General features: G+C 65.6%; 48 protein-coding genes and 2 tRNA genes (1 of these 50 cut by a window edge). 13 read left to right on the forward strand and 37 right to left on the reverse strand.

From position 1 onward, the window contains the following. Positions 1–107: 107 nt before the first annotated feature. Positions 108–869, reverse strand: coding sequence for a sensor histidine kinase (locus tag ABG80_RS19480; protein WP_058089227.1), 762 nt, complete (start codon positions 867–869; stop codon positions 108–110). 219 nt (positions 870–1088) lie between these two features. On the opposite strand from ABG80_RS19480, the gene ABG80_RS19485 reads away from it, so the two are divergent. Genes ABG80_RS19485 through ABG80_RS19495 form a run of 3 tightly spaced genes read left to right on the forward strand, consistent with a single transcriptional unit; the run spans position 1089 to position 9119 of the window. Continuing rightward, positions 1089–5168, forward strand: a complete 4080-nt coding sequence (locus ABG80_RS19485; RefSeq protein WP_058089228.1) for a response regulator — start codon at positions 1089–1091, stop codon at positions 5166–5168. Further along, positions 5165–7390, forward strand: coding sequence for a putative bifunctional diguanylate cyclase/phosphodiesterase (locus ABG80_RS19490; RefSeq protein ID WP_058089229.1), 2226 nt, complete (start codon positions 5165–5167; stop codon positions 7388–7390). Before ABG80_RS19485 ends, ABG80_RS19490 begins: the two co-directional genes overlap by 4 nt. A 4-nt stretch (positions 7391–7394) precedes the next feature. Further along, positions 7395–9119: a GGDEF domain-containing protein gene (locus ABG80_RS19495; RefSeq protein ID WP_058089230.1), complete on the forward strand. Its 1725-nt coding sequence runs from the start codon at positions 7395–7397 to the stop codon at positions 9117–9119. 16 nt (positions 9120–9135) lie between these two features. On the opposite strand, the gene ABG80_RS19500 is transcribed toward ABG80_RS19495, so the two are convergent. After that, entirely contained in the window at positions 9136–10671 is a 1536-nt protein-coding gene (locus ABG80_RS19500) for a bifunctional ADP-dependent NAD(P)H-hydrate dehydratase/NAD(P)H-hydrate epimerase (RefSeq protein ID WP_058089231.1), read from the reverse strand. Positions 10672–11065: 394 nt separating this feature from the next. Further along, positions 11066–11884: a DUF3034 family protein gene (locus tag ABG80_RS19505; protein WP_058089320.1), complete on the reverse strand. Its 819-nt coding sequence runs from the start codon at positions 11882–11884 to the stop codon at positions 11066–11068. A 236-nt stretch (positions 11885–12120) separates the two neighbouring features. Between ABG80_RS19505 and ABG80_RS19510 the strand changes: the two genes are divergently transcribed. The 3 genes from ABG80_RS19510 to ABG80_RS19520 are packed head-to-tail and all read left to right on the forward strand — an operon-like array spanning position 12121 to position 15650. Further along, positions 12121–12582, forward strand: a complete 462-nt coding sequence (locus tag ABG80_RS19510) for a group I truncated hemoglobin (RefSeq protein ID WP_083506307.1) — start codon at positions 12121–12123, stop codon at positions 12580–12582. Between the two features lie 12 nt (positions 12583–12594). Then, entirely contained in the window at positions 12595–13215 is a 621-nt protein-coding gene (locus ABG80_RS19515; protein ID WP_200964354.1) for a methylamine utilization protein, read from the forward strand. After that, positions 13212–15650 (forward strand): putative bifunctional diguanylate cyclase/phosphodiesterase, encoded by a 2439-nt coding sequence (locus ABG80_RS19520; RefSeq protein WP_058089234.1) that lies wholly within the window; start codon positions 13212–13214, stop codon positions 15648–15650. The genes ABG80_RS19515 and ABG80_RS19520 overlap by 4 nt, the downstream gene beginning before the upstream one ends. 24 nt (positions 15651–15674) lie before the next feature. Here ABG80_RS19520 and ABG80_RS19525 read toward each other — a convergent pair whose 3' ends face one another. From ABG80_RS19525 to ABG80_RS19545, 5 genes are all read right to left on the reverse strand, one after another. Further along, a complete protein-coding gene (locus ABG80_RS19525) occupies positions 15675–17585 on the reverse strand; it encodes a CotH kinase family protein (RefSeq protein WP_152987761.1) in 1911 nt (636 codons plus the stop codon). 151 nt (positions 17586–17736) lie between these two features. After that, positions 17737–18870, reverse strand: a complete 1134-nt coding sequence (locus tag ABG80_RS19530) for an FAD-binding oxidoreductase (RefSeq protein ID WP_152987762.1) — start codon at positions 18868–18870, stop codon at positions 17737–17739. Continuing rightward, positions 18863–20023: a fatty acid desaturase family protein gene (locus ABG80_RS19535; protein ID WP_058089237.1), complete on the reverse strand. Its 1161-nt coding sequence runs from the start codon at positions 20021–20023 to the stop codon at positions 18863–18865. The genes ABG80_RS19530 and ABG80_RS19535 overlap by 8 nt, the downstream gene beginning before the upstream one ends. A gap of 147 nt (positions 20024–20170) precedes the next feature. Then, positions 20171–20260, reverse strand: a tRNA-Ser gene (locus tag ABG80_RS19540). Between the two features lie 31 nt (positions 20261–20291). Further along, positions 20292–21119, reverse strand: a complete 828-nt coding sequence (locus ABG80_RS19545) for a symmetrical bis(5'-nucleosyl)-tetraphosphatase (protein WP_058089238.1) — start codon at positions 21117–21119, stop codon at positions 20292–20294. Positions 21120–21182: 63 nt separating this feature from the next. Here ABG80_RS19545 and ABG80_RS19550 point away from each other — a divergent pair, with 63 nt between their 5' ends. Next, positions 21183–22475: a hemolysin family protein gene (locus ABG80_RS19550; protein ID WP_058089239.1), complete on the forward strand. Its 1293-nt coding sequence runs from the start codon at positions 21183–21185 to the stop codon at positions 22473–22475. Positions 22476–22518: 43 nt separating this feature from the next. On the opposite strand, the gene ABG80_RS19555 is transcribed toward ABG80_RS19550, so the two are convergent. Continuing rightward, complete coding sequence (locus ABG80_RS19555; protein WP_058089240.1) at positions 22519–25161, reverse strand: DNA internalization-related competence protein ComEC/Rec2; 2643 nt, start codon at positions 25159–25161, stop codon at positions 22519–22521. A 137-nt stretch (positions 25162–25298) separates the two neighbouring features. Here ABG80_RS19555 and ABG80_RS19560 point away from each other — a divergent pair, with 137 nt between their 5' ends. From ABG80_RS19560 to gloA, 4 genes are all read left to right on the forward strand, one after another. Continuing rightward, complete coding sequence (locus ABG80_RS19560) at positions 25299–25754, forward strand: RidA family protein (RefSeq protein ID WP_058089241.1); 456 nt, start codon at positions 25299–25301, stop codon at positions 25752–25754. Between the two features lie 2 nt (positions 25755–25756). Next, the gene (locus ABG80_RS19565) at positions 25757–26245 is read left to right on the forward strand and encodes a disulfide bond formation protein B (RefSeq protein WP_058089242.1); all 489 of its coding nucleotides are present in this window, start codon (positions 25757–25759) and stop codon (positions 26243–26245) included. Further along, positions 26238–28100: a chorismate-binding protein gene (locus ABG80_RS19570; protein WP_235513967.1), complete on the forward strand. Its 1863-nt coding sequence runs from the start codon at positions 26238–26240 to the stop codon at positions 28098–28100. Before ABG80_RS19565 ends, ABG80_RS19570 begins: the two co-directional genes overlap by 8 nt. A 108-nt stretch (positions 28101–28208) precedes the next feature. Next, entirely contained in the window at positions 28209–28625 is a 417-nt protein-coding gene (gloA, locus tag ABG80_RS19575) for a lactoylglutathione lyase (protein ID WP_058089243.1), read from the forward strand. Between the two features lie 89 nt (positions 28626–28714). Here gloA and aroC read toward each other — a convergent pair whose 3' ends face one another. The 3 genes from aroC to ABG80_RS19590 form a co-directional block, all read right to left on the reverse strand. After that, the gene (aroC, locus tag ABG80_RS19580) at positions 28715–29815 is read right to left on the reverse strand and encodes a chorismate synthase (protein ID WP_058089244.1); all 1101 of its coding nucleotides are present in this window, start codon (positions 29813–29815) and stop codon (positions 28715–28717) included. Between the two features lie 126 nt (positions 29816–29941). Beyond that, the gene (locus ABG80_RS19585; protein WP_058089245.1) at positions 29942–30412 is read right to left on the reverse strand and encodes a CBS domain-containing protein; all 471 of its coding nucleotides are present in this window, start codon (positions 30410–30412) and stop codon (positions 29942–29944) included. A 151-nt stretch (positions 30413–30563) separates the two neighbouring features. Further along, positions 30564–31805: a YihY family inner membrane protein gene (locus tag ABG80_RS19590; RefSeq protein ID WP_058089246.1), complete on the reverse strand. Its 1242-nt coding sequence runs from the start codon at positions 31803–31805 to the stop codon at positions 30564–30566. Between the two features lie 79 nt (positions 31806–31884). Here ABG80_RS19590 and ABG80_RS19595 point away from each other — a divergent pair, with 79 nt between their 5' ends. Together ABG80_RS19595 and ABG80_RS19600 are read left to right on the forward strand one after the other, a co-directional pair. Next, positions 31885–32349, forward strand: coding sequence for a DUF2069 domain-containing protein (locus ABG80_RS19595; protein WP_083506319.1), 465 nt, complete (start codon positions 31885–31887; stop codon positions 32347–32349). Further along, the gene (locus tag ABG80_RS19600; protein WP_058089247.1) at positions 32349–33878 is read left to right on the forward strand and encodes an FAD-binding oxidoreductase; all 1530 of its coding nucleotides are present in this window, start codon (positions 32349–32351) and stop codon (positions 33876–33878) included. Before ABG80_RS19595 ends, ABG80_RS19600 begins: the two co-directional genes overlap by 1 nt. A gap of 66 nt (positions 33879–33944) precedes the next feature. On the opposite strand, the gene ABG80_RS21720 is transcribed toward ABG80_RS19600, so the two are convergent. From ABG80_RS21720 to ABG80_RS19725, 25 genes are all read right to left on the reverse strand, one after another. Further along, positions 33945–34526, reverse strand: coding sequence for a DUF1178 family protein (locus ABG80_RS21720; protein ID WP_083506309.1), 582 nt, complete (start codon positions 34524–34526; stop codon positions 33945–33947). Positions 34527–34577: 51 nt separating this feature from the next. Continuing rightward, the gene (locus tag ABG80_RS19610) at positions 34578–35159 is read right to left on the reverse strand and encodes an NUDIX domain-containing protein (protein WP_058089249.1); all 582 of its coding nucleotides are present in this window, start codon (positions 35157–35159) and stop codon (positions 34578–34580) included. Between the two features lie 43 nt (positions 35160–35202). Further along, positions 35203–35508, reverse strand: coding sequence for a DUF2818 family protein (locus ABG80_RS19615; RefSeq protein WP_083506310.1), 306 nt, complete (start codon positions 35506–35508; stop codon positions 35203–35205). A gap of 28 nt (positions 35509–35536) precedes the next feature. After that, positions 35537–37018: an NADH-quinone oxidoreductase subunit NuoN gene (nuoN, locus tag ABG80_RS19620; protein ID WP_058089250.1), complete on the reverse strand. Its 1482-nt coding sequence runs from the start codon at positions 37016–37018 to the stop codon at positions 35537–35539. A gap of 13 nt (positions 37019–37031) precedes the next feature. Then, on the reverse strand, positions 37032–38510 hold the full coding sequence (locus ABG80_RS19625) for an NADH-quinone oxidoreductase subunit M (protein ID WP_058089324.1): 1479 nt from the start codon (positions 38508–38510) through the stop codon (positions 37032–37034). 25 nt (positions 38511–38535) lie between these two features. After that, entirely contained in the window at positions 38536–40539 is a 2004-nt protein-coding gene (gene nuoL / locus ABG80_RS19630) for an NADH-quinone oxidoreductase subunit L (protein WP_058089251.1), read from the reverse strand. A gap of 24 nt (positions 40540–40563) precedes the next feature. Then, positions 40564–40878 (reverse strand): NADH-quinone oxidoreductase subunit NuoK, encoded by a 315-nt coding sequence (gene nuoK / locus ABG80_RS19635; protein WP_058089252.1) that lies wholly within the window; start codon positions 40876–40878, stop codon positions 40564–40566. Next, positions 40875–41513, reverse strand: a complete 639-nt coding sequence (locus ABG80_RS19640; RefSeq protein ID WP_058089253.1) for an NADH-quinone oxidoreductase subunit J — start codon at positions 41511–41513, stop codon at positions 40875–40877. Before ABG80_RS19640 ends, nuoK begins: the two co-directional genes overlap by 4 nt. A gap of 6 nt (positions 41514–41519) precedes the next feature. Continuing rightward, positions 41520–42011 (reverse strand): NADH-quinone oxidoreductase subunit NuoI, encoded by a 492-nt coding sequence (gene nuoI / locus ABG80_RS19645; protein ID WP_058089254.1) that lies wholly within the window; start codon positions 42009–42011, stop codon positions 41520–41522. A 21-nt stretch (positions 42012–42032) separates the two neighbouring features. Beyond that, positions 42033–43091: an NADH-quinone oxidoreductase subunit NuoH gene (nuoH, locus tag ABG80_RS19650; RefSeq protein WP_058089255.1), complete on the reverse strand. Its 1059-nt coding sequence runs from the start codon at positions 43089–43091 to the stop codon at positions 42033–42035. 19 nt (positions 43092–43110) lie between these two features. Next, entirely contained in the window at positions 43111–45438 is a 2328-nt protein-coding gene (nuoG, locus tag ABG80_RS19655) for an NADH-quinone oxidoreductase subunit NuoG (RefSeq protein ID WP_058089256.1), read from the reverse strand. A gap of 13 nt (positions 45439–45451) precedes the next feature. Continuing rightward, positions 45452–46795, reverse strand: a complete 1344-nt coding sequence (nuoF, locus tag ABG80_RS19660) for an NADH-quinone oxidoreductase subunit NuoF (RefSeq protein WP_058089257.1) — start codon at positions 46793–46795, stop codon at positions 45452–45454. An 11-nt stretch (positions 46796–46806) separates the two neighbouring features. After that, on the reverse strand, positions 46807–47292 hold the full coding sequence (locus ABG80_RS19665; protein WP_058089258.1) for an NADH-quinone oxidoreductase subunit NuoE family protein: 486 nt from the start codon (positions 47290–47292) through the stop codon (positions 46807–46809). 27 nt (positions 47293–47319) lie between these two features. Then, on the reverse strand, positions 47320–48573 hold the full coding sequence (locus ABG80_RS19670; RefSeq protein ID WP_058089259.1) for an NADH-quinone oxidoreductase subunit D: 1254 nt from the start codon (positions 48571–48573) through the stop codon (positions 47320–47322). An 18-nt stretch (positions 48574–48591) separates the two neighbouring features. Beyond that, on the reverse strand, positions 48592–49203 hold the full coding sequence (locus ABG80_RS19675) for an NADH-quinone oxidoreductase subunit C (RefSeq protein ID WP_058089260.1): 612 nt from the start codon (positions 49201–49203) through the stop codon (positions 48592–48594). Between the two features lie 15 nt (positions 49204–49218). Continuing rightward, entirely contained in the window at positions 49219–49695 is a 477-nt protein-coding gene (locus ABG80_RS19680; RefSeq protein ID WP_035035151.1) for a NuoB/complex I 20 kDa subunit family protein, read from the reverse strand. Positions 49696–49758: 63 nt separating this feature from the next. Beyond that, complete coding sequence (locus ABG80_RS19685; RefSeq protein ID WP_058089261.1) at positions 49759–50118, reverse strand: NADH-quinone oxidoreductase subunit A; 360 nt, start codon at positions 50116–50118, stop codon at positions 49759–49761. Positions 50119–50386: 268 nt separating this feature from the next. After that, positions 50387–50471, reverse strand: a tRNA-Leu gene (locus tag ABG80_RS19690). A gap of 209 nt (positions 50472–50680) precedes the next feature. Further along, complete coding sequence (gene secG / locus ABG80_RS19695; protein WP_058089262.1) at positions 50681–51052, reverse strand: preprotein translocase subunit SecG; 372 nt, start codon at positions 51050–51052, stop codon at positions 50681–50683. 38 nt (positions 51053–51090) lie between these two features. Then, complete coding sequence (gene tpiA, locus ABG80_RS19700) at positions 51091–51846, reverse strand: triose-phosphate isomerase (RefSeq protein ID WP_058089263.1); 756 nt, start codon at positions 51844–51846, stop codon at positions 51091–51093. Next, complete coding sequence (gene pnp, locus ABG80_RS19705; protein WP_058089264.1) at positions 51843–54116, reverse strand: polyribonucleotide nucleotidyltransferase; 2274 nt, start codon at positions 54114–54116, stop codon at positions 51843–51845. Before pnp ends, tpiA begins: the two co-directional genes overlap by 4 nt. 206 nt (positions 54117–54322) lie before the next feature. Next, positions 54323–54592: a 30S ribosomal protein S15 gene (gene rpsO / locus ABG80_RS19710; protein ID WP_058089325.1), complete on the reverse strand. Its 270-nt coding sequence runs from the start codon at positions 54590–54592 to the stop codon at positions 54323–54325. A 207-nt stretch (positions 54593–54799) separates the two neighbouring features. Next, positions 54800–55879, reverse strand: a complete 1080-nt coding sequence (tsaD, locus tag ABG80_RS19715; RefSeq protein WP_058089265.1) for a tRNA (adenosine(37)-N6)-threonylcarbamoyltransferase complex transferase subunit TsaD — start codon at positions 55877–55879, stop codon at positions 54800–54802. After that, on the reverse strand, positions 55852–56796 hold the full coding sequence (locus ABG80_RS19720; protein ID WP_058089266.1) for a PEP-CTERM sorting domain-containing protein: 945 nt from the start codon (positions 56794–56796) through the stop codon (positions 55852–55854). The genes tsaD and ABG80_RS19720 overlap by 28 nt, the downstream gene beginning before the upstream one ends. Before the next feature lie 27 nt (positions 56797–56823). Then, positions 56824–57553, reverse strand: the 3' portion of a protein-coding gene (locus ABG80_RS19725; protein WP_058089267.1) for a hypothetical protein. 200 nt of this gene lie beyond the right edge of the window; 730 of the gene's 930 nt are visible here — the last part of the coding sequence; the start codon falls outside the window, past its right edge — the gene reads right to left on this strand; it ends in the stop codon at positions 56824–56826.

The following is a 57553-nucleotide window of genomic DNA, read 5'->3' on the forward strand; positions in this document are numbered from 1 at the left end:
CAGGCCGCCACCATGGCCGCCTTGAAGGTCAAAAAGCTCAGCAACGAACTCCAGTTATCCCTCCTGTAGTGGCACGCTGACTAGGTCAACCTAGTCAAATCAACCACTTACAGCATTTGGTGTCGAACTCGGGTGAGCAGGTTTTCGACAACTCGGCGCAACAACGTGCTGTCGGCCTGCGCACACAAACCCGGCTGTATCACCCAGTCGACCGATGAACCAGAGGTGCACACCACCGACTGCTCGTCGGCCACGTCTCGCACCAGGCCCGACAAGTCGATGTCCTGGCGCCCCAGGGGCTCGGTGGCCAGTTGGGCTTGCGCCAGGATCGCGTCGATCATGCCGTTCATGCGGGACGAGGCGGCGAGCACGCGCTCCAGGTGATCCTGCCCCAGCTTGTCGAGGTGGCGACCGTAGTCTTCCTGCACGATGCGCGTGAAGCCATCGATCACGCGCAGGGGCGCCCGCAGGTCATGCGAGAGGGCGTAGCGCAGGGCCTCCTGCTCGACTTCGCGATCGGCGTCTGGCTCGGCGGCGCCCACCTCGCTGGCAGCGGGCAGGACGTCCTCCATCGCCGCGCACTCAGACGCCGGTGACAAGGCGGTTTCGGCCACGGAGTGATCAGGCTCGGGCTCAACGCTCGTGGGCGTGTTGCGACCGGCATCGGCTCGCGGCACCGGGGTCTCGGCGACGTGCACCGGGACAGGGGCAACGGAGGGCAACAACCTGAGCAGCACCCTCACCAGCGCCGCCACCGACAGCCAGGACCCGGCAGCCAGCACCCAGGCCCAGGCAGGTGCGTCGGTGACGAGCAAAGCCAGGGCAAAACACAGGCCGGCAACGCCCCAGCCAGGGATCAACGCCCCCATTTCGGGCCTGGTGGCCCTGGGCTCATCCGACGGTCCGTTGTGAATCCGCATTCAAACGATTGTAAGGAGGGCCGAAAGGGGTTTCTTCTGCTGGCCTGAAACTTTTCAGCCAAGCTAAAGTTCGTGAGATTGTTGACGATTGTCCCCTGATTCCCGGATGAATCATTTCCGGGCTCACCCTGTTTTCGCCAGATTCGGCAGCCCATTTTGACCGCACCCATGCGCACCCCCTGGAAGGCACTGATGTTGGTGATGTCCCTGGCCGGCACGTCGGCTGCGGGCTGGGCGTGGGGACCTGCGGGCGCTGGCTTGACCCTGGCCATGCTGGCATCGGGCAGCATCGGCTACCTGGCCCGCAGGCGCCCCCTGCCCGCACCCGAGCTGGGGCCGCCCCTGACCACGGTGCCCACCTCGTCCCCCAACAGCCAGCCCCAGGTCGATGCCGAGGCCCTGCAGGCCAGGCAAGAAGCCCACCTGAGGCTCATCCGGGACATCGCCGAACACGCTCGCTCCGCCGAAGCCCTTGGGCAGGCGCTCTCACGCGTCGGCGAGGCCCTGCACCGCCACCTGGGCTCCAGGGCTTGGGCCGCGCTGCAGGTTGACGGCTGGAACGGCGAGTCCGCTTTGCTGCGCCCCTGGGCTCACCAGGCCGGCGGCCCAGAACACATCGACGTCAGCGCCATCACCCCCACCCACCGCGATGACCGCCCGCTCGGTCAAGCGCTGGGCACGCTGAAGGCCACCGTCTCCGACTTGCGTCAGTCTGCCGGCACGCCCAGCCCCTGGCGCGCGGCAGGCACCCAACGCGTGCTGGCCCTGCCCGTGTCCGTCGACGGCTGGCCGCTGGCCATGCTCGAGTTCGACGACCCGGCCCGAGCGCATGCAGACGTGGAGGCGGTGCTGGAGGTCGCGGCCATCCAGCTCGGCTTCGTGGCGCAGCGAGACGCCAATCGGGCCCGCATGGCGAGCCACGAGGAGCACCTGGGCCGCCTGGCCCTGGTGGCGTCGCGCATCAGCAGTGGCGTGGCCATCACCGATCGCCATGGCACCATCGAGTGGATCAACGCCGCCTTCGTGGCTTTGACCGGCTGGCCTGAAGACCGGGTGCTGGGCCGCAAGCTGCCTGAGCTGCTCGCGCAAGAGGTGACCGACGCCGAGACCATCAACGAGTTGGAAAACCAGCTCGAACGTGGCGTGCCCTTCCGCATCTCTTACGAGGCTGGGCGCCAGAGCGCCCAAAGCATCACCCGCTACTGGGGGGAGATCGACGCCATCCAGATGCTCGATGAAACCGGCGGGCGCAACCAGTACGTCTGCCTCTTCACCGACATCACCAAGCGCAAGGCCCAAGAGCACGTGCGCGACCAGGAGCGCGAGTTCCTCGAAGCGCTGCTGGGCAACCTGCCGGTCAGCCTGTTCGTGCTGGATCCGGTCAACCTCAACGTGGTGGCCATCAACCGCTACACCGAGATCGAGTTCTCGCTGCAGCGCGACCGTGTGGTCGGGCGCCCGTTCGAGCAGGCGCTGGGCAAGTCGGTCATGGGACTGACGCAGCCGCACATGCAGCAGGCCGTCGACAGCGGCGAAACCGTGGAGCACGATTTCACCTGGCAAGGCGAAGCAGGCGTGCGCGTGGTCAACGCGCGGCACTTCGCGTTGCGCCACAGCAATGGCCGCCCTCGCCTGCTGATTTCGCTGGTGCGTGACATCACCGCGTCGCGTCAGGCGCAGGCCGATCTGGAAGAGTCGGAGCGGCGTTTCCGCGAGCTCGTTGAGTCCATGGACGACGCCGTCTATGTGGCCACGGAGAGCCGCGGCCGCTTCCTCTACCTCAGCCCGCGCACCCATGAGTTGCTGGGGCTGCCAGGCGAAGACATCCAGGCCCGTGCCGAGCGGGTGCACGCGCTGGTCGTGCCCGAGGACATCCCTCTCCTGCGCGAGCAGGAGGCGCAAGAGCGGCTGGGCCTGAACACCGACACCCTGCTGCGCCTGCAGATCCCGGGCAAAGGCCTGCGCTGGATGCGTCACCGCAGCCGCACGCGTCGGCTTGCCGGGGGCGACACACGGGTCTACGGCCTCGTCTCGGACGTGACGGACGAGCACAACCAGGCGCTGGAGCTGCAACGCGCACGCGACATGGCCGAGGCCGCCAGCCAGGCCAAGAGCCAGTTCATGGCCAACATGAGCCATGAAATCCGCACGCCCATGAACGGCATCCTGGGCATGACGGAGCTGTTGCTGGGCACGCCGCTCAACGACAAGCAGCGGCGCTTTGCCCAGGCGGTCTACCGCTCCGGCGAAAGCCTGCTGGAGATCATCAACGACATCCTGGACTTCGCCAAGATCGAGGCCGGCCGGCTCGAACTCGCCAACAGCGACTTCGTGCTGCGCACCCTGGTTGAAGACACGCTGGAGCTGATGGCCCCCCGCGCCCACGAAAAGGGCCTGGAGCTGTCCTTCCGCGAGCAACCCGGCCTGCCCAGCGTCATCCACGGCGACCCCCTGCGCCTGCGCCAGATCCTCACCAACCTGGTGGCCAACGCCATCAAGTTCACCGAGCATGGCGAGGTGGTGGTCGACATCCGCCGGGGCATGGGCGGCACCGTGCACAGCAGTGCGCCGTCTGAAAGCCAGCACATCGAGCTGGAGTTCATGGTGCGCGACACCGGCATCGGCATCCCCAGCGAGGTCATCCCCAGGCTGTTCAGCGCTTTCGTGCAGGCCAACGTGGGCATGGCGCGCCGCTATGGCGGCACCGGCCTGGGCCTGGCCATCTCCAAGCAACTGGTCGAGCTCATGGGTGGGCAGATCGAGGCGCACAGCGCGCCGGGTGTCGGCTCCGAGTTCGTCTTCCGCGTGCCCGTGTCGGTGGGCGAGACCCAGATCGACATGGCCCTGATCGAAGAGCCCGAGATGCCGGCCTTCAATGTGCTGGTGGTCGATGACAACGACACCAACCGCACCGTCATCGAGAACATGCTGACGGCCTGGGGCATGAAGGTCACCCAGGCCACCAACGGCCGCGAAGCGCTCGACATCCTCATGGCCCACCCCACGCAGGACGCCGACTTCGACCTGGCCCTGGTGGACATGAACATGCCCGAGCTCGATGGCCTGGGCCTGGCAGACGCCCTGCATCGCAGCGAGCGCTACCCGCAACTCAAGATGGTCCTGCTGTCCTCGGTGTCCTCGCCGGACGACGTGCGCAAAGCGCAGGACGCCGGCTTCCAGCGCTTCGTGCCCAAACCCCTGCGCAAGGCTGAGCTGCGCCAGGCCATCCTGGGCATTTCGGCCGAGCTGGGTGGCGACCTGCCCCACGACATGCCCCGCATCAACAAATCCGTGCTGGTCATCGAAGACAACCCGGTCAACCAGGAGGTCTGCACGCAGATGCTCAAGCGCCTGGGCTGCGAGGTCAAGGTGGCCTCGTCGGCGCTCGAAGGCCTGCGCCGGCTGGGCGAGCAGCGCTTCGACCTCGTGCTCATGGACATCCAGATGCCCGGCATGGACGGCGTCGAGGCCCTCAGCTGGTTCCGCAGGGGCTCGAACACGCGCTTCACGTTCCTGACGCCGTCCGTCACACCGGTGATCGCTGTCACGGCCAACGCCCTGGAGGGCGACGAGCAGCGCTTCCTCGACGTGGGCTTCGACGACTACCTCTCCAAGCCCTTCCGCCAGAGCCAGCTGCAGAAGGTGCTGGTCGAGCACACGCACCCGGAAGGCTGGGGCGAACAGCCGTCGCCAACCGATGTCGCACCTGCGGCTGCACCCGAGACCGCTGCAACGCCCGCGACGCCTGCAACACCTGCCGCGCCGCTCGCCACCGCAACATCGGCCCATGCCGAACCCGGGGCAACCCTTGGCCAGCCTGTGGCAGATGCGCCACCACCCGCCCCCGCGCAGGCCGAGACGGGCGCGACCTCTGCGAAGGCCACGACGGCCACAGAACTCTTCGATGCCGACGCCCTGCGTCGCCTGCGCGACCTCGACCCCCGAGGCGAAAACCGTTTGTTCGAGCGCGTCAGCAAAGCCTTCGAGGCCTCCGCCTCGCGCTTGTTGCCTCAACTCGACGAGGCCATCCGCACGAATGACCGCAGCTCGATCCTCCACGTCGCGCATACACTCAAGTCTTCCTCGGCCAGCATCGGCGCGCTCAAGCTGTCACATTTGTGTGCCGAAATCGAAACCATGATCAGGCGCCAGAGCGAAGAAGACTTCTCAGAACGCCTGCGGGCCGTGCCCGTGGAGGTTGAACACGTCCTGGCGGGCCTGCGTGCCCTGCTGGAGCAACCCTCATGACGGTGACCTCGGACTTCGCCTTCGAGGACGGCCAGGAGCAGCCCAAGGTGCTGCTGGTCGATGACGACGAAGTGAACCTGCTGCTGACCTCGATCGCCTTGCGCGAACGCGGCTTCGCCATCACCGAGGCCAGCTCGGGTGAACAAGCCTTGCAGATGCTCTCTGACTGGCTGCCCGACGTGATCGTGCTCGATGCCGTCATGCCTGGCCTGGATGGCTTCGCCACCTGCCGTGAACTGCGTCACATGCCAGGCTACGAGTCCGTGCCCGTGCTCATGTTGACCGGCCTGGACGACGACGCCTCCATCACCCGCGCCTACGAGGCCGGCGCCACCGACTTCTTCGTCAAAAGCACGCAATGGAGCCTGCTGGCCGGGCGCCTGCGCTACCTGCTGCGCGCCGCTCGCACACGCGACGAACTCGAACGCAGCAAGTCCAAACTGGCCCGCGCACAAGACCTCGCTCGCATGGGCAGCTTCGACTGGCGCAAGGGCGCGGGCGACCTGTCCTTCTCGGTCGAAGGCCTGCGTGTCTTCGGCCTGGGCTCACACGACCACCTGGGCCTCAAGAGCATCCTGCGCATGTTGCCCGATGAGGAGCGGCGAGGCTTTGCCCGCATCCTCCACGAGGTGCTCGACCACGGCACCATCCTGTGCAACGATGTCCAGATCAGCCTGGCCGATGGCCGCCGCCGCATCCTGCACGTCGAGGTCGAACCGGAGTTCAACGAACTGGCCTGTCTGATCGGCTACACCGGCATCGTGCAGGACGTGACCGACCGGCGCGTCGCCGAGGACAAGATCAAGCACCTGGCCAACTTCGACACGCTCACCGGCTTGCCCAATCGACGCCAGGTGTTCTGGCGCAGCGAGCGCGCCATCGAGTACGCCAAACGCCTGAATCACCGCGTGGCGCTGCTGCAGGTGGGCCTGGACCGCTTCAAGATCATCAACGAGAACCTGGGCCACCATGCTGGCGACGAGTTGCTCATCGAGGTCTCCAGGCGCCTGCGCAACTGCGTGCGCCACTCCGACCAGATCATCGAAGGCAACCTCGACACCAACGGGCACCGCGCGCACCGGACCCTCGAAGCCGTGGGTCGACTTGGCGCCGACGAATTCGTCGTGCTGCTGCCCGAGGTGAGCAACGAGCGCGAAGCCATGTCCACGGCCTACGTCATCCTCGACGCCCTGCGCGAGCCGATGATGGTGGCCGGCCAGGAGTGCTTCATCACGGCCTCGGTGGGCGTGGCGGTGTTTCCGCAGCACGGCCTGAACGTGGCCGACCTGCTGCGCAACGCCGACGTCGCCATGGCCCTGGCCAAAAGCCAGGGCCGCAACACCGCGCAACTGCACGATCCGCAACTGGCTTCGAAGGGCCGCGTGCGGCTGGACCTGGACACCGCCCTGCACAAGGCCCTGGAGCGCAAGGAGCTGGTGCTGCACTACCAGCCCAAGATCGACGTGCGCACCAACCAGATGGTGGGCGCCGAGGCCTTGATGCGCTGGAACCGCAACGGCCAGCTGGTGCCTCCGGGCGACTTCATTCCGCTGGCCGAGGCCACCGGCCTGATCAACCACATGAGCCTGTGGGCCATCGACGAGGCCGCGCGACAAGCCGCCGAATGGCACCGCAGCTTCGGCTTCGACGCGTCCATCGCCGTCAACCTGCCCTCTCGCCTGTTCGAGCAAAGCGACCTGGTCGAGAAGATCGAGGCCATCTTGAAAGCGCGCCAGGTGCCGCCGCGCGCCATCGAGCTCGAGATCACCGAAACCGGCCTGATGAAGGACCTCCAAGGCGTCGTGCCCTCGCTGCACCGGCTCAACCAACTGGGCACCGAGATCTCGATCGACGACTTCGGCACGGGCTATTCCTCTCTGTCCTACCTGACCACGCTGCCGATCAGCGAGCTCAAGATCGACCGCTCCTTCGTTCGCGACCTGGGCGACACGCCGCAGAGCTCGGCCATCGTTTCGGCCATCATCGCGTTGGCCAGGGCCCTGGGGCTGCGCGTGGTCGCAGAAGGCGTGGAAAAGCTCTCGCAGATGGAAGTGCTCTACAACCTGGGCTGCCACATCTGCCAGGGCTTCCTGTACGCTCGTCCGATGTCCCCGGCCGACGTCGAACAATGGCTGCAGGACACCCAGCAGGGGCAGACCTTGCCTCGCCTTGGCAACCTGACGAACGAGCATGCATCGCGCCTGGTGAGCGTGCCACGCTGAAACCATGTCCCAGACCCCTGCGAACCTGGCCAAGGCCGCCCTGCGGCGGCTCGCCGAGCAAAGGCTCGAACCCACGCCCGAGAACTACCGCAAGGCCTACGAGGCCGAGTCGGGAGCGCCAAGCGCGGAATCTGGTGCCACCGACAAGCCCCTGGACAAGGCCACCCCAGCCGACACCACCAGCCAGGCTGAAGAGGGTGAACGCTGGTCCAAATTGATCGGGCGCATCCTGCGTGGCGCCGAGCGCGGTGGACGTCAGTGGACGGCCGCTCGCAAAAAGGACAGCCTGCAGCGCGTGCTCGAGGGCAGCAAAAGTTCGGGCCAGCGCCTGCACCAGCGCTTGAGCCAGCTGGTGCAAAGTTGGGACAGCGACACCCTGGACAACGCCCCGCTGGAAGACGATGGGGCGGTGGACGCGGCGGCATCGCCCGATGCCTCGACTCAGACTGCAGCAACGCCGATGGCGACCCCGATCGCGCCTGAGCACGCAAGCTCGGTGGGCGCGGCGAACCAGGCACAGCCGTCGCAGCCAGCGTCATCCGGACCTTCTTCAAGCTGGTCAGCCAGCGCGCGCACCGCGGTCGATGAGCTGGTGCGAACGGTGCAGGTGGCACTGCCCCCCGCTTCGGCGAGCCCACGCGCCCAAGCCACGGCGCAGGCCCTGACGGCCGCTGCCCAAGCCCAATCCAGCGTCCATGAGGCTTGCGCCCAGGCACGCGGCATCATCGAGCAACGCCACCGCCTGCTCGATCAGCTCATGGGCTTGTGCCAATCCCTGACCGACAGCCTGGTCGACCTGGCCGAAGACGAAAGCTGGGCCCAAGGTCAGGCCCAGGCGATGCGCCACCAGCTCGCAGAAGGCATCGACAGCCGAGGCTTGCGCCATGTCCAGCAACTGCTCGATGACGCGCGCATCAAGCAACAACAACTCAAACTCGAACGCGAGAACGCGCGTGAGGCACTCAAGCAACTCATCCAGCAGATGCTTCAGGAAATCGGCGAGTTGGGCAACACCACCGACCGATTCCAGTCCAACCTGGGTCGCTACGCCGACACCATCGACCAGGCCGACTCGCTCGAGAGCCTGACCGGCGTGGTGCGCGAGATGGTGGCCGAAAGCCGCTCGGTGCAGTCGGTGGTCGCGCAGACCCAGTTCAAGCTGCAGGAAGAGCACAGCAAGGCCCACGCCCTGAGCGAGCGCGTGAAAACGCTCGAGGACGAGATCCGCAAGCTCTCCGACGAAGTCTCCACCGACCCGTTGACCCAGATCGCCAACCGCCGCGGCATGATGCGGGCCTTCGAGGCCGAACAGGCGCGCGTTGAACGCCAGGGCACGACGCTGGCCATCGGCCTGCTCGACGTCGACAATTTCAAGAAGCTGAACGATCAGCTGGGGCACCAGACCGGAGACGAGGCCCTGAAGTTCCTCGCACGGCGCGTCAGCGAATGCCTGCGGCCTGTGGACGTGGTGGCGCGCTACGGGGGCGAGGAGTTCGTGGTCATGCTCCCGGACACGCCGGTCGACGAAGGCCAGCAAGCGCTGACGCGACTGCAGCGCACGCTCAGCGCGGAGTTCTTCACCCACGACGAGCACAAGGTGTTCATCACCTTCTCGGCAGGGGTGACGGCCTACCGCCCAGGCGAGCCCATCGAGGCCGCGCTGGAGCGCGCCGACATCGGCCTGTACGAGGCCAAGCGCACGGGCAAGAACCGCACCTGCGTGAACTGAGCCGAGCTGGGCCAGCTCAAACCTTCAAGCTGCACAGGCGACGCAGGGCGTGGGGCACCAGGTCCGGCAAATCATCGGCGATCAGACCTGGGCCAAAGGCCCGCGCTGCTTCACCATGCAACCACACCGCCGCCGAAGCGGCCTGCCAGGCGGGCATGCCCTGCGCCAGCAGGCCCAGCACCAAGCCCGCCAGGACGTCGCCCGAACCAGCCGTGGCCAGTTCGCTGGGCGCATTCCGATTGAGGCTGGCACGCCCATCGGGTGAGGCCACCACGGTGTCGGCCCCCTTGAGCAGCACCACGGCCCCACTCAGGCGCGCGGCTTCGCGGGCGCGCTCCAGCTTGCTGGCCGCCACCGCCAACTGCGGGCCGCGAAACAGCCGGTTGAACTCCCCGTCATGCGGCGTCAGCACCACCGGACGGCTGTGTCCGGCGATGGCCGCGAACAGCAGCGAGGGGTCTTCGGCGAACACCGTCAGCGCATCGGCGTCGAGCACCACCGGGCGCCCACTGGCGAGCAAGGTCAGCACCAGGGCACGCAGGCCACCGGCTTGCGTGCCACCCAGTGCGCCTGGGCCGATCAGCGCTGCGCTCAGGCGGTCATCGGCCAGCAGGGAGTTCAAACCTGCCTGCCACTGCGCCGCACCTTCGCCACCCACCGGGTGCACCATGATGCTGGTGAGCGACGCGGCGTAGACGGCCCAGGCCGACTGCGGCACGCACACAGTGGTGAGCCCAGCGCCCACGCGCGCGGCGGCACGGGCCGACAGACGGGCCGCTCCGGTCATCACCCCCCCGCCCCACACCAGGGCGTGCCCCCGGTGGTACTTGTGCCCAGCCTCATCGACCGAAGGCCAGGTGTCGGCCCACAGCTCGGGTCGGTTTTCCCAGGCCTGCGACCCCGCCTCGCGCACCACCGCATCCGGGATGCCGATGTCTGCCAGCACCACCTCGCCACACAGGCTGCGACCGGGCATGAGCAGGTGCGCGGGCTTGAGGCGGCAAAACGTCACCGTCAGCGCGCAAGGCACGGCGCCTTGCGAGCGCCCCGTGTCTCCGCACAGCCCGCTGGGCACATCGACCGCCACGATGGGCACGTGTCGCATGGCCACGCGCTCGAGCAGCTGCTGCACCGGCTCGTCCAGCGGACGGCTCAGCCCAGCGCCGAACAGGGCATCCACCACCAACTCGCCAGCTTGAGGGTTGGCCTCGCTCAGCGGATGCCAGCCCGCGCCACCTTTGTCATCGGCCAGCGCCAGCCACTCCCTGGCCGCCTCGGCTGCGTCGCCTCGAAGGGCTTGGGGAGGCGCCAAGGCGTGCACACGCACGGGCCAACCCCGTTGACGCAGCACGCGCGCCAGCACCCAACCATCGCCACCGTTGTTGCCCGGCCCGCACAGCACGTTCACAGGCCGAGGCGCCCAACGTTCCACGATGGCGCGGGCCACGGCTTCACCGGCCGCGCGCATGAGCACGATGCCAGGCGTGCCCCGTGCAATGGTGGCGGCATCGGCGCTCGCCATCTGGGTGGTGGTCAGGATTTCTGCGGCCATGGGTTCAACCTTCCTGACGTCAACTTTCGCACAGCAGAGGGCTGCTCCGTGCAAGCCGTCGCCATGTCGTGAGAAAACACACAGACGCACGAAAGGCGCTCGCGCACAATGAGTCCACGGTGATCGACGAGGTGTTCGTCAACCGTGAGGCCCCCGGGTAACGGAGGTCAAAAGGGTGCCAGACCTGCTCCACTCAGGTCGGCCGGGCGGTCCGGCTGCACCACGCCACCGGTGAGGTGGCTCCCCGCAAGGGGTACAGGACTGGGGATCGCCCCACCGGTCCAGGCCCTCCGGTTGTGAGTGGCCGCAGCGCAGCCCGTGTCGCCTTGAGCGCGCGGGCTGTTTTTTTGCGTGCACGCGCCTCACAAGGCACGCGCCACAGCGCTTGTGACCGTCAGAAGCCGACTTGTGCCGACAAGTACAGGCTGCGCTGACTCGGCTTGTCGGCGATGTTGCCCAGCTCCAGCCAGGCTGCGGTCAGGCTCAGGTTGCGGTGCGGGAACCAGGCCACGAAGGCGTCCCAGGCGTTCTCTTCCTTGAACGCACTGAGTCGATCCGGCTTGGCGCGCCATTCGGCGCCCACGGCCAGGTCGTCGCGCACCAACACGGCCAGGCTGGCCTCTGGCATCAACTGGTGGCGGTTGCCCAGGTCACCACCGAACCCCAGGATCCCGAACTGGTTGGCCCGCGTGGCACGCAAGGTCAAGTTGCCCAACACGTTGCGGCCCCAGGCTGCACCCAGCCAGACTTTGGTGGCGGCCACGTACCAGTCGGTGTCCGATCCGCGCGTGGCCCCCAGCAAGGTGGGCACGAGCTTGAAATCCTCGTTGTGCTTGTGCTGAAAGCCGACGCTCACCTGCGGCCACCACACGTCCTGGTCGTAGACAGCGTCGCCCAGCACGCGCACCTTGGCGCCCAGCACGTTCATCTGCGCACTCTTGCCAGGCACCGTGTCGCTGAACTTGAAACTCCAGCGGGCCATGGACACCTCGATGCGGTTCTTCACCCCCACAGCGACGCCCTGGATGTTCAGGTTGAACTTGCCCTGCGTGCGGATGTGGGTGGCGTAAGCCGAAGCACCGACTTGGTCGCTGCTGCCGTTGCCGCCAATGACGGCCCAGGGTGTGAGTCCTCCGCCCGCGGCGCCCTCGATCTGTGAGACGCCCGACGTGCCCAGCAGGCGATCTCCTGCCCAGGCCGGGAGCACGCCCATCCAGCCAACCAAGGCCAAGCATGGCCAGGCGGCGAATCGCGACCTCGAGGTCAGGAATGTGAAAGAAGCGCCCATCAGTGGATCCTCCAGCCGTCAAGCCATGCGCCAAGCTGACGCATCTTCCCGTGAATTCTGGGCAGACATCCGCAGAAATGGCACCGTGATCACCCCATTCTCCAGGAAACCCCCCTCCTCAAAACTGACACAGTGGCGATCATTGCCAACGAGTGACGCTCATGCCCCCTCCTGCAACACCCCATCGCCTTGGGCGCCCGTTCGGCCTGGTGCTGTTTGCGCTCGCCTGCCAACTCGCCGCCTGCGGCAGCACCCCACCCTCGCCCCCGCTGTTTCAGCAGCTGGGCGGTGTCGAAGGCATCCAGGCCGTCAGCAGCGCGATGCTGCAGCGCATGTCGACCGACCCGCGCACCAAACGCACGTTCGACGGCATCAACTTGCGCACGCTTTCAGCCAGCCTGGCAGCGCACCTGTGCAAGGTGGCAGACGGCCCCTGCGTGTACGAAGGCGAGACGATGCGCAACGCACACGCCGACCTGGGCCTGGGAGGCTCGGAGTTCGAAACCACGGTGCAGATGCTGCGCGACGAACTCGACCGCGCAGGTGTGCCGCAAGGGGCCAAAAACGAGTTGCTCCGCCGGTTGGCACCCAGCCGCCGCGACATCGTCACCACCGACCGCTGAGAGGCCTCACCCATGTGCCAGCCGAAACTTTCGCCACCCAATCTCGTCGTCGGGATCTGGATGAGCCTGGCGTGCGTGCCGGCCCTTGCAGCCCCTGTGAGCGTGACCGTGCTGGACGCCAACGGCTCGCCGGCAGCCGATGCCGTCGTGTCCGTTGAAGTGAGCGGCAGCAAGCCGACCGCCCCGCCCGGCACCCAGGCCGAGATGGGGCAACGCGGGCGGGCCTTCACGCCAACCCTGCTGGTGGTGCAGACCGGCACGGCCGTGAGCTTCCCGAACTTCGACACCGTGCGTCACCACATCTATTCCTTCTCCCCGGCCAAGCCATTCGAGATCAAGCTCTATTCGGGCACCCCCGCCGCACCCGTGGTTTTCGACAAAGCTGGCACCGCCATCCTGGGCTGCAACATCCACGATCGCATGACGGCCTTCATCCACGTGGTCAACACCCCGCATTTCGCCATCGCCAACCCAGCAGGCGTGGTCAAGCTGGACGTGCCCGCCGGAGACCACACGCTGCAGGTCTGGCACATGCAGATGGGCGACAAACAAGCGCCACAGCGCCAAAGCATCAAGGTCCCTGTGGCGGGCAACACGAGCGTCGTCCGACTCGGGGGGCCGCCCAAGCCATGAACACCGGCGGTGACACCCTGGTCGATGCACTCCCGATGCGGCGCCGGTTGGCGTTTCGCATCGTCGCGCTCTTCCTGGGTCTGTTGCTGCTGGTGCAGGTTGTCACCTTTGCACTCGTTCAGCGCAGCATCGACCAAAACGCCCGAGAGTTGCTGGGATCCTCACTGGACCTGGGCGAGCAGGTTTTCAGGCGGCTGCTGCGGCAAAGCGCCACCCACCTGAGCGAGTCGACGCGTGTGCTGGCGGCAGACTACGGGTTCCGCGAGGCCCTCTCCAGCGGCGACACCGAGACGCTGGTATCGGCGCTGGAGAATCAGGGCGAACGCACAGGCGCCAGCTTTTCGATCATCACCGACGCCCAAGGCGCAGTTCAAGCGACCACCGGCCCCCGTTCGGCCGAACTGACGGGACTGGTTCAGCGCGCCATCCGACAAGCCGAGTCCACCGAGGACCCGGGTGAGTCGGGCGTGATCGTGGCCATGGGCAAACAGGTGCTGCAACTGGTGGCGGTGCCGATCCGTGCGCCACTGACCATCGGTTGGGTGGTCATGGGCTACCAGCTCGACGAGCGACTGGTGCGCGACATGAAACAGCTCACCGCCATGAGCCTGGTGATCGTCACGCGGACCCAGGCGGGCGGCTGGCAAGCGGCCTTGTCCTTGCTTGGCGATGACGCCCGCCAATCGCTGCTGGGCCAGTGGATGCCGGCCGCCTCGGCGTCGGCGGCCTCCGGCGCCAACCGCATGTCTTTCGAGCTGCCGGACGGCCTGCACGTGGCTCGCCTGCACGCGCTCGGCAACGACGCACAGGTGCCGATCTATGCCGTGATGCTGAGGTCGGTGGATGCCGCCGTCGCGCCATTTCAGCAACTGCAACTGGCCATCCTCGCGCTCAATGGCTTCGGTGTGCTGGCGTTCGCCATCGGCAGCGCCATGACGGCACGCCGCATCACGACGCCTGTCACCAGCCTCACCCGACTGGCTGCGCGCCTGGCACGTGGCGACTTCAACGCGCCCATCCCACGCCATGGCGATGACGAAATCGGCGAGCTCGCCGAGGCCTTCGAGTCGATGCGCCAGGCCGTTCACCAGCGCGAAAGCGAGATCCGCCGCAGCGGCCTGACCGACGCCCTGACCCGTTTGCCCAACCGCGCTGGCTTCACCATCGCCGTGCGCGATGCGGTGGCGCGGGCCGTGGCACAGAACACCGGCTGCGCGGTCGTCATGCTCAACCTCGATCGTTTTCGGCATGTCAACAACGTGCTGGGCACCGACGCCGGCGACCAGCTGTTGCAGCGCGTCGCTCGCCTGCTGCATGAAAAGCTGAACGAGGCCGAGCACACCGTGGCCCGACTCGGTGGCGATGAATTCGCGATCCTTCTGGCCCATGGCGGCGTCGACGAGGCGCTGGCGGTGTCACGCCGAGTTCAGCAAGTGCTCGAAGCCACCATCGACCTCAACGGCAGCACGGTGGACCTGGGCGCGGGCATCGGCATCGCGGCATGCCCGACTCACGCCACCGACGACGCCAACCTCATGCGCCGCGCCGAGCTGGCCATGCACCATGCCAAACAAGCGCAGACCGGCTGCACCATCTTCCGGCCCGAGCTGGATGTCAAATCCGACGCCGCCTTGTCCCTGCTCGGCGAGCTGCGCCAGGCGGTCGAGCAAAACGAATTCCGCCTCTTTCTGCAGCCCAAGGTTTGTTTGCGCAGCGGCAGTGTCGTGGGCGCCGAGGCCCTGATCCGTTGGGCACACCCTGCACGTGGCATGGTGCCCCCCGGTTTGTTCATCCCGTTCGCGGAGCAGTCGGGCTTCATCCGCCAGATCACCAGCTGGCTGCTGATCGAGTCGATGCGCACCTGGCGAAGCTGCGCCGATAAGGGCCTGCGCCTGCAGATGTCGATCAACCTCTCTGCACGCGACCTGATCGACCCCGAACTGCCCGCGCGCGTGAGCGCGCTGCTGCAAGAACACCAGGTGCCCGCCAGCGCGATGTGCCTGGAGATCACCGAAAGCGCGATCATGGACGATCCCAATCGCGCGCAGCAAACACTCGAGCAGTTCCATGACATGGGCCTGCAGATGTCGATCGACGACTTCGGCACCGGCTACTCGTCGCTGGCCTACCTCAAGCGCCTGCCCGTTCACGAACTCAAGATCGACCGCTCTTTCGTGATGAACATGCACCACGATGCCCAGGACGCCAAGATCGTGCGGTCGGTGGTCGACCTGGCGCACAACCTGGGTCTGAAAGTGACGGCCGAAGGCCTGGAAGAAGGCGCTGCCTGGGGTCTGCTGGGCAAGCTGGGCTGTGACATCGCCCAGGGCTACTGGATCGCCAAACCCATGCCAGCAGACCAACTGCCGCAGTGGGTGTCAAGCTGGGTGCCCCCTGTGCAGCAGGCCTCGCCCGAGTTGGCCGAGGCCCACTGAGCCACTCAAGCCCTCAGGCGCCCATCAAGGCAAAGCCACGGGCGATGGCAACAATTGCTCATCCATCCAGGCTGCGCGCCGCGCCAACCAGGTTCGCAGGTGAGACACCTCCGCCTCGTAGCTGCCCAGCGCCAGGGGGCTGGGTGAGATGGGTGTGTTCAAGACGTCCCAACGCTGGAAGTTGCGCTCCTGGCTGGCCTGCAGGACCTCGGCGCTTTGCTGGATGTAAGCCTGCAAAGCCGGCAACTGCTGCCTCAAGTGCTGCCAACGGGCTTTGACATGCTGCTCGAAAGCGGGGTCGGTGAGCAGCTGCTTGATGTAGGACGCATTGACATTGCCCGGCTCACGCAGCCACCAACCGATGGGCGACGCGTTGTCATTGAACTTCACGTTTCCGGCTGCCAGATCGAAATCCCACAGAGGCCCGAACGTGAGCTTGCCCCCGCGCTCCTTCTTGACAAAGGTGCTGGAGTAGAAGGCATCGTTGTTGCGCAGGTACTCGTTGATCAGGTAGAAATCGACCAAGGCCTCGACATCCAGGTGAGCCGCATACCCGTTGACCGGATCCCGATGATCGCTGCCAAACAGCGCCGACTCCATGGCGTTGACCACGTCACGGATGTGCGTGACCTGGGTTGCATCCAGGACATCGGACTTCACTGTGTAGGGGCGCATGCTCTGGCTGCGAAACCAGTGGGTTTCATCGAGCCTGGCATCGATCTCCAGGAAGAACCCCGCATCGACATCTTCAGGGCTGATGGCCTGTGCGCCGATGTTCACGCGGTGATCCGCCACCTTGACGTGCTCGACGAATTGGTAGAGCCCCAGGAAGTCGTTGTTGAGCCGCAATTCAACATGGTGCGCCGCTGGCGTGTAGGCCATGCCCATCACCCGCCCCAGACACAGCGCCACCGCGTTGCGCAGCATGGTCTTGTCGGTGTGATTGGCCAACAGAGCCCAATCCTTGTCCGACGTCATCCCGAGCACCTTGCTCTTGCTGTCGAATTTCAGTCGATATGGCTTCTTCTCCAGGTTCCAGGTGGAGTTGCCGCGCCCGCGAATCTTGGTCGACAAGTTCAAAGCCTGAGGGAAGTCCGCCGTGGCCCCCATGGTGAGCTGGGCCTGGACGTAACTCTCCTTGTCCACAACGGGCGCTCCGCCAGCCGTGTCGATGACCACCAGCGGAGGGGGCAGCGTGACGCAGGTGTGAGGCACGAACGCCGCCTTGGTTTCATGCACCAGCGTGCGTGCTCCGACGGTGTGGAGCAACTGGCCTGTTTCGGCCTGGGTGTAGCGCCCGATGATGGGCGCCAGCACCTCGGCGGCCGCCCGAGTGGACGCACCCGTTGGCCCCGCATCACCCGCAGAGGTCTGCGAGTGCGCCTGCGCGCCCTGACGCAGGGCTGTCACGACCCAAGCATCGAGTTTCTTCAAGTCCCGCTGTTCGTCGGAGCCGGGGGCTGCCAACAAGGAAACCTCGTCGGGCAGGCCCAGCGTGCGCTTCAATTCGGACTCGACGAGGGCGATGTCCTCCTCCTCGCCCTGGCCTGGCGCCGACCGATGCATGGCCAACAAGGTGCTCAGCCCCGTGACAACCGCGCCATCGTCGCGCGCCGGCGTGGCCATCACGAACGCACCAGCGGGCAAAGGGGCAACCGGCAGCGTCTGGGTTGGTTGATCAGGCACCTGCACCACCAGGTTCATGGCGTGTGCGGCCATCAGCGTCGGACGCGGGAACTGGAACGCACCACCCGCCTGAACCGCGCCGCCTGGCTCCGTGTCATCGCAGAGCAAGTCGCCGTTGGTGTCCAGGCAAACCCAGGCGCCCTCGGTACCCTCGGCCAGCACTTCCCCCGAGACCGTCGTTTCGTTGCACCCAGACAGAAGCAACAAGCCCCCGAGCAAGGACGCCGTTGTCAAGATTCTTTGAGCCATGTTCACCTCGCGACGTGTGTCGCGCCTCCCGTTGTTGTCATGGCGGGGATTGTCCAGATGGCACCTGCTGACAAGCGGCCATGGAAAACCCTTGAGGAGGGATCACAAGGAATGTTCTGCGATGCGCCCCCCCCTGCTTGGAGGGCCCGCCTCAGGCACCCAACACCAGGTTCCGCGATCCGGGGAAGCTCGTGCAAAGGTAGACGCTGCTGCCCAGCACATTGCCGTGGGCCTGACCTTCGTGCACCGTGAGCTTGCAGGTGCCGCAAGCGCCCTTGCCACAGCCTTGCTCCAGGTGAAGCCCGTGCTCGTTGGCCAGTTGCAGCAGGGTTTTGCCTTGATCGGACGCCTTGAGCGTGATCGCCGCGTTGATGTGCTCGAACACGACCTCCGCGCCGTCCAGGTCCACGACCTGATCGCCTTGCACGGGCACGGCAGCCGCCATCTCGAAGCGCTCGGTGTGGATGTGGCGCGCGGGCACGCCCAGGGCCCTCAGCGCCTGCAGCATCTTCTGCATGAACCCATCGGGGCCGCACAGGTAGACATGCCGCTCGGCCACGTCAGGGCAACGGCGAAGGATCAGCGCCTCGTCCAATCGATCAGCGGTCTGCAAGCCGTCGGCAACGGGTGCCACCGAAGGCTGACTCAAGGCCACCGTCACCGGCACACCTGTGGCGGACCATTCGAGCATGTCGGCCCGAAAGATGACGTCGCCGGGAAGGCGGAACTGGGCCATCACGTTCAGGTCGGGTCGCTGGTCGGCCGGCATCGACAGGCATTGCGCCACCATGGATGCAATGGGCGTGATGCCCGAGCCAGCCGCCAGCATCAGCACCTTGCCTGGAAGCTGTGGATCGCCCAGCGTGAAATGCCCACGGGGCTTGCCCAGCGTCAGCACCTGCCCCGGCCGCACCGCGCTGTGCAACCATGGCGACACCACGCCACCTTCCTTGCGCTTGACCGTGATGGCCAGGCGCCCGTTGGGTCTCACCGATGGGCTGTAGCAACGGTGGTGCACCTGATCGCCCAGTTTCAACAACACCTCGATGTGCTGACCCGGCTTCATGCCAGGCCAATGTTGGTTGGGTCGCAGCACGAAGGTCTTGACGTCAGCGGCTTCGTCGATGACCTGCTCGACCAATGCCTTGAGGTCATAAGTCCAGACGAAGGGCAAGCAGCGGCGGTTGAACTCCGTCATGGTGTTGCTGACCACGTAATCCACGCTGCCCTGCCCCACGCGATCGAGCCCCCATGAAGCCACCGAATTCAGCGCCCGCTCAAGCACGGTTCGCTCCGAGGGAGATGCCCTGATCGTTCTTTGGCGGCTTGGAGAACTGCCACATCTGAGCCACGTAATTGCGGATGGCCCGACCCCAGGTCTCGTTGACCTGGTAGTTCAGCCCGTGCTTGCGGCACACGGCGCGCACTTCCTTGGACATGGCCGGGTAGTGGCGCGACGGGATGTCAGGGAACAGGTGGTGTTCGACCTGGTAGTTCAGGTGTCCCCACAGGATGCTCATGAAGCGAGGGCCCTTGAAATTCACCGACGAATCCAGCTGGCTGAGGTACCAGTGTCCACGGTGGTTCAGCGCCTCTTCGGGCTGCAAGGGGGCCGTGAAGTGAGTGGCCTGGATGGTCAGCGCGATCCAGTAGTTGTTGATGGCGTCGGCCAGCATGTTGCCCAGGAACACCTTCCAGAAGGAGAACCCGGTGGCAAGGGCCAGCAGCGGGAACACCAGGTATTCCTTGAACAGCACGCGCAGCACGGAGTGCCTGTGCCGTCGCTTGAGGTCGGCCTCGCTCTGCCCTGGGTGCTCGACCAGGGCATAGCCTTTGTTGCCCTCGGGGAAGTCCTTGGCGCGCTGGGTTTGGCGAAAACCCAGGTTCTGGTTGTTGAACCCGTACAGGATCTGCGGGTAGACCCAAAGCAGGTAGATGGGCACCTGCCAGCGGTGCATCGGGTTCCACGGCGTCTTGTCGTTCATGCGCAAAATGCCGTGGTTCAGGTCCGGGTCCTTCTCGAACACGTTGGTGTGCACGTGGTGCAGGGCGTTGTGCTCGCGGCGCCAGCCCTCTTCGTCCACCGGCGCCTTCCATTTGAAGTTGCGCGAATGGAACTGCGGGATCTCCGCAAAACCGTCGTACTGGCCATGCAAAACGTTGTGGCCAATCTCGATGGCCTCGATGTTGCGGTGCAACCAAACGAACAGCACGCCCAGCGCAAAGGTGATCGGCTCCTTGCTGACCCACAGCAGGCCTCGCCCCAGCACCTCGAAGCGCCGAGACCAGGCACGAAGCCGCTTGATGTAGGCCACGTCCTGCGGACCCAGCATGTCGCGGTACTTGAGTTTGATGGCCTCGAATTCGGCCTCGATCTGGTCGTACAAGGCGCGCTGAGCGTCAGCCTCGGCGAGTGATTCCCGGGGGGGTCGGTTCATGATCTGGAGGTACGCGGGGCACGGACCTGGCGGGGCGGTCAGCTGGCTTGCCTCACAGTGCGTGAGGGAGCAGGACAACTGTGTCCCCTGGGCGGCGACAACGCCGCAGTCGATTCGACCACTGCGGCAACCACGGCAACCAGATCCTGGCGGGTGCGGTGAGATTCGAACTCACGGAACGCGCAAACGTTCGCCGGTTTTCAAGACCGGTGCCTTAAACCGCTCGGCCACACACCCTCGGAACCGACCATTGTAGTGGCAGTCCAAGTCAGGATGGCGTCGGCTTTTGTGCCTGAGGGCAAACCACCTGGACCACCTCTCGCCGCCCGCCATCGACGCGAACCGCCGTGAGGCGTCCGCCCCACACACAGCCGGTGTCCAGGGCCAGCAAATCAGGCCGATCGATCAGCCCCAGCGTCGACCAGTGTCCGAACGCCACCGGCGTGCCTTGGGTGGCACGAGCAGGCACCTCGAACCAAGGCACGAAGCCTTGGGGCGCGCCCCCCGCACCTTCTTTGGTGGCAAATTCCATCTCGCCTTCGGGCGTGCAAAAGCGCAGGCGCGTGAGCGCGTTGACCACGCAGCGCCAGCGGCTCACGCCTGTGAGGGTGTCGTCCCAGCGCGCGGGCTCGTTGCCGTACATCTGCGTCAGGAAGTCACCCAGGTCGGGGCTGCGCAGAATGGCCTCGATCTCACCGGCCAGCGCCACGGTGCGCGCCGCGTCCCACTGCGGCAGCACGCCCGCGTGCACCATCAGCCAGCCGGCGTCCCACACCGCCAGGCGCTGCTGACGAAGCCAGTTCAACCAGTCGTCGCGGTCGGGTGCTTGCAAGATGCCGTCGAGCGTGTCGCTGCGGTGCGGCTTGCGCACCCCGTGAGCGATGGCCAACAGGTGCAGGTCGTGGTTGCCCAGCAGACAGGTGGCCGCCCCTCCCAGCGCCCGCAGGCGCCGGAGCACGCCCAGCGAGTCCGGACCGCGGTTGACCAGGTCCCCCAGGAGGAAGAGCCGATCGCGGGAAGGAGAAAAATCGATGGTCTGCAGCAATCGCTCGAGCGGATCGCAACAGCCTTGGAGGTCGCCGACGAGGTAGTCCATGGCCCGGATTCTGCTACGCTTGCTGTCCCTTTACCGACGGCCCGGCCACGCCCGGTGCCTTCAATGGACTTTGCGCTGCTGATTTTCCTCATCCTGCTCAACGGCTTGTTCGCCATGTCCGAGATGTCGCTCGCGGCCAGCCGCAAGGCCAGGCTGCAGGTCATGGCGGAGACGGGAGACGCAGGCGCGGTGGCCGCCATCGACCTGCACGACAACCCCACGCAGTTCCTGTCCACCGTCCAGATCGGCATCACCTCCATCGGCGTGCTCAACGGCATCGTCGGTGAGGCCGCGTTTTCCAGCCCGCTGGCGCAGTGGCTGCTGACCCATTTCCCGCTCACCGAAGGCATCGCGGACATCACGGCCACAGCGCTGGTGGTGGTCATCATCACCTTCGCCACCATCATCTTCGGTGAACTGGTGCCCAAGCGCGTGGGTCAGATGTACCCCGAATCCGTGGCCCGCCTCATGGCGCCGCCCATGAAGGTGATCTCCAGCCTGACCAAGCCCTTTGTGCACCTGTTGTCGGTGAGCACCGAAGGCATCCTCAAGCTGCTGGGCATCAAGGACAACGGTGGGCGCAGCGTGACCGAAGAAGAGATCGCGGCCCAGCTCGAAGAGGGCCTGGACGCCGGCGTGATCGAGGCCCACGAGCACCAGATGGTGCGCAACGTGTTCCGCCTCGACGAGCGCCAGATCGGCTCGATGATGATCCCGCGCAGCGACATCGCCTGGCTCGACATCGAAGAGCCCATGGCCGAGAACATCGCCATCATCGCCGAGCACGGTTATTCGCGTTACCCGGTTTGCCGAGGTGGCCTCGATGACGTCGTGGGCGTGGTCACGGCCCAGCAGCTGCTGCACCAACTCACCCAGCAGCAGAGCAACGACCTCAGCCAGAACCTGCTGCCTGCGGTGTTCGTGCCCGAGACGCTCTCCGGCATGGAGTTGCTCGAGCACTTCCGTGGCTCGGACACGCAGATGGTGTTCGTGGTCGATGAATACGGCGAGGTGCAAGGCGTCATCACCCTGCGGGACGTGCTCGAGGCCATCACCGGCGAGTTCACGCCAGCCGAGCCGAACGACGCCTGGGCCGTGCAGCGCGACGACGGTTCCTGGTTGATCGACGGCCTCATCCCGGCCCCCGAGTTGAAGGACCGCCTGGAGATCAAGAACCTGCCCGACGAAGACCGTGGCCGCTACAACACGCTGGCGGGCCTGGTCATGCTGCTGCTGGGTCGCCTGCCCCGCGTGACCGACGTGGTCGAGTGGCACGGATGGCGCTTCGAGGTGGTTGACATGGACGGCAAGCGCATCGACAAGATCCTGGCCAGTCGCTTAAACGAGGCCGACTGAGGCCTTGGTTCACCGTCCCGCTGCAAGCGATCGCGGTATCGGCTCATTGTTGCCAATGGTGTGTCCTCGTCGATCGCCAGCATCGGCCGAGCGCGGGCTGACTGCGTGACCCAGGCACTGCTGACGCGACCGCAGCAAGCTCGGCGCTCTCCCAAACGAATGCACCACACACCGGCGTGGTGACCGTCGGGATGCCCGCTTCGGCGTAGCGCTGCATGACCGCTGGGCTGGGGTGCCCATAGGCATTGCGCAGACCCACCTGCACCACCGCCTGGCGAGGTGCCACCGCGCGCAACCATTCCGGCGTCGAAGAAGTGCGACTGCCATGGTGTGGCACCAGCATCACCGTGCTGCGCAAGCGAGAGGCAGGCCAATGCGCCAGGAGCGCCCTCTCCTGATCGGCCTCGATGTCGGCGGTCAGCAGCAAGCGCACCGGCTGCCGCGCTGAGGCCTCCACTTGCAAAACACACGAGCGCGCGTTGTCGGAAGCACCGGCCTTCATCGGCCCCGGGTGCAACACCCTGAAAACCACGCCGTCCCAGGTCCAGCTCATGCCCGCCACGCAAGCTCGGTGTTGAACCGCATGTCGCCGCAAGGGGTGCTCGGCCTCGAAAGGCGTCATCAACTCGCCAACCTCCATGCTGTCCAGCAGGCTCTGCGCACCTGCGCTGTGGTCGGCATCGTCGTGACTGATCATGAGCGCGTCCAACCGATGCACCCCCATCGACTGGAGCATGGGCGCAAACACGCGCTCGACCAGGTCGCTGCCATCGGGTCGCAGCGGTCCTGCGTCAAACAGCAGGGTGTGCGACGACGTTCGGACCAAGGTGCCACCGCCCTGCCCCACGTCCAGCACCACGGCGCTGAACTGCCCTGGCTCAGGCCGGGGCAGCAGGTGCCACGCGTCCGGCAAGCGAAAAAATGGCAGCAGAAATGGCAAGGCCAGCACACGCCAGTGCCAGCGCCCGGGTAACGCCAGCACGAAGGCCGCCGCGATGCCGCTGGCCGCCACCCAGCCCGGCAAAGCGGGCACCGTCCAGACGGCGCCTGGAGCCTGCGCACTCAGCGACAGTGCCCACCAGCTCGCCTCCAGCCCCCAGGCCGCCACGTCCCAGAAGAACGGAAAGACCACCCCGGCCAGGGCCAGGGGCGTGAACACCAGGGTGAACAAAGGCACAGCCAACAGGTTGACCCCGGCCCCCACGATCGAGACCTGCTGAAAGCACACGAGGGCCAGGGGAGCCAGGGCCACCGCCACCAGGCGCTGGGTCTGCAGCAGCTCACCCCCTGCCTCGCGCCAGCGGGACCACCACCGCCCCTCGGCCCATTCGTCGGCCGAAGCCTCGGGCACCCGCACACCCGAGGCCAACAGCACCCCCACCGCGACGAACGAAAGCCAGAACCCGGGCTGGGCCAGCGCCCACGGATCGGTCACCGAGACCAGCGCGGCACCCGGCAGCCACACCAGCGGCCAAGGCCAGCGCCGCCCGACGGAGCCCAAAACGGTGACAAAAACCATCATCCAGACCGTGCGTTGAGCGGGCACGCCCCAGCCAGAGGCCAATGCGTAGAGCGCGGACACCCCCAGGGCCACCCAGGCTGCCACCGTGTGGGCGGGGATCAGGCGGGTCAGCGAAGGCAGTCGGGACCAGGCCCCTCGCACCAACCATGCCGCCAGCACACCGAGCAGGGCCACATGGGTGCCGCTGATGCTCACCAGGTGCGCGGTGCCTGTGCGCTGCAACACCACCCAGTCGGCGCGGCTGATCGCCGCCTGATCGCCCACCGACAGCCCCGCCAGCACACCGGCGGCACGGGCATCTGGCACGTGCGAGAGGATGCGATCGCGAACACGCTGGCGCCAGGCGTCGATGGCGTCCAACCGCGCTTCAAGCATGCCAGGCTCCGGCTGCGCCTGCGGCGGCAGGCCCCGGGCGGAAACCACCTGCCCGACCGCCCGCACACCCCGAGAAAACCGCCCGAGGGAGCCATCACCCACGCCTGGGTTGACGCGGTCATCGGGGGCACGCAGGCGCATGGCGACGCGCCACGACTCACCTGGCTGCGGCGGTCCATCGGGGCTGGGTCGCTCCCAGAAAAGCTGGACACGCTCAGGCCATTTGATGCCGGACGACGGGGCAGAAGGCTCGAGCCAGCGCAAAACGCGAGCCTCGACTTGCCAGCGCACCATGCGGGGCTCAGGGGCTGGGGGCGCAGCGAGCGCCTTGGGGGGCCAACTGGCAGTCGCCTCGGCGGTGTCCGCACCGGGGCGCGAGTCAGCACCCTGCCTTGCGCGCCTGCCCGGCGCCTGGGCCGCCAGGCGCTGAGGCAGCCCTCCCCAGCGCAAATCGGCCAGCACCTCTTGGGTAGACAGGTCCGCAGGCCAACGCTGCTCCAGCTTGTCCAACGCTCGCCAGCCCGTCAGACCCCAGGCCAGGCCAGCCAGGCCCAACGCAGAGAGGACACGCGAGGCCGCCGACCAGCGCCACGCCGCGCCACGCGCGCCAACCAGGCCTTGGACGCCAACTCGCCGGTGCAGCCACCACCGCCCCAGGACACCCAGCAGCAAGCCGCTCGCCCCCCAAGCCAACGCCAAGCCACACCACGCTCGCGCGGGCGGTTCCGACATGAGTTGCAGCCCCGTTCCCAGCAGCCAGGCCAGGCTGGCGCCAAGCCATGTGTACACGTGGCTACCCCTTCCCTGTTCGTTGTGTTTCGGCTCAGTGTAGGATCGGCTGCACCCGGGTCGGCCACGCGTCGCACCCCATGAAAGACGCCCCAAGAAGCGGGTGCCACTCCCCCTCTTTGCCGACACAAAACCCCATGTCGATCGAACAACGCCTCCAGGTCCTGGGCATCACCCTGCCCCCCGTGGCCGTGCCTGCCGCCTCCTACCAGCCCTTTGCCCGCACCGGCAACCTCGTCTTCCTGTCCGGCCACATCGCCAAGAAAGACGGCCAGGTCTGGGTCGGCCAACTCGGCAAAGACATGGTCACCGCCCAGGGCCAGCAGGCCGCGCGCGCCGTCGCCATCGACCTGCTGGGCACGCTGGCCGTGGCAGCCGGTGGACTGGACAAGGTGGTGCGCATCGTCAAGGTCATGAGCCTGGTCAATTCCACGCCCGACTTCACCGAGCACCACCTGGTCACCAACGGCTGTTCCGAGCTGCTGGCCGAGGTCTTCGGCGAAGCCGGCCGCCACGCCCGCAGCGCCTTCGGCGTGGCGCAGATCCCGCTGGGCTCTTGCGTCGAGATCGAGCTGATCGCCGAGGTCCGCTGAGCATGAACCTGCGGCTGTCTCCTCGCGTGCTGATGGCCCTCGCTGGCCTGGCCTGCGCCGCTTCCGTGGGCCTGGCGCTTCTGGCCCAGCACCAGTTCAACATGCAGCCCTGCCCCTGGTGCATCCTGCAGCGGCTGATCTTCGTCGCGCTGGCCGGTCTTTGCCTGCTTGGCGCGGCCGTGCCCGCCCTGCCTCGTCGGGTGCTGGCTGCGTTGGCCCTGCCCTTTGCAGCGGGTGGCATCGCAGCCGCGCTGTGGCAACACTTCGTGGCGGCCAAGACCTCGTCCTGCGACATGACCCTGGCCGACCGCATCGTCATGGCCACCGGCCTGGACAGGCAACTGCCAGAGTGGTTCGAGGTGCGCGCCACCTGTGCCGACGCCGCCGTCAGCGTCTTTGGCGTGCCCTTCGAGTTCTGGGCGCTGGCTTTGTTCGCCATCGTTGGCCTGGTGCTGCTCCTCAACGTGCTCACCCCCTCTCGCCGTGCTTGACCAGGTGCCTGGTGCGCCCACGGCCCGGGTGGACTTTCCGCCCGAAGCGCCAGGGCTCGCACGCCGCCAGCTGACTTTGCGCCAGCCCCTGCGCTGGCTGGTCGCGCACGACCCCAGCCAGGTGCCCGGCCTGCTGGACGCCGCCCACGAACTGGCCCGCAACGGGCACTGGCTGGTGGGCTGGGTGGCCTACGAAGCTGCGCCAGGGCTCGATGCCTGCCTGCCCGTCAAGGCATTGCCACCAGGGCAACCATATGCCCTGTGGGCGGTTTTTGAGCCCGAGCAGGTGCAGGCGGTTCAACCTCACCCTGCCGAAGTGGCCGTGGCGGGTTCACACGCCAGCCAGCCGCCCCCGGCTGCGACCAGCTGGTCTGCCAGCAACTGGTCGTCCGACTTCACCGAATCAGAAGCGGCCAGCCGAATCGACCACATCCGCGACCTGATCCAGGCAGGTGAGGTCTACCAGGTGAACCTGACCAGCCGCCTGCGCAGCCCTTTCGAGGGCGGCCCGACGGCCATCGAGCCCTTCTTCGACGCCCTGCGCCGCAGTCAGCCCGAAGGCTACGGTCTGATGCTCGACGCTCGGGCAGCCAGTCGCAGCCCGGGCGTCGTGCTCAGCGTCTCCCCCGAGCTCTTCTTCGACTGGGACGGCGAGGTGATCACCGCCCGTCCCATGAAAGGCACGGCCGCACGCGGCAGCGACACACAATCCGATCAGGCGGCGGCCGACCACCTGCGCATCAGCCCGAAAGAGCGCGCAGAGAACCTGATGATCGTCGACCTGTTGCGCAACGACCTCTCGCGCATCGCCGAGGTCGGCAGCGTGCAGGTGCCGTCCTTGTTCGACCTGCAGGCGCTGCCCACCGTCTGGCAGATGACCTCGACCGTGACGGCACGCTCGCGCGCGGGCCTGAAGCTGAGCGAAGCTTTCGCGGCGCTGTTCCCCTGCGGCTCGGTGACCGGTGCCCCCAAACGCCAGGCCATGCACCACATTGCACGGCTGGAAAGCGGGCCGCGAGGTGTCTACTGCGGCGCCGTCGGCCTGATGAGCCCCGGCGGGCGCGTGACCTTCAACGTGCCCATCCGCACCGTGGTGTTGCACACGCCCCCGCCACCGGCCCCATGGACGGCACACTGCGGCATCGGCAGTGGCATCACGCTGGATGCGAGCGCCGATGGGGAATGGCGCGAATGGCAGGTCAAGCGCGGCTTCCTCGATCGGGCGAGCCAGCCTTTCGAGCTGCTCGAATCAATGCGACTGGAAAACGGGCGACTGCTGCGCCTGGATGGCCACCTGGCCCGCCTGCGCGCCGCCGCCGCACACTTCGGCCATCGGCTGAACGACGCCGACGTCAGCAAAGCCCTGGCCCTTGAAGCCGCAGCGCACCCGAGCGGGGTTTTCAAAGTGCGACTGCTGGTGGCCGCCGACGGCGGTGTGCAAGCCCAAACAGCCCCGCTGGCGCCCCCACCTTCCTCACCGCCTCGCGTGGCACTGGCCACCGAGCCCATGCCATCGGCTGACGACTTCATCCGGCACAAGACCACACGAAGGCAGGCCTACGACCGCTTTGTGCCGCCGGCAGGCTGCTTCGACACCTTGCTGTTCAACGCGAACGACGAACTCACGGAGTTCACCATCGGCAACCTGGCCCTGAAGCTCGATGACACCTGGTGGACCCCCCCCCTGTCTTGTGGGCTGCTGCCCGGCGTGATGCGCTCGGAGCTGCTGGCGCAAGGCACCTTGCACGAGCGGGTGCTGACCCGATCGGACCTGGCGCACGCCCAGGGTTTGGCGCTGATCAACAGCGTTCGGGGCTGGATTGACGTCAAGCCGAGCACGCCCAGCTCGGCGTGACGCACTGACGCAGCAGCGCGTTGACGCACAAGGCCCCAGCGAAGCAAGCCTGGGGCCCCTTGCGGCAAACTCCGGTGTTTGACACCACGGCTTGGCAAGCACCTCACCATGCGCCTCCTTCACACCATGCTGCGCGTTGGCAACCTCCAGCGCTCCATCGACTTCTATACCCAGGTGCTGGGCATGCAACTGCTGCGCACCACCGAACGCCCGGAGCAGCAGTACACGCTGGCCTTCCTGGGTTATGGGCGCAACCCCGAGCACGCCGAGATCGAGCTGACCTACAACCACGGCGTCGAGCAGTACGAACTGGGCACGGCCTACGGCCACATCGCCATCGGCGTGGACGACGCCAAGGCCGTGTGCGACGCGGTGCGCGAGAAGGCTCAGGCCCTCGGCGGCGCCGTCACGCGCGAGGCTGGACCGGTCAAGGGCGGCAACACCGTGATCGCCTTCATCACCGATCCTGATGGCTACAAGGTGGAATTGATCGAGCGCCCCGAGGGCGCTCGCGAACTCAACTGACCGAGAGCCGCAGCAAACACAAAGGGACCCAAACGGGTCCCTTTTTCATGGCGCCATCAAGGCAGGGGGTTCGTCGTTCGTCGCGTCATTCAGCCGCGCGAAGCCGGGATCTTGGGCGTGCTGACCTCGACGTCACCGCATTGCGCACGGTGGCGCAGCGCGTGGTCGATCAGCACCAGCGCCAGCATGGCCTCGGCGATCGGCGTGGCGCGGATGCCCACGCAGGGGTCGTGGCGGCCAAAGGTCTCGACCGTGGCGGGCTGGCCACCCAGGTCGATGGACTGGCGCGGCGAGCGGATCGAGCTGGTCGGCTTGATGGCAATCGCCACGCGCAGGTCCTGCCCCGTGGAGATGCCACCCAGCACACCACCTGCGTGGTTGGACGCGAACCCATCGGGGTAGAGCTCGTCGCCATGCACGGTGCCGCGCTGCGAAACGCTCTCGAAGCCCGCGCCGATCTCGACACCCTTGACCGCGTTGATGCCCATCATCGCGTAGGCAATGTCCGCGTCGAGCTTGTCGAACAAGGGCTCACCCAGTCCCACGGGCATGCCCGAAGCCTCGACGATGAGCTTGGCGCCACACGAGTCACCGTCCTTGCGCAGCTCGTCCATGTAGGCCTCAAGCTGCTCGATCTGGCTGGTGTTGGGCGCAAAGAACGGGTTGTTGGGCACGTGCTCCCAGCCCTCGAAGGCGATCGGCACGGTGCCCAGTTGCGTCATGCAGGCGCGGATCTCGGTGCCGAACTGCTCCTTCAGCCACTTCTTGGCCACAGCGCCGGCGGCCACCATGGGCGCGGTCATGCGGGCCGACGAGCGGCCACCACCACGCGGATCGCGGATGCCGTACTTGTGCCAGTAGGTGTAGTCGGCATGGCCCGGGCGGAAGGTCTGCAGGATGTTGCCGTAGTCCTTGCTGCGCTGGTCGGTGTTGCGGATCAACAGAGCAATCGGTGCGCCCGTGGTCTTGCCTTCGTAGACGCCGGAGAGGATCTCGACGGCATCGGCTTCGTTGCGCTGGGTGACGTGGCGCGACGTGCCAGGGCGGCGGCGGTCCAGGTCAGGCTGGATGTCGGCTTCGGACAGGACCATGCCCGGGGGGCAGCCGTCGATGACGCAGCCGATGGCCGGGCCGTGCGACTCGCCGAAGTTGGTGACGGTGAACAAAAGACCAATGGTGCTGCCAGCCATGACGCGGAATCCAGATCAATCAATGACGCAAAAGCGTATTGTCCCCCATGCGGAAAAGTTCATGGCGGCAAAGAAAAACGCCCGGACGAAAACCGGGCGTTGCATGCGCATCGGGTGAAAACCGGCTCAGAGCAGCGCCTGGCGCTCGCCCCCGGCGTTCTCTTCGACCGGCCAGTCGCGGATGTAGGCCTTGAGCATGCGGTTCTCGAAGTCCTGGCCATCGACCACGGCCTTGGCGACGTCGTAGAACGAGATCACGCCCATCAGCGTGCGCTGGGTCATGACCGGCATGTAGCGCGCGTGGCGGCTGAGCATCATGCGCCGCACCTCGTCGATGTCGGTCTCGGGGGTGCAGGTCAGGGGGTGGTCGTCCATCACGGTGCGCACCACCAGCGAGCCGAAGCTGCCGCCATTCTTGACCGCCCCACGGATGACCTCGCGGAAGGTGAGCATGCCGGCCAAGTCTCCGTGGTCCATCACCACGAGGGAGCCGATGTCGTGTTCGGACATGGTCTGGGCGGCTTCGGCCAGCGGCTGTTCGGGCTGAACGGTGAACAAGGTGCTGCCCTTGACGCGCAGGATGTCGCTGACTTTCATGGATGTGTCTCCTCGGTGGGGTCTCACAGTGGGTTGCACATGGTCGCGATGCCGGGTGGTGCCGGCACGCAAGGGGTGTCACCTTGATTGCGACAGACCTGCGCCAAAGTGACCAGCGGGATGACCCTGATCCTGCCAGAAAAAGCTCAACTCAGCTCATGACCTGACGCAGTGTGAGGCGTTCCAGTGCCGCTTCGCGCCAGAAACCCTGCGCCAGCTGGTCTTGCTTGAGCAGCAGGCGCTCGACCAACGGCCCCACACGGGTGTGATCCGGGTCGCACAGCAGCACGTAGCGCGCGCCCCGCTCGCCCTCAGGCTCATTGAGTTCAGCGATCCAGTCCAGGGCCTTGAGCGCCTCCAGCAGCGGCTCGATCTGCAGGGGGTCGGTACGCAGGTGCTGCGCCAGCCCCACCGTTGACAGCCCCTTGCGCTCGCTGTGCTGCATCACCGCCAACGCCTTGAGGATGGCCAGCGCCAACGAAAACTGCAGCCCGGGCGCATCGGGCCAACGCTTGACCTGCGACAGCAGGCTGGGCGTGTAGGCCGCCACCACCGCCCCCATGAGCACGATCAACCAGCTCAGGTAGATCCAGATCAGGCAGATGGGCACGGCCGCGAAGGCGCCATAAATGGTCGAGTACGCAGGCACCTTGGCCAGGTAAAGCGCCAGCCCCCGCTGCGCCAGCTCCAGCCCCAGGGACGCGAAGATCGCGCCGCCCCAGGCGTGCTCGGTGCGCACGAAGGTGTTCGGCACGTACTTGTAGAGCGCCGCGAAACCCGCCGTCTGCAGCACGAACAGGATCAGCGAAAGCAGGAAGCCGACACCTCCCGGCAGCTCGCCCACCAGTCCGCGCGACGCGGACAGCACGTACGACGTGAACGACAGGCTGCCGCCCAGCAGCAGCGGCCCCAGCGTCAGGGCCGCCCAGTAAACCAGCACCCTTTGCGCGATCGGCCTGGAGCTGCGCACGCGCCAGATGCCGTTGAGCGTGCGGTCGATGGTCAGCATCAGGGCCATGGCCGCCACGCCCAGGCCGATCAAGCCCAAAACACCGAGCTGGCTGGCCTTGGCCGCGAACTTGGTCAGCGACAGCACCACCTGCTTGGCAATCACGTCAGGCAGGATGCCGGCCAGCACCTGCTGCTCCAGCGCCTTGCGAAAGCGCCCGAACACCGGGAAGGCGCTGAACAGCGCCAGCATCACCGTGAACAAGGGCACCAGGGCGATGGTGGTGGTGAAGGTCAGGCTGCAGGCGGTCACGCCCAGCCGGTCTTCCCGAAATCGCTGCCTCAGGGTGTCCCAGGTCTGACGCCAGGGCCAGGTTCGAAGGGTCTCGACAAGCAGGTGCCAGCGCTGGGATGCGCGAGCCAGGAGGGGCCTCTTGGAAGTCATGCTGGCTATGATGCCAGCGTCTGTACACTGCCAGCCCGGCCACGCGCGCCCGCGCCACGCCACGCAGCCTCACCCCACCATGCCCCTGACGCCCCCCCTCGACAGCGATGTCGCCCTGGACGACCCCATCCTGGGTCAGCACACGCCTGAGCGACTGGCCTTGATCCAACGCCTGCGCGCCGCTTGTGTGGCCGCGCTGGTGGCCCTGATCGGCCTGTGCGTGGCGTGGGAGCTGTGGCTCGCGCCGCTGCCCGGCGGCACCGGTGTGCTGGCCTGGAAAGCCCTGCCCCTGACCTTGGCCCTGGCCGGCATGCTGCGTCACCGCCTCTACACCTACCGCTGGATGTCGCTGCTGATCTGGCTGTATTTCACCGAAGGCGTGGTGAGGGCGGCGAGTGACCGGGGCACATCGCAGTGGCTGGCCGGCATCGAGGTGGCCTTGAGCACCGCCCTGTTCGTCGGCTGCGCGGTGTACGTGCGCCAGCGGCTGAAGGTGCTGCCGCCCAAGAGCAAGAAGGGCCAGCCCCCGAAGGAACCGGCCTGATGCCCTCCTCCAGCCACGCCGAGCTGTTGCGCGCCCTGCGAGCGGCATTGGGCGAGCAGGCCGTGCGCGAGCCCTACGCAGGCCACACCCTGACCGAGCTCCTGCAGGACTGGCGTGGCCGCTACCATGGCAGCGCACTCGCGGTGGTAAGCCCGGCCGACGCAGACGGCGTGGCCACCGCCGTCAGGCTGTGCGCCGCCCACGGCGCGAGCATCGTGCCCCAGGGCGGCAACACCAGCCTGGTTGGCGGCTCGGTGCCCGACGCCAGTGGCGAGCAGGTCGTGCTCAGCCTGCGGCGCCTGAACCAGGTGCTGTCGGTGGACGAGGACAACCTCTCGATGACGGCGCAGGCGGGCTGCACCCTCGCCGAAGTCCAGCAGGCTGCGTCCCTCGCGGGCTTGCTCTTTCCACTCAGCCTCGCTTCGGAGGGCACTTGCACACTCGGCGGTGTGCTGGCCACCAACGCAGGCGGCACGCAGGTGCTGCGCTACGGCACCGCACGCGAGCTGTGCCTGGGCCTGGAGGTGGTCACGGCGCAAGGCGAGGTCTGGTCCCTGCTCAAAGGCCTGCGCAAAGACAACACCGGCTACGACCTGCGCCACCTGCTGATCGGCAGCGAAGGCACGCTGGGCATCATCACGGCAGCCAGTTTGCGGCTCTACCCGGCTCCCAAGGGCTGTGCCACCGCCCTGGTTCCCTGTGCCAACCCAGCCGCAGCGGTCAGCCTGTTGCGCCGGGCTCGCCAGGCCCTGGATGCCGGGCTCACCGCCTGTGAACTGATGGCCCCGATGCCGCTCTCACTGGTGCACACCCACCTGCCCGACGTGGTGAAGGCGCTGGGTGGCCTGGGCCTGCCCACCGCGACATCCCTGCGGGCCCAGGGTGACCACAGCCCCTGGTGGCTTTTGCTCGAAGCCGTGAGCCCGCTCTCCGACGACGATGCGCAGGAGCGCCTGGCCGGCGTTCTGCTCGAGGCCGGCAGCGCAACGGCTGAGGCCACGGAATCGGGTGGGCGCGAAGGTGCCAGCGCCTGCCTGGCCCAATCGCTGGCGCAACGCGCGGCCATGTGGCGATTGCGCGAGGCCATCCCCATGGCCGAGAAGATCGCCGGTCGCATGGTCAAGCACGACATCGGCATGCCAACCTCGCGCGTCCCCGAGTTCATCGACAAGGTCGGTGTTGCGCTGCGCCAGCGCTGGCCGGAATCGGCGGTGGTCTGCTTTGGTCACCTGGGCGATGGCAACCTGCATTTCAACGTCCAGCCCCCGGCAGAGTTTGCCGACGGCGACGCCTTCGAAGCGTTCGAGCTCGCCGCCAACACGCTGGTGTTCGACACGGTGCAGGCCCTCGGCGGCACGATCTCGGCGGAGCACGGCATTGGCGAGTTGCGAAAGCACGAGCTGGCCAGGCGCCACCCCCCGGCTGCCCTGGGGGCCATGCAGGCCATCAAGCTGGCGCTGGACCCCAAGGGGGTGCTGAACCCGGGGCGGATGTTGCCCGCCACAAACGAGGACACCCCCCCAGCCTGATTGGGGCCGGAGCTGGCCCCCGAGCATGGGCTCAGCGACTGTCGAGTCGCGCCCAAGGTCGCGCCTTCACTGCAAAGGCCCCTTGAGCGACTCCGGAATGGCCAGCGACATCACGTCGATGCCCTCTTCCTTCAGTTCGGTGACCTCGTCCTGATCAGCTTGCCCTCGCAGGGCTCGTTGCGGGGCATCGCCTCGGTGGATGTTGCGCACCTCTTTGACAAAGCCCTCGCCCACGTCTTCGGTTTGCTCAAGCACGTGCCGCACCGCTTGCAAGTACATCGCCTGGAGCACCTCAACGGAGGGCATGCCTGGTTCAGCGTCCAGGGCTGCAGCCCGCGCCCGCGACGCAGGAGCCTGGGACTCCCTCTGCTGGGCACCAACCGTTTGCGCCCCCTCGCCCCGTCCGGATGGCACATGCCCCGATGGGTGCGCAGGCTTGCCGACCACCGGAGCTTGTGCCCCCGACTTCTCGGCCTTGAGCGCAGACACGTTGAGCCGCACGGCGGACGGACGGCGCACCACCTCGGTCGAAGCACACACAGGGCAACTCACGAGCCCACGCGCCTGCTGAGACGCCAGGTCATCGGCCGAGGCAAACCAGCCCTCGAAAACGTGGCCATGTTCGCAATGGAGGTCAACTACCAGCATGTTGCTCGCTCGGGGACGCTGCCGACATCGGGGACCGCACCTGAACGGGGTTCAGGCCTCGACCCATTGCAGGGGCCAGTCACCGCCGCGCCACTTCTGCAGCCACATCATGCCGACGATGGTTTTCACGTCGGTCAACTTGCCGTCGCGCACCCAATCTTCGAGCTCCTGTTGGCTGGCGGCGAACACATCAAGGAACTCACCCTCGTCAAGGTGGCGCTCACCCGCCTTCAGGCCCTGGGCGAACCAGATTTCGATGACTTCGTCGGCATACCCGATGACCGGGTGCATCACGCCAGCACGCGCCCAACGGGTCGCGGTGTAGCCCGTCTCCTCAAGCAACTCGCGCTGCGCGCAACGCAGCCCGCCTTCGCCTGGGTCCAGCTTGCCCGCGGGGAACTCGATCATGACGCGCTTGACCGGGTAGCGGTATTGGCGCTCAAGCACCAGGCGCCCATCCGGCAGCACCGCCACGATCATCACCGCCCCCGGGTGCAGCACATACTCGCGCGTTGCCTGCTTGCCATCGGGCAAGCGCACTTCGTCGCGCTGCACACGGATGAAGGAGCCCTCGTACACACGAGTCGAACTCAGCATGTGCTCTGTCAGGTGGGCGTCGTCGTCCTGGTTCATGGGGGTCAGTCTGGCAGCGATCGGCTGCCACCTCGTGCATGGTTCAGTGCTTGCGCAGGTAACGCCAGACGAAGCCCGGAAAGGCCAGCGTGAGGAACACGCACAGCCAAACGGCCACGAACTCCCAGCGCACCACGCTGGCGCGGCCGAGGTGGGTTTCCAGCGCACGGCCCAGCAGCGCAATCAGCGTGCCATAGACCAGCAACTCCAGCACCCGCCAAGCCACCGATTTGGGCTCTCGGCGCGGCCCGAAGACGAACAAACGCTCGTTCACAAATGGCAAATTGGCCGCGAACAACGCGGCCAGGAGCACGGTCAGGACTGCCCAGGCGGGGACGAGGCCCGTCACGCCGGGCCCCCTTGGCAAACGCGATCCATCAGCCAGCCAAAGACTGGGTGATGGCGCGGGCGCACAGCGACAGCAGGCCGCTGGGCAAAATGCCCAGCACCAGCACCGCCAGCGCGTTGGCCGACAGCAGCAGGCGAGCGCCCGAGCCTTCGGCCAAGGCCTCGGTCTGCACCGGCTCGTCGAAGTACATGACCTTGACGACGCGCAGGTAGTAGAACGCGCCCACCAGCGACAGCAGCACCGCCACGATCGACAGCTGCAGCAGCAGCGGCGAGTTGGTGGTGATCAGCGACTGCAGCACGGCCAGCTTGGCATAGAAGCCCACGGTCGGCGGGATGCCGGCCAGCGAGAACATGAACACCAGCATGACAGCGGCCAGCACCGGGCTGCGCTTGGCCAGTCCAGCCAGGTCAGAGACCTGCTCCGACTCGAAGCCAGGGCGGGACAGGACCATGATCAGGCCGAAAGTACCCAGCGTGGTAAGCACGTAGGTCAGCACGTAGAACAGCGAGGAGCCATACCCGTTGCCAGCCGACACCGTGTTGCCGGCGATCACGGTGGGCACGAAACCCAGCAGCATGAAGCCCAGCTGCGCGATGCCCGAGTAAGCCAGCATGCGCTTGAGGTTGGTCTGCGCGATCGCGGCGAGGTTGCCCAGCGTCATCGAGGCCACGGCCAGGATCATCATCATTTGCTGCCAGTCGGTGGCCAGGTTGATCAGGCCCTCGACCAGGATGCGCATGGTGATCGCGAACGCAGCCAGCTTGGGCGCACCGGCGATCAGCAGCGTGGCGGCCGTCGGGGCACCTTGGTAAACGTCGGGCACCCACATGTGGAAAGGCACCACACCGAGCTTGAAGGCCAGGCCGGAGACGATGAACACCAGACCGAAAGCCAGCACCTGCTTGTTCAGGTCACCAGCCAGGGTGGCCTGGTAGACCTCGGCGATGTCGAGCGAACCGGTGGCGCCGTACATCATCGACAGGCCGTACAGCAGGAAGCCCGAGGCCAGCGCGCCCAGCACGAAGTACTTCATGGCCGCCTCGGTCGACTGCGCGTGATCGCGGCGCAGGGCCACCAAAGCGTACAGCGACAGGGACATCAATTCCAGACCCAGGTAGATGGTCAGGAAGTTGTTGCCCATGATCATGATGCTGATGCCCAGCAGCGAGAACATGCTCAGGGTGTAGAGCTCGCCCTTGGCCAAGTCGCGCGGGCCAGCGTACACCTGGGCGTAGACCAGGCTGCCCATGGTGGCCAGCGTGGCGCACAGGGCCAGCAGGTGACCCATCGGGTCGATCACGACCATCTTCTGCATGGCGTAGGCCGTCGCACCGTTGTCGATCTCGACGAGGTGCAGCGCGGCCACCGCGGCCAGCGAAGCCAGGGTCAGGTAGTAGGTGGGACGGCGTTGCGGGCAGGTGACGAAGAGATCCAGCAACGCCACCAGGCAGGCCATGCCCAGCAGGACGATCTCGGGGGTCACCGCGAGCCAGTTCAGGTCAGTCATGTTGTGTGGGCCTTCAGTTCAGCTTGCTTTGAGCGACGTGCTTGAGCAGCTCGGTCACGGAGACGTGCATCACGTCGGTGAACGGCTTGGGCTGGATGCCCATCCACAGCACGGCGGCCGCCAGCACGGCCAGGATCAGGAATTCGCGGGCGTTGATGTCGCTCAGACCCCGCACATCTTCGTTGGTGACGTCACCGAAGTAGACGCGCTTGTACATCCACAAGGTGTAGGCAGCACCGAAGATCAGCGCGGTGGCAGCCAGGGCCCCAATGAGGAAGTCGTACTGGACCGCGCCCAGGATGACCATCCACTCGCCCACGAAACCAGCGGTGCCCGGCAGGCCACAGTTGGCCATCGAAAACAGCAGCGCGAAAGCAGCGAACTTGGGCATGGTGTTGACCACGCCGCCATAGGAGGCGATCTCACGCGAGTGCACGCGGTCGTACAGCACGCCGATGCTCAGGAACATGGCGCCCGACACGAAGCCGTGGGCGATCATCTGGACCAGGCCACCGACCACGCCAAGTTCGTTGAAGATGAAGAAGCCCAGGGTCACGAAGCCCATGTGCGCGATGGACGAATAAGCCACCAGCTTCTTCATGTCACCTTGCACCATGGCCACCAGGCCGATGTAGATCACACCGATCAGCGACAGGGTGATCACCAGCGGGGCGAACTCGTGCGAAGCGTCAGGCACGATCGGCAGCATGAAGCGCAGGAAGCCGTAGCACCCCAGCTTCAGCATGATGGCGGCCAGCACGGCCGAACCACCCGTGGGCGCCTCGACGTGCACGTCAGGCAACCAGGTGTGCACCGGGAACATCGGCACCTTCACGGCAAAAGCCGCGAAGAAGGCACCGAACAGCAGCGCCTGGGGCGTGGCACCCAGCGGCAGCTTGTGCCAATCCAGGATGCTGAAAGAACCGCCTGACTTGTAGTACAGGAAGATCAGGGCCACCAGCATCAGCAGCGAGCCCAGCAGCGTGTACAGGAAGAACTTGAAGGCGGCGTAGACGCGACGCGGACCACCCCACACGCCGATGATGATGTACATCGGGATCAGCGTGGCTTCGAAGAACACGTAGAACAGCATGCCGTCGAGCGCGGCGAACACACCGATCATCAGGCCCGACAGGATCAGGAAGGCACCAAAGTACTGGTGCGGGCGGTCTTCGATGACCTCCCAGCCGGCCAGCACGACGATGACGGTGATGAAGGCCGTCAGCGGCACGAACCACATGGAGATGCCATCGACACCCAGGTGGTACATGACGTTGAAGCGCTCGATCCAGGGCGCCTTCTCGACGAACTGCATGGCTGCCGTCGTCGTGTCGAAGTCGGTCATCAGGGGGATGGTGACCAGGAAGCCTGCGATCGAGCCGACCAGCGCGATCCAGCGTGCGGCACCAGGGTTGCCCTGCCGGCCGGCGGCCAGCAACAGGATCCCGAAGGCCACCGGGACCCAGATGGCCAGAGAGAGGATGTTGGACATGGTTTGCATGGGCGCTTCCTCGTGCTCAGGGTTGCATGAACACGAACCAGGTCATGAGGGCGAACACCCCCAGGATCATGACCAGCGCGTAGTGATAGAGGTAACCGGTCTGGAACAGGCGCACGACGGAGCCGATGAGACCGACCAGCTTGGCCGAACCGTTGACGACCAGGCCGTCGATCAAGGCGACGTCGCCGATCTTCCAGAAGCCACGGCCCAGCAGGCGCGCGCCTGCGGCCAGGACGTTCTCGTTGAACCAGTCCAGGAAGTACTTGTTCTCGCCGATGACGATGAGCGGGCGCAGCACCTTCGCGAAGAAGGCCGGGATCTGCGGGGCCACCAGGTAGAACACGTAAGCCGTGACCACGCCACCCAGCGCCAGGAAGAACGGCAGCGTCTGGAAGCCGTGCAGCGCCATGGCGGTGGCGCCGTGGAAGTGGTGGGCCAGCTCGGCCATGGCCGGGTGCTTGGTCGCGTCAACCGTGATGGCGGACTTCAGGAAGTCACCGAACAGCATGGGCTCGATGGTCAGGAAGCCGATCACGACCGAGGGGATGGCCAGCAGCAGCAGCGGTGCCGTCACCACCCAGGGCGACTCATGGGGCTCATGGTGGTGATCGCCATGGTCATCGTGGTGGTCGTGCTCGCCGGGGAACGGCTTGTGATGGAAGCGCTCCTTGCCATGGAAGACCAGGAAGTACATCCGGAAGCTGTAGAAGGCGGTCACGAACACCCCGGTCATGACGGCGAACTGGGCGAAACCAGCGGCCGGCAGGTTGCTGTGCTCCACGGCGATCAGGATCGAGTCCTTCGAGTAGAAACCGGCGAAGAACGGCGTGCCGATCAGGGCCAGCGAGCCCAGCAGCGACGTGATCCAGGTGATGGGCATGCGCTTCCACAGGCCGCCCATGTTGCGGATGTCCTGGTCGTGGTGCATGCCGATGATGACCGAGCCGGCACCGAGGAAAAGCAGGGCCTTGAAGAAGGCGTGCGTCATCAGGTGGAAGACGGCCACGTTGTAAGCCGACAGGCCCAGGGCCACGGTCATGTAACCCAGCTGCGACAGCGTGGAGTAAGCCACCACGCGCTTGATGTCGTTCTGGATGATGCCCAGGAAACCCATGAACAGCGCCGTGATGGAGCCGATCACCAAGATGAAGTTCAGCGCAGCGTCGGACAACTCGAACAGCGGCGACATGCGCGTGACCATGAAGATGCCGGCCGTCACCATGGTGGCGGCGTGGATCAGCGCGGAGATCGGGGTCGGGCCTTCCATCGAGTCGGGCAGCCACACGTGCAGCGGGAACTGAGCCGACTTGCCCATCGCACCGATGAACAGGCAGATGCAGATGACCGTGATCAGGGACCAGTCGGTCTTGGGCAGGGTCAAAGCGGTCAGGTCATTGGCCTTGGCAAACAGCTCGGTGTAGTTGAGCGTGCCGGTGTAGGCCAGCAGCAGGCCGATGCCCAGGATGAAGCCGAAGTCGCCCACGCGGTTGACCAGGAAGGCCTTCATGTTGGCGAAGATGGCCGTGGGCTTCTTGAACCAGAAACCGATCAGCAGGTACGACACCAGGCCCACCGCTTCCCAGCCGAAGAACAGCTGCAGCAGGTTGTTGCTCATCACGAGCATCAACATGGAGAAGGTGAACAGCGAGATGTACGAGAAGAAGCGCTGGTAGCCGTCGTCTTCTTCCATGTAGCCGATGGTGTAGATGTGCACCATCAGCGACACGAAGGTCACCACGCACATCATCATCGCGGTCAGGCCGTCGACCATGAAGCCGACTTCCATCTTGAGGGTGCCCAGGGTCATCCACTCGTAGACGGTGGCGTTGAAGGTGGCGCCATCAACGGCGACGGCCTTCAGCGTCATGGCCGAAATGATGAAGGACACCAACACACCCAGGATGGTGATGAGGTGGGCAGGACGTCGGCCGATGTAGCCGCCAAACAGGCCCGCCACGATCGATCCGACCAGCGGCGCCAAGGGCACCGCCAGCAGGGAGTTGAGGGAAAGCTCAGACATGGTTCTTGTTCTCCTGGCGTCGCATCAGCCCTTGAGGGTGTCGAGTTCGTCCACGTTGATCGACGAGCGATTGCGGAACAACACCACCAGGATGGCCAGACCGATGGCCGACTCGGCGGCCGCCACGGTCAGGATGAAGAACACGAAAACCTGGCCGTCCATGTTCCCCAGGTAGTGGGAAAAGGCCACGAAGTTCATGTTCACGGCCAGGAGCATCAGCTCGATGGCCATGAGCAGCACGATCAGGTTCTTGCGGTTCAGGAAGATGCCGATGACCGACATCGCGAACAGGATGGCGCCGAGCGAGAGGAAGTGCCCGAGGGTGATCGAGGTGGTCATGCCTGGCCTCCTTCTTCTTGTTGAGCGGCAGCGGGTGCCTCGACCTGAGGCGCCACCTTGACCACACGCAGGCGGTCGGCCTTCTTGACGCGGACCTGCTCACCGACGTTCTGCGAGCGCGAGTCCTTGCGCTGGCGCAGGGTCAGCGCGATGGCGGCAATGATGCCCACCAGCAGGATCACGGCGGCCACCTGCACCGGGAACAGGTAGTTGGTGTAGAGGTCGATGCCCAGCGCTTTGGTGTTGGCCACCTGGGCCACTTCGGGCGGCATCGGCTTGGCCGTGGGCAGGTCAAAGCCGCGGGTCAGCACGAAGGACATTTCCAGCGCGATGATCACGCCGATGATGCCGGCGACAGGGAAGTGCTTCCAGAAGCCCTGGCGCAGCGAGTCGGTGTTGATGTCGAGCATCATCACCACGAACAGGAAGAGCACCATCACCGCCCCCACGTACACGAGCACGAGGGCGATGGCGAGGAACTCGGCCTGCAGGAGCATCCAGACGCACGAGGCGCTGGCAAAGGCCAGCACCAGGTGCAGGGCGGCGGTCACCGGGCTCTTGGCGGTGATCACGCGGAAGCCCGCGTAGACCAGCACGAAGGCGAAGGTGTAGAAAAGTAGGCTGAAGGTGTCCATGATCGGTCAGCGATATTTCGCGTCCGCCTCCTTGTTGGCAGCGATGTCTTTTTCGTAGCGATCACCCACCGCCAGGAGCATGTCCTTGGTGAAGTACAGGTCGCCACGCTTTTCACCGTGGTATTCGAAGATGTGCGTCTCGACGATGGCGTCGACCGGGCAGCTTTCTTCGCAGAAGCCGCAGAAGATGCACTTGGTCAGGTCGATGTCGTAGCGCGTGGTGCGGCGCTGGCCGTCTTCGCGCACGGCCGACTCGATGGTGATGGCCATGGCGGGGCAGACCGCCTCGCACAGCTTGCAGGCGATGCAGCGCTCTTCGCCGTTGTCATAGCGGCGCTGGGCGTGCAGGCCACGGAAGCGCGGCGACATCGGGGTCTTTTCTTCCGGGAACTGCACGGTGATGTGCGGCTTGAGGAAGTGGCGGCCGGTGACGGCCAGGCCCTTGAACAACTCCAGCAGGAAGAAGCTGGAGACGAATTCCTTGAAGGACGTGCTCATGGTGGGGGTGTCCTCTCAGTCTCAGTTCCAGATGTTCCAGGGCGACATCATCCAGACACCCACCACGATCAGCCAGACCAAGGTGACGGGGATGAAGATCTTCCAGCCCAGGCGCATGATCTGGTCATAGCGGAAGCGGGGGAACGAAGCGCGCACCCACAGGAACATCGTGACGATGATGAAGGTCTTGATGCCCAGCCAGATCCAGCCCGGGATGAAGCTCAGGGCCTCGATCGGGGGCAGCCAGCCGCCAAAGAACATGATCGCGCACAGGGTCGAGACCAGGATCATGTTGGCGTATTCGGCCAGGAAGAACATGGCAAACGACATGCCCGAGTACTCGATCATGTGGCCGGCCACGATTTCCGATTCGCCTTCGACCACGTCGAAGGGGTGGCGGTTGGTTTCGGCCAGACCTGAGATGAAGTACACAACGGTGATGGGCAGCAGAGGCAGCCAGTTCCAGGACAGGAAGCTCAGGCCCATGTCGGCGAACTGGCCCTTGTTCTGGCTCAGCACGATTTCGGTCATGTTGAGCGAGCCTGCGGTCATCAGCACGACCACGAAGCAGAAACCCATCGCGATTTCGTACGACACCATCTGGGCCGAAGCGCGCAGCGCACCCAGGAAGGCGTACTTCGAGTTCGAAGCCCAGCCGGCGATGATCACGCCATAGACTTCCATCGAGGTGATGGCCATCAGGAACAGCAGGCCGGCATTGACGTTGGCCAGCGCCACTTCAGGCCCGAAGGGGATCACGGCCCAGGCGGCCAGGGCCGGCATGATGGTCATGATCGGACCCAGGAAGAACAGGCCCTTGTTGGCCGCCGTCGGCGTGATGATCTCCTTGAAGATCAGCTTGACCGCGTCTGCGATGGGCTGCAGCAGGCCGAAAGGACCTGTGCGGTTCGGGCCCGGACGGATCTGCGACCAGCCAATGGCCTTGCGCTCCCACAGGGTCAGGTAGGCGACGCAACCGAGCAGCGGCAGCAGCAGGGCCACGATCTTGATGAGCGACCAGACCACGGGCCACGCGGCTCCGAGGTTGGCAGCGCCAGCGTTGTAGAGGGTGTCAATCATTGCTTGTCTCCCCTGCCCTTCAGGCCTTTTCGACGCGGATGTTGCCGAAGGCAGCACCCAGCGTGGCGGTGGCGGAGTGGCCGGTGGGCACCCGCACGACGTTGGCCGGCAGGCTTGCGTCGAGCACGGCGGGCAGCACGGCCGAGGCCGAGTCTTGCGACACCTTGACCTGCGCGCCTTCGCTCAAGCCCAGCTCTGCCCACAAGGCAGGCGGCAAGCTCGCCACGGGCGCCTTGGCATCTGCGGTCGCTTGCAGCGAAGGCGAGCGGCGCACCAAAGCGTCGGCACTGTAGATCGGCAGATCGGCCAGGCGCTCCAGGGAGCCGGTGCCAGCGTTGATCGAGATGGCGGCCGAGGTGGCGTTGTTCAGCTTCGAGGGCAGCGCAGCCAGGTCACCCAGGGCGCGGGCCTTGACCTCTTCCGAGGTTTCGAAGGCGAAGTCGTTCAGGCCCAGCATCGTGCCCAGCACGCGCAGCACCTTCCAGGCCGGACGGGTCTCGCCCAGGGGCTTGACCACGCCGTGGAAGCTTTGAGCGCGGCCTTCGGCGTTGACGAAGGTGCCAGAGGTCTCGCTGAACGGCGCGATCGGCAGGATCACGTCGGCGTATTCGGGGGCAGCGCCCTTGAAGGGGCTCATGACCACGACCATCTCGGCGGCTTGCACGGCTTGCACCGCTGCGGCCGGGTTGGCGCTGTCGAACTCGGGCTCGACGCCCAGCAGCACCAGGGCCTTGATCGACTTGCCCGACAGCATCTGGCCGGCGTTCAGGCCGCCTTGCTGAGGCTGGGCACCGACGAGCTGAGCGCCCACGGTGTTGGCCGACTCGCTCAGGTAACCCAGCTTGGCGCCGGTCTTGTCGGCGATCCACTGGCCCAGGGCCTGCAGGGTCGAGGCTTGCGGATGCTGCGCGGCGGCGTTGCCCAGCAGCACGGCCTTGTTCTGGCCGGACAGCAGCGAAGCGGCGATGGCCTTGGCGGCGTCGGTGGCGGTGCCGTTGCAGGGGATGTCGATGCCAAGCTGGTTGGCGATGGCCACGGCCACGTCACCCAGGGCCTGCGCCCAGGCGCTCGGGGCCGCGGTGACGCGCTGAGCCAGGGGCATCAGCCAGTCGTCGTTGGCGCCGCCGATGGCGGACACCTTGGCGCCACGCTTGACGGCCTGGCGCAGGCGCGAGGCGAACAGCGGGTGGTCCTTGCGCAGGAAGGAGCCGACCACCAGGGCGCGGTCCAGCGTGCTCAGTTCTGCCACGGGCAAGCCCAGCCAGCGGGCGCCGGCACCGGCACCGGCACCGGTGGTGAAATCAGCGTTGCGCAGGCGGGTGTCGACGTTGTCGGAACCCAGGCCGCGAACCAGCTGGCCCAGCAGGTAGAGTTCTTCAACGGTGCTGTGCTCGGTGGCCAGCGCGCCGATGGCGGCCGCACCATGCTCGGTCTTGACGCCCTTGAGGCCGTTGGCCACGTACTCCAAGGCGGTGGTCCAGTCGACTTCACGCCACTGGCCGCCCTGCTTGATCATGGGCTGGGTCAGGCGGTCAGCGCTGTTGAGCGCCTCGTAGCTGAAGCGGTCGCGGTCGGCGATCCAGCACTCGTTGACCGACTCGTTCTCAAGCGGCACCACGCGCATCACCTTGCCATTCTTGACCTGCACGATCAGGTTGGCGCCGGTGGAATCGTGGGGCGAGACGCTCTTGCGGCGCGACAGTTCCCAGGTGCGGGCGCTGTAGCGGAAGGGCTTGCTGGTGAGCGCGCCGACCGGGCAGATGTCGATCATGTTGCCCGACAGCTCGGAGTCGATCGAGCGGCCAACGAAGGTCTCGATCTCTGAGTGCTCGCCGCGGTTGGACATGCCGAGCTCCATCACGCCGGCGATTTCCTGGCCGAAGCGCACGCAGCGGGTGCACTGGATGCAGCGGCTCATCTCCTCCATCGAGATCAGCGGGCCCACGTCCTTGGGGAACACCACGCGCTTTTCTTCTTCGTAGCGCGACTTGCCGGCGCCATAGCCCACGGCCAGGTCTTGCAGCTGGCACTCACCGCCCTGGTCGCAGATCGGGCAATCCAGCGGGTGGTTGATCAGCAGGAACTCCATGACGGACTGCTGAGCCTTGATGGCTTTTTCGCTCTTGGTGCGAACGATCATGCCCTGCGTCACGGGCGTGGCACAGGCGGGCATGGGCTTGGGGGCCTTTTCGATGTCCACCAGGCACATGCGGCAGTTGGCCGCCACCGACAGCTTCTTGTGATAGCAGAAGTGCGGGATGTAGGTGCCGTGTTCTTCGGCGGCCCGGATCAGCATGGAGCCTTCCTGGACCTGGACCTTTCGGCCGTCGATTTCGATTTCAACCATGTCTATGCCCAGTTCAGATGTAGGCCGGGACCACGCAGGTCTTGTGTTCGATGTGGTGCACGAACTCTTCGCGGAAGTGCTTGATGAAGGCACGCACCGGCATCGCGGCGGCGTCACCCAGCGCGCAGATGGTGCGGCCCTGGATGTTGTCGGCGACCGAGTTCAGCAGGTCGATGTCTTCGAGGCGGCCCTGGCCGGCCTCGATGCGCTGCACCACGCGCCACAGCCAGCCCGTGCCTTCGCGGCAGGGCGTGCACTGACCGCAGGACTCGTGCATGTAGAAGTAGCTCAGGCGCAGCAGGCTCTTGACCATGCAACGCGAGTCGTCGAGCACGATGACCGCGCCCGAACCCAGCATGGAGCCCGCCTTGGCGATGGCGTCGTAGTCCATCGTCAGGCCCATCATCACGTCGGCGGGGATCACCGGCGAGGACGAGCCACCAGGGATTACAGCCTTGAGCTTGCGGCCCTTGCGAACGCCACCGGCCAGCTCCAGCAAGGTGCTGAAGGGCGTGCCCAGCGGGACCTCGAAGTTGCCGGGCATCTCGACGTCGCCCGAGACGGTGAACAGCTTGGTGCCGCCGTTGTTGGGCTTGCCGACGGCCAGGTAGGCCTCGCCACCGTTGCGGATGATCCAGGGGACGGCCGCGAAGGTCTCGGTGTTGTTGATGGTGGTGGGCTTGCCGTACACGCCGAAGCTCGCCGGGAAAGGCGGCTTGAAGCGGGGCTGGCCCTTCTTGCCTTCGATCGATTCGATCAGGGCGGTTTCTTCACCGCAGATGTAGGCGCCGAAGCCGTGGTGCGCGTGCAGCTGGAAGCTGAAACCGCTGCCCAGGATGTTGTCACCCAGATAGCCGGCGGCTCGGGCTTCTTCCAGGGCCGCTTCGAAGCGCTCGTAGACCTCGAAGATCTCGCCGTGGATGTAGTTGTAGCCCACCGAGATGCCCATCGCGTAGGCCGCGATGATCATGCCTTCGATGACGGTGTGCGGGTTGTGCATCAGGATCTCGCGATCCTTCGCCGTGCCCGGCTCGCCCTCGTCGGAGTTGCACACGAGGTACTTCTGGCCCGGGAACGCGCGGGGCATGAAGCTCCACTTCAGGCCCGTGGGGAAACCGGCGCCACCGCGGCCACGCAGACCGGAAGCCTTGACCTCGGCAATCACCTGGTCTTGCGAAAGGCCTTCACCACCGTCCTTGCCCAGGATCTTGCGCAGGGCTGCGTAGCCACCACGGGCTTCGTAGTCCTTGATGGACCAGTTGCTGCCGTTGATGTCGGCGTAGATCTGGGGGTTGATGTGGCGGCCGTGGAAAACGGTTTCCTTGCCGGTCGCCTGGAATTGGGAGAGATCGATCATCGCCCTGCCCTTCACTTGGCTTTGGACTTCAGGAGGTCGAGCAGCTGGTCCAGCTTCTCGTTGCTCATGAAGCTCAACATCTGACGGTCATTGACCAGCATCACCGGCGCGTCGGCGCAGGCGCCCAGGCATTCGCTGGGCTGCACGGTGAACACGCCATCGGTGGTGGTGCCATAGGGCTCGACACCCAGCTTGCTGCAGACGTGCTGCAGGGCCTTTTCACCATCACGCAGTTGGCACGGCAGGTTGGTGCACACGTTCAGCTTGAACTGGCCCACCGGCTTCTGGTTGTACATGTTGTAGAAGCTGGTGACTTCATGGACGGCCATCGGGGCCACACCCAGGTAGTCGGCCAGCTCCTGCTCGCTCTCGGACGAAACCCAGCCACGCTCCTGCTGGAGGATGGACAGGCAGGCCATGACCGCGGAAATGCGCTGGTCGGCCGGGTACTTGGCGAGTTCGCGGTCGAACCGCGCTTTGGTTTGTTCGCTCAACATGGTGGGGCTGCTCGTTGTCGCGTTCACTCAGCGGTCGATCTCACCGAACACGATGTCCATCGTGCCGATGATGGCCACGGCGTCGGCAATCATGTGGCCCTTGGACATCTCGTCCAGGGCGGCCAGGTGCGGGAAGCCGGGGGCGCGGATCTTCAGGCGATAGGGCTTGTTGGCGCCGTCGGACACCAGGTAGATGCCGAACTCGCCCTTGGGGTGCTCGACCGCGGCATAGGCCTCGGACTCGGGCACGTGGAAGCCTTCGGTGAAGAGCTTGAAGTGGTGGATCAGCTCTTCCATCGAGGACTTCATCTCGACGCGCGAAGGCGGTGCCACCTTGTGGTTGTCGGTGATGACCGGACCCGGGTTGGCACGCAGCCAGTCCACGCACTGCTTGATGATGCGGTTGGACTGGCGCAGCTCTTCCACGCGGACCACGTAGCGGTCGTAGCAGTCGCCGTTGGTGCCGACGGGGATGTCAAAGTCCAGCTTGTCGTAGACGTCGTAGGGCTGGTGCTTGCGCAGGTCCCACACGACGCCCGAGCCACGCAGCATGGCGCCGGTCATGCCCATCTGCAGGGCGCGTTCAGGCGAGACGACGCCGATGCCGACGGTGCGCTGCTTCCAGATGCGGTTGTCAGTGAGCAGCGTCTCGTACTCGTCCACCAGCTTGGGGAAACGCTGGGTGAAGTCGTCGATGAAGTCCAGCAGCGAGCCCTGGCGGTTCTCGTTGAGTTTCGAGATGGCGCGGGCGTTGCGGATCTTGCTGGCCTTGTACTGCGGCATGGTGTCCGGCAGGTCGCGGTAGACACCGCCCGGACGGAAGTAGGCCGCGTGCATGCGAGCACCCGACACCGCTTCGTACATGTCGAAGAGGTCTTCGCGCTCGCGGAAGCAGTAGATCAGGATGTTCATGGCGCCGCAGTCGAAACCGTGGCAGCCCAGCCAGAGCAGGTGGTTCAGCACGCGGGTGATTTCCGCGAACATCACGCGGATGTACTGCGCGCGAACCGGCACGTCCACGCCCAGCATCTTCTCGATGGCCAGGCAGTAGGCGTGCTCGTTGCTCATCATCGAGACGTAGTCCAGGCGGTCCATGTAGGGCAGCGACTGGATGTAGGTCTTGGACTCGGCCAGCTTTTCGGTGGCGCGGTGCAGCAGGCCGATGTGGGGGTCAGCGCGCTGGATGACTTCGCCGTCCAGCTCCAGCACCAGGCGCAGCACGCCGTGTGCCGCAGGGTGCTGCGGACCAAAGTTCAGGGTGTAGTTCTTGATTTCAGCCATGACTCAGTGCTCCAGCGATCAGTGCAGACCACCGTAGTTGTCTTCGCGGATGATGCGCGGGGTGATCTCGCGCGGCTCGATGGAGACCGGCTGGTAGATCACGCGCTTTTGCTCGGCGTCGTAGCGCATCTCGACGTGACCGGACACCGGGAAGTCCTTGCGGAAAGGGTGGCCGATGAAGCCGTAATCGGTCAGGATGCGGCGCAGGTCTTCGTGGCCATCGAACACGATGCCGTACAGGTCGAAGGCTTCGCGCTCGAACCAGTTGGCGGCGTTCCAGATCGGGTTGACCGACTTGACGACGGGGAAGTCGTCATCGAGGGCGAACACCTTCAGGCGCACGCGCCAGTTGTGGCTGACCGACAGCAGGTGACTGACGACGCAAAAGCGCGGGCCGTCGGTGTAGATGCTTTCGGCACCGTCCTTGTAGGCGGAATAGTCGATGCCGCACAGGTCCATCAGCTGCTCGAACTTCAGCGAGGCGTCGTCACGCAGGGTGAGCGCCACGCTTTCGTAGTCGACTGCGGAAACCGTGATGGTGATCTCGCCGCGGTCAACGACCAGGCGCTTGATCTTGTCGCCCAGAGCGGACTCCAGGGCGGCTTGCAGGGTGGCGAGTTTCTGGCTCATGCGCGTGCTTCCTGATCAGCGGGCGATGGTGTTCTCACGGCGGATCTTGGCTTGCAGCTGCAAGATGCCGTAGAGCAGCGCTTCAGCGGTCGGGGGGCAGCCCGGCACGTAGACGTCGACGGGCACGATGCGGTCGCAGCCGCGCACCACCGAGTAGCTGTAGTGGTAATAGCCGCCGCCGTTGGCGCACGAGCCCATGGACAACACCCAGCGGGGCTCTGCCATCTGGTCGTAGACCTTGCGCAGCGCCGGCGCCATCTTGTTGCACAGCGTGCCGGCCACGATCATCAGGTCGGACTGGCGCGGACTCGGGCGGAACAGCATGCCGAAGCGGTCGATGTCGTAGCGCGCGGCACCCGCGTGCATCATCTCGACGGCGCAGCACGCCAGGCCGAAGGTCATCGGCCACAGCGAGCCGGTCTTCGACCAGTTGATCAGGGTGTCGGCGGAGGTGGTGATGAAACCTTCCTTGAAAACGCCTTCGATGCCCATGTGATTACCTCTTCAGATTCCGTTGGTGCCCTGTGGTGGGGAGAAAGGGAGGCACGGCCTCCGTCATTCCCAGTCCAGCGCACCCTTCTTCCATTCGTAGGCAAAGCCGACGACCAGGATGCCCAGGAACAACATGACAGTCAGGAAACCCGTCATGCCCACTTCCTTGAGGGCCACCGCCCAGGGGAAGAGGAAAGCGATTTCCAGGTCAAACAGGATGAACAGGATCGCGACCAGGTAGTAGCGAACGTCGAACTTCATGCGAGCGTCTTCGAAAGCTTCGAAGCCGCATTCGTAGGGAGAGTTCTTTGCCTCGTCAGGGCGACGAGGGCCGAGCAAAAAGCCCAGCAATTGGGGCGCCACGCCGACACCCACGCCAACCAGGATGAAAAGGATGACTGGCAGGTATTGCTCAATGTTCATGGCCAAGGGCTTTCTGATTGAACGTCATGCTGCAGCGCACCAAGCGTGCGCTGCGCGATTGGAACACATCGACAAAACAAAAAGCGCGCCAGGCAACCCACCAGCCGGAAATAAAACCGACTCGGCAGCGGCCAAAGCGCGCCCTCCTGAGAACTTCGAACCACGGACACGACCGCCTGACGGGGCGCTGTCGTCGCACATTTGATCAGCTACGAGCAAGCAACTGGCGCTGATCATGTGGGTGGACACAAAGACTCGTTTGATCTTTTGGTGCCGACGGCGAGACTCGAACTCGCACAGCTTTCGCCACTACCCCCTCAAGATAGCGTGTCTACCAATTTCACCACGTCGGCATTCGAATGGACGCCAAGCTGGGGACCTGACGTCAAGCTGCATCACGTCTTTGTGACCGCTTGTCGAACTTTGCTTCGGCTTGCCTGAGGATTGCTCACCGAAGACTCAGATTCTAAACCGAAAAACACTTCTTCACGCAGGGTGTGTGGCGTGAATGTGTACTTTCGTGTGCGCCCCCCGGTTGTGACCAGGGGACGCACGCCCGACCTCACTTGGTGGGGATCAGGGCGGCGCCAGATGCGGGAGCAGCGGGCGCAGAAGCCGGCGCCGCACCCGAGGCCTGAGCCGCAGCACTGGCCGCCTGCTCCAACAACGAGGGCTGCTCCGACGCGACGCCGCGGTTGGTGCCGAAGTACGCCAGCGCCAAGGTGGACACGAAGAACACCGTGGCCGCCACCGCAGTGGAGCGGGAGAGGAAATTGGCACTGCCGGTGGCGCCGAACAGGCTGCCGGACGAGCCGCCCCCGAACGAGGCACCCATGTCTGCGCCCTTGCCGTGCTGCACCAGCACCAGGCCGATCATGGCCAGCGCCGACACCACTTGCAGCAGCAAGACGATGGTCAACAAGGCTTGTTGCATGAAATCGAACTCCTGAAATCAGTGAATGCGCAGGCCGCTCAGGCCGCGCGCGCGATGGCAGCGAAGTCCGCTGCCTTGAGCGAGGCGCCGCCAATCAGGCCACCGTCGATGTCGGCTTGCGCGAACAGCTCTGCCGCGTTGTCAGGCTTGACGCTGCCGCCATAGAGCAAGAGCACCCGGGCCGCATCCGGCTGAGCCGCCTTCAGGCGCGAGCGCAGGAAAGCGTGCACGGCCTGAGCCTGCTCGGGCGAAGCGGTTTTGCCAGAGCCGATGGCCCAGACGGGCTCGTAAGCCACCACCACCTTGACAAGGTCTGCACCCAGCGTGGCGATGACGGCGTCGAGTTGACGACCGACAACGGCTTCGGTCTGACCGGATTCGCGCTCTGCCAGCGTCTCACCCACACAAACGATGGGCACCAGGCCATGCGCCAGCGCAGCCTTGGCTTTGTCGGCGACCAGTTGGTCGGACTCGGCGTGGTAGCTGCGACGCTCGGAGTGACCGACGATCGCGTAGGTGGCGCCGAACTCGCGGAGCATCGGACCAGACACCTCACCGGTGTAGGCACCCTGAGCCTGGGTGGAGACGTCTTGCGAACCGAAGGCGATGGCCGAGCCCTTCAGGGCGGCAGCCACATCGGCCAGGAAGACAGCAGGCGGGCAGACCGCCACGTCGGCGCGAGGCGCCGTCGAGGACAGGTCGGCCGCCAGGAGGCCCTGCAGCAGATCGGCGTTGGACGCACGGCTGCCGTGCATCTTCCAGTTGCCAACAACCAGCTTCTTCATGGTGCTCACTGCTGCTGTTGTTGCTGTTCCTGGCCTTGCGACTCAGTGCCAGCGTCCTGGGGTGCTTGCTCGGCGCGGGGGGCGCGTTCGCGGCGGTCGCCACGGTCACCGCGATCACCACGGTCACGACCGCGATCGCCACGGTCGCCGCGGGGGCCGCGCTCTTCGCGCTCGGGCATGCCTTCAGGGCGCTCCAGCAGGGCCTTCATGGACAGCTTGACGCGGCCCTTCTCGTCCGTCTCAAGGACCTTGACCTTCACGATCTGGCCTTCCTTGAGGTAGTCGGCCACGTTCTCGACGCGCTCGTGGGCGATCTGGCTGATGTGCAGCAGGCCGTCCTTGCCGGGCAGCAGGTTCACCAGGGCACCGAAGTCGAACAGCTTGGTGACGGCGCCTTCGTAGGTGGCGCCGATTTCCACTTCAGCGGTGATCTCGTTGATGCGCTTGATGGCGAACTCGGCCTTGGCGCCATCGGTCGAAGCGATGGTGATGACACCGTCTTCGGCGATGTTGATCTGGCAGCCGGTCTCTTCGCACAGGCCGCGGATGGTGGCGCCGCCCTTGCCGATCACGTCACGGATCTTTTCCGGGTTGATCTTGAGGGTGTAGAGGCGAGGAGCGAACTCGGAGACTTCCGTGTTGGCGCCGGCCATGGCTTCGGTCATCTTGCCCAGGATGTGCAGGCGGGCTTCCTTGGCTTGCGCCAGCGCCACCTGCATGATTTCCTTGGTGATGCCCTGGATCTTGATGTCCATCTGCAGGGCGGTGATGCCGCCGGTGGTGCCGGCCACCTTGAAGTCCATGTCGCCGAGGTGATCTTCGTCACCCAGGATGTCGGTCAGCACGGCGAACTTGTTGCCGTCCTTGATCAGGCCCATGGCGATGCCGGCCACATGGGCCTTCATCGGCACGCCGGCGTCCATCATGGCCAGGCAGCCGCCGCAGACCGAAGCCATCGACGAGGAGCCGTTGGACTCGGTGATCTCGGAGACCACGCGCACGGTGTAGGCGAAATCTTCCTTGGCGGGCAGCAGCGGCACCAGCGAGCGCTTGGCCAGGCGGCCGTGGCCGATCTCGCGGCGCTTCGGGCTACCCACGCGACCGGTTTCACCAGTGGCGAACGGAGGCATGTTGTAGTGGAACAGGAAGGTGTCGCGGAAGTCGCCGGTCAGGGCGTCGATGCGCTGGGCGTCTTGCTCGGTGCCGAGGGTGGCGATGACCAGGGCCTGGGTTTCACCACGGGTGAACAGGGCCGAGCCGTGCACGCGCGGCAGCACGCCGGTGCGGATCTCGATGGGGCGCACCGTGCGGGTGTCGCGGCCGTCGATGCGGGGCTCGCCGGCCAGGATCTGGCTGCGCACGATCTTGGCCTCGATGTCAAACAACAGGCCTTCGACCTTGACGGCATCGAATTCGACGCCTTGCTCGGTCAGGGCGGCCTTCACTTCGGCGTAGGCGGCGCGGCAAGCCTGGGTGCGAGCCTGCTTGGAACGGATCTGGTAGGCGGCGCGCAGCTTTTCTTCGGCCAGGCCATTGACCTTGGCGATGAAGTCTTCGTCCTTGGCGGGCGGCTGCCAGTCCCAGGCGGGCTTGCCGGCGTCACGCACCAGCTCGTGAATGGCCTGGATGGCGATGTTGCCCTGCTCGTGGCCGAACACCACGGCGCCCAGCATGATGTCTTCCGACAGCTGATCGGCTTCGGACTCGACCATCAGCACGGCGGTTTCGGTGCCGGCGACGACCAGGTCCATCTTGGAGTTGGCGATCTCGGTGATGCTGGGGTTCAGCACGTATTCACCGTTGATGTAGCCCACGCGAGCGGCGCCGATGGGGCCGTTGAACGGGATGCCGGAGATCGACAGCGCGGCGCTGGAGGCGATCATGGCGGCGATGTCGGCCGAGACCTCGGGGTTCAGCGACACCACGTGGATGACCAGCTGCACTTCGTTGTAGAAGCCTTCGGGGAACAGCGGACGGATCGGACGGTCGATCAGGCGCGAGGTCAGGGTCTCGAGCTCGGAAGGCTTGGCTTCACGCTTGAAGAAGCTGCCAGGGATCTTGCCGGCGGCGTAGGTCTTCTCGATGTAGTCGACGGTCAGGGGGAAGAAGTCCTGGCCGGCCTTGGGGCTCTTGGCGCACACGACGGTGGCCAGCACCACGGTGCCTTCGATGTCGACCAGCACGGCGCCGGTGGCCTGGCGGGCGATTTCACCCGTTTCCATGGTGACGGTGTGGCGGCCCCACTGGAAGGTCTTGGTGACTTTGTTGAACATGGTCATGGATGCAGTCTCCTGTTTGTGTCGGGCCACATGGCCCGGAGGGTGCCTTCACTCTGTCGCGATGCCATTCCAGCGTGCCTGCGGGCGCCCCGAGGGGGTCAACCACGCTGGAATGACACAGCGGTCGCTCGAATGAGTGCCGGCGTCAAAAAACAAAAAGCCTGTGCTGGAGGCGTCCAGACAGGCTTTTTGTCGTCATGCGGTGCTTACTTGCGCAGGCCCAGCTTCTGGATCAGCGCGGTGTAACGACCGAAGTCCTTGCCCTTGAGGTAGTCGAGCAGCTTGCGACGGCGGCTGACCATGCGCAGCAGGCCGCGACGACCGTGGTGGTCCTTCTTGTTGGCCTTGAAGTGAGGGGTCAGTTCGTTGATGCGGGCGGTCAGCAGGGCCACTTGCACTTCGGGAGAGCCGGTGTCGTTGGCGGCACGGGCGTTGTCCTTGATGATGGCTGCGGTGTTGATGTCTGCGACGGACATGGTGTGTTTCCAAAAAACATGCAGACCGTCGGCACCCGGCATCTGCCAGCGTGCGATCGGTTTCTGCGTTGAACTTGCGACACCGGGTGAAACCAACCCAGGTCGTGCGAAGGCCCTTTCGAAAACAAGACCGAAAAATCAGCCTCGTCACCAAAGGACAGCCCATCACTATATCAGGATTTCGCCAGGCGGGCGAGTAGGGTCCTGTCAGGCGGCACCCAGGGGCCAACGAGGCAACACATCAAAAGTGCGCTCCATGGATGGCTGGGCCAGGCCGGTCTGCAAGCGCATGGCTGCCGCCAGGGCGATCATCGCGCCGTTGTCGGTGCACAGGTGCAGCTCCGGGTAATGGACGCGGATGCCGCGGCGCTGGCAGGCGCGATTCAGTTGTTCACGAAGAAGTCGGTTGGCCCCCACACCACCGGCGATCACCACTCGCTTGAGCCCGGTGTCCTTCAGCGCGGCCAGCGATTTCTTGACCAGCACCTCGACGATGGCGGCCTGGGTGGAGGCCGCCAAATCCACCAACGTCGCGTTGTTGGCGGGATCCGACAGCGCGGCCACGTTGTCAAGCCAGCCGAGCCGCACCAAATGGGTGCGAACAGCGGTTTTCAGGCCGGCAAATGAAAAATCAAGGTTGCCGCTGTGCAGCATGGGGCGGGGCAGGTCGAACGCGTCTTCGCGCCCGCCCTCTGCCAGGCGCGCAAGGTGCGGGCCGCCCGGGTAAGGCAGCCCCATCAGCTTGGCAGATTTGTCGAAGGCCTCGCCGGCGGCATCGTCCACCGTCTCGCCCAGCAACTCATAGCGCCCCACCCCGTCAACCCGCATGAGCTGGGTGTGCCCACCGGACACCAGCAGCGCGATGAAGGGGAACTCGGGTGGATCGGCCGACAGGAAGGGAGACAACAGGTGCCCTTCCAGGTGATGGATGCCCAGCAAGGGCCGGTTCAAGGCCGTGCCCAGGGCGCAGGCGACGCCCGCGCCCACCAGCAAGGCCCCGGCCAGCCCCGGCCCGCGCGTGTAAGCCACGAGGTCCACATCGGCCATCGTCTTGCCGGTGTCGGCCATCACCTGGCGCGCCAGCGGCACCACGCGGCGGATGTGATCCCGCGACGCCAGTTCGGGCACCACGCCGCCGTACGCCTGGTGCATGTCGATCTGGCTGTGAAGGGCATGGGCAAGCAGGACCGGGGCGCCATTGGCCGGCAATGCAACCAGCGCCACCCCCGTTTCATCACACGATGATTCGATGCCGAGGATCAGTTGGGGAGGTGCTGCTTGGGACATGCCGCGAGTTTAGAACGGCGGCGGGCCAAGCCCAGAACCGCCAGCCCCACCCCCGCAAGGAGAAAGCCTTGCGGCTCGGGCACCACCCCCGCAGAAGCGCTGGCCCTTGCTTCCGCACGAAGAACCCCTTCCATCGACGTGCCTGCGGCATTGGTCAGCACCGCCGAAAGCACCCCGCGGTACTCGTCATGGGTCAGGCCGGTCGGCACATAGAACCATCCCGTCGGATCCATCTTGAAAGATGAGATCGTCAAGGACTTCTCCTGGTAAGACGACTGCTGGCTGTAGCCAAGTTCGGCTGTGACCAACGAAGCCTGTGCCCAGGCCGCAGCAGGGGCCTCCGGCCAGGCAAGCGCTGTCCGCTGGTCCGTCAGATCGGCCACCAAAAAGATCTCCGCGGAAAAAGTGGCACGGGTGTGAGGCGTGAGGGTAAAGGAGGCCTTGTTCGACCCCCCTTCGCCCGCGCGGACCCAGGCTGATGCAAGGATCTCGGATTGCGAGAATTCCCCGGTCGGTGTGGCGACCGCCTCCGCAGAAATCACATGCGGGCCGAGCGCAGAAGCTTCGTTGCCATTCACGCCGGCCTTGACATGTCCCTCGGCATGGTTGATGCCAGCCTGCTGGTCGGACAAATTGGAGCTCACCGTGTTGATGAACGAGCCGATGTTCGTGCAACCCCTGTCGCACCAGTAGTCGCCCACCCTTTTGGCTTGAAGGCTCCCGGAGACCCAGTTCCAGTTCGAATTGGTCTCCAGGAAGGTGATGCCGGGCGTCACGCCATCACTGAGATCGAGGTCTTCCAGTGTGACGCTCAATGCGAGACGGGCAGAGCCGGACGCTGTGGGCAAAGAGGCCGCCTGGGCCATACCGGCCAGGGACAAGCAAGCTGCAAGCGCAGCGCAGGAAATGTGCTTCATGTTTGTGCCTTGTGTGAGGTCGGTTGATCAGGCGGCGGCGTGGCGACGGGCCTTGCCAGCCAACAACAGCACACCCATGCCAGCCAGCAGCAGTGCGAGCGACTCGGCCTCGGGCACGACAGCAGCACTGCCCCAGACGCGGACAGCGGCGATCAGATCAGCGGAGGCCGCCGACCCGCCGCCATTGATGAAGCTGGTCTCATACCGACGTTTCAGGGAAGCGCTGTCGGCGCCGGCATCATCGCCGTAGGCCGCCACCCGGACCGAGTCCGTTGCAGGGAAGAAATTGATGGCGGCAGGGTCACCGTTGAAACTGGCGTACGGGTAGGGTTCGTTGAACGTGAATGGCGTCTGCCCCACTTTCAGCACGAAGGCGGCCGCAGCGTAATCCCCGTCGGGCAAGAGACTGGTCGGCGCGACGTGCTCGCCCGTCAGCGCGGCCTGGAGGTCAACGTCAGCCAGGAATGTCACCTTGGTCTTGGGCGACAGGGTGAAACCGTAGGCGTTATGGCCGGTGGTGTAGCCCACATTGCCATTGGCCAAGGCATCGAAGCGGACTTGGCGCCCCGCCACATCGGCCGTCGGGCTGGCGCGCCCGTCAACTTGCAGCGTGTAGGCACCGAGGGCCGACGACCCGCCGCGCTGCACCTGCCCGGCGACCCCACCCAGCGTTGCATGCCTGCCTTCGGCGGACAGATCCGTCAGGACCGGCATGAGGATGGCACGGGTGTCGACCAGCCGCTCGGCACTCCAGCCT

The sequence above is a fragment of the Aquabacterium parvum genome (genome assembly GCF_001447195.1).
In the GTDB taxonomy this organism is placed as follows: domain Bacteria; phylum Pseudomonadota; class Gammaproteobacteria; order Burkholderiales; family Burkholderiaceae_C; genus Aquabacterium; species Aquabacterium parvum.

Excerpts from the sequence above, each read along its gene's own strand:
- ABG80_RS19480 (WP_058089227.1), bottom strand. The coding sequence starts at position 869 with ATGGGGGCGTTGATCCCTGGCTGGGGCGTTGCCGGCCTGTGTTTTGCC.
- ABG80_RS19485 (WP_058089228.1), top strand. The coding sequence starts at position 1,089 with ATGCGCACCCCCTGGAAGGCACTGATGTTGGTGATGTCCCTGGCCGGC.
- ABG80_RS19490 (WP_058089229.1), top strand. The coding sequence starts at position 5,165 with ATGACGGTGACCTCGGACTTCGCCTTCGAGGACGGCCAGGAGCAGCCC.
- ABG80_RS19495 (WP_058089230.1), top strand. The coding sequence starts at position 7,395 with ATGTCCCAGACCCCTGCGAACCTGGCCAAGGCCGCCCTGCGGCGGCTC.
- ABG80_RS19500 (WP_058089231.1), bottom strand. The coding sequence starts at position 10,671 with ATGGCCGCAGAAATCCTGACCACCACCCAGATGGCGAGCGCCGATGCC.
- ABG80_RS19505 (WP_058089320.1), bottom strand. The coding sequence starts at position 11,884 with ATGGGCGTGCTCCCGGCCTGGGCAGGAGATCGCCTGCTGGGCACGTCG.
- ABG80_RS19510 (WP_083506307.1), top strand. The coding sequence starts at position 12,121 with ATGCCCCCTCCTGCAACACCCCATCGCCTTGGGCGCCCGTTCGGCCTG.
- ABG80_RS19515 (WP_200964354.1), top strand. The coding sequence starts at position 12,595 with ATGTGCCAGCCGAAACTTTCGCCACCCAATCTCGTCGTCGGGATCTGG.
- ABG80_RS19520 (WP_058089234.1), top strand. The coding sequence starts at position 13,212 with ATGAACACCGGCGGTGACACCCTGGTCGATGCACTCCCGATGCGGCGC.
- ABG80_RS19525 (WP_152987761.1), bottom strand. The coding sequence starts at position 17,585 with ATGGCTCAAAGAATCTTGACAACGGCGTCCTTGCTCGGGGGCTTGTTG.
- ABG80_RS19535 (WP_058089237.1), bottom strand. The coding sequence starts at position 20,023 with ATGAACCGACCCCCCCGGGAATCACTCGCCGAGGCTGACGCTCAGCGC.
- ABG80_RS19545 (WP_058089238.1), bottom strand. The coding sequence starts at position 21,119 with ATGGACTACCTCGTCGGCGACCTCCAAGGCTGTTGCGATCCGCTCGAG.
- ABG80_RS19550 (WP_058089239.1), top strand. The coding sequence starts at position 21,183 with ATGGACTTTGCGCTGCTGATTTTCCTCATCCTGCTCAACGGCTTGTTC.
- ABG80_RS19560 (WP_058089241.1), top strand. The coding sequence starts at position 25,299 with ATGTCGATCGAACAACGCCTCCAGGTCCTGGGCATCACCCTGCCCCCC.
- ABG80_RS19565 (WP_058089242.1), top strand. The coding sequence starts at position 25,757 with ATGAACCTGCGGCTGTCTCCTCGCGTGCTGATGGCCCTCGCTGGCCTG.
- gloA (WP_058089243.1), top strand. The coding sequence starts at position 28,209 with ATGCGCCTCCTTCACACCATGCTGCGCGTTGGCAACCTCCAGCGCTCC.
- aroC (WP_058089244.1), bottom strand. The coding sequence starts at position 29,815 with ATGGCTGGCAGCACCATTGGTCTTTTGTTCACCGTCACCAACTTCGGC.
- ABG80_RS19585 (WP_058089245.1), bottom strand. The coding sequence starts at position 30,412 with ATGAAAGTCAGCGACATCCTGCGCGTCAAGGGCAGCACCTTGTTCACC.
- ABG80_RS19590 (WP_058089246.1), bottom strand. The coding sequence starts at position 31,805 with ATGACTTCCAAGAGGCCCCTCCTGGCTCGCGCATCCCAGCGCTGGCAC.
- ABG80_RS19595 (WP_083506319.1), top strand. The coding sequence starts at position 31,885 with ATGCCCCTGACGCCCCCCCTCGACAGCGATGTCGCCCTGGACGACCCC.
- ABG80_RS19600 (WP_058089247.1), top strand. The coding sequence starts at position 32,349 with ATGCCCTCCTCCAGCCACGCCGAGCTGTTGCGCGCCCTGCGAGCGGCA.
- ABG80_RS21720 (WP_083506309.1), bottom strand. The coding sequence starts at position 34,526 with ATGCTGGTAGTTGACCTCCATTGCGAACATGGCCACGTTTTCGAGGGC.
- ABG80_RS19610 (WP_058089249.1), bottom strand. The coding sequence starts at position 35,159 with ATGAACCAGGACGACGACGCCCACCTGACAGAGCACATGCTGAGTTCG.
- nuoN (WP_058089250.1), bottom strand. The coding sequence starts at position 37,018 with ATGACTGACCTGAACTGGCTCGCGGTGACCCCCGAGATCGTCCTGCTG.
- ABG80_RS19625 (WP_058089324.1), bottom strand. The coding sequence starts at position 38,510 with ATGTCCAACATCCTCTCTCTGGCCATCTGGGTCCCGGTGGCCTTCGGG.
- nuoL (WP_058089251.1), bottom strand. The coding sequence starts at position 40,539 with ATGTCTGAGCTTTCCCTCAACTCCCTGCTGGCGGTGCCCTTGGCGCCG.
- nuoK (WP_058089252.1), bottom strand. The coding sequence starts at position 40,878 with ATGACCACCTCGATCACCCTCGGGCACTTCCTCTCGCTCGGCGCCATC.
- ABG80_RS19640 (WP_058089253.1), bottom strand. The coding sequence starts at position 41,513 with ATGGACACCTTCAGCCTACTTTTCTACACCTTCGCCTTCGTGCTGGTC.
- nuoI (WP_058089254.1), bottom strand. The coding sequence starts at position 42,011 with ATGAGCACGTCCTTCAAGGAATTCGTCTCCAGCTTCTTCCTGCTGGAG.
- nuoH (WP_058089255.1), bottom strand. The coding sequence starts at position 43,091 with ATGATTGACACCCTCTACAACGCTGGCGCTGCCAACCTCGGAGCCGCG.
- nuoG (WP_058089256.1), bottom strand. The coding sequence starts at position 45,438 with ATGGTTGAAATCGAAATCGACGGCCGAAAGGTCCAGGTCCAGGAAGGC.
- nuoF (WP_058089257.1), bottom strand. The coding sequence starts at position 46,795 with ATGATCGATCTCTCCCAATTCCAGGCGACCGGCAAGGAAACCGTTTTC.
- ABG80_RS19665 (WP_058089258.1), bottom strand. The coding sequence starts at position 47,292 with ATGTTGAGCGAACAAACCAAAGCGCGGTTCGACCGCGAACTCGCCAAG.
- ABG80_RS19670 (WP_058089259.1), bottom strand. The coding sequence starts at position 48,573 with ATGGCTGAAATCAAGAACTACACCCTGAACTTTGGTCCGCAGCACCCT.
- ABG80_RS19675 (WP_058089260.1), bottom strand. The coding sequence starts at position 49,203 with ATGAGCCAGAAACTCGCCACCCTGCAAGCCGCCCTGGAGTCCGCTCTG.
- ABG80_RS19680 (WP_035035151.1), bottom strand. The coding sequence starts at position 49,695 with ATGGGCATCGAAGGCGTTTTCAAGGAAGGTTTCATCACCACCTCCGCC.
- ABG80_RS19685 (WP_058089261.1), bottom strand. The coding sequence starts at position 50,118 with ATGAACATTGAGCAATACCTGCCAGTCATCCTTTTCATCCTGGTTGGC.
- secG (WP_058089262.1), bottom strand. The coding sequence starts at position 51,052 with ATGCAACAAGCCTTGTTGACCATCGTCTTGCTGCTGCAAGTGGTGTCG.
- pnp (WP_058089264.1), bottom strand. The coding sequence starts at position 54,116 with ATGACCATGTTCAACAAAGTCACCAAGACCTTCCAGTGGGGCCGCCAC.
- rpsO (WP_058089325.1), bottom strand. The coding sequence starts at position 54,592 with ATGTCCGTCGCAGACATCAACACCGCAGCCATCATCAAGGACAACGCC.
- tsaD (WP_058089265.1), bottom strand. The coding sequence starts at position 55,879 with ATGTCCCAAGCAGCACCTCCCCAACTGATCCTCGGCATCGAATCATCG.
- ABG80_RS19720 (WP_058089266.1), bottom strand. The coding sequence starts at position 56,796 with ATGAAGCACATTTCCTGCGCTGCGCTTGCAGCTTGCTTGTCCCTGGCC.